At 67.0% G+C, this 57,671-nt stretch carries 48 protein-coding genes (1 of these 48 running past the window's edge); 35 read left to right on the forward strand and 13 right to left on the reverse strand.

Annotation, left to right across the window (positions count from 1 at the left end; all coding sequences use genetic code 11):
- The 3 genes from AUL36_RS24275 to AUL36_RS17565 form a co-directional block, all read left to right on the forward strand.
- The coding region (locus AUL36_RS24275) for a hypothetical protein (RefSeq protein ID WP_192843855.1) at positions 1-210 on the forward strand (210 nt) is incomplete at its 5' end.
- Between the two features lie 315 nt (positions 211-525).
- A complete protein-coding gene (locus tag AUL36_RS17560; protein WP_082655909.1) occupies positions 526-2,829 on the forward strand; it encodes a polysaccharide biosynthesis tyrosine autokinase in 2,304 nt (767 codons plus the stop codon).
- Between the two features lie 10 nt (positions 2,830-2,839).
- Positions 2,840-3,742: a hypothetical protein gene (locus AUL36_RS17565; RefSeq protein WP_062222792.1), complete on the forward strand. Its 903-nt coding sequence runs from the start codon at positions 2,840-2,842 to the stop codon at positions 3,740-3,742.
- On the opposite strand, the gene AUL36_RS17570 is transcribed toward AUL36_RS17565, so the two are convergent.
- Positions 3,715-5,181: an O-antigen ligase family protein gene (locus AUL36_RS17570; RefSeq protein WP_062222794.1), complete on the reverse strand. Its 1,467-nt coding sequence runs from the start codon at positions 5,179-5,181 to the stop codon at positions 3,715-3,717. The two genes, AUL36_RS17565 and AUL36_RS17570, sit on opposite strands and share 28 nt — an antisense overlap.
- Positions 5,182-5,554: 373 nt before the next feature.
- Between AUL36_RS17570 and AUL36_RS17575 the strand changes: the two genes are divergently transcribed.
- The 3 genes from AUL36_RS17575 (at position 5,555) to AUL36_RS17585 (ending at position 11,598) form a co-directional block, all read left to right on the forward strand.
- On the forward strand, positions 5,555-6,367 hold the full coding sequence (locus AUL36_RS17575) for a metallophosphoesterase family protein (RefSeq protein WP_062222796.1): 813 nt from the start codon (positions 5,555-5,557) through the stop codon (positions 6,365-6,367).
- Between the two features lie 203 nt (positions 6,368-6,570).
- Positions 6,571-8,580: an acyltransferase family protein gene (locus AUL36_RS17580; RefSeq protein WP_062222798.1), complete on the forward strand. Its 2,010-nt coding sequence runs from the start codon at positions 6,571-6,573 to the stop codon at positions 8,578-8,580.
- Positions 8,581-8,778: 198 nt separating this feature from the next.
- Positions 8,779-11,598, forward strand: a complete 2,820-nt coding sequence (locus AUL36_RS17585; RefSeq protein WP_062222800.1) for a family 16 glycosylhydrolase — start codon at positions 8,779-8,781, stop codon at positions 11,596-11,598.
- A gap of 243 nt (positions 11,599-11,841) precedes the next feature.
- Here the strand turns inward: AUL36_RS17585 and AUL36_RS17590 are convergent, their stop codons facing one another.
- Positions 11,842-13,458: an inorganic phosphate transporter gene (locus AUL36_RS17590; protein WP_062222802.1), complete on the reverse strand. Its 1,617-nt coding sequence runs from the start codon at positions 13,456-13,458 to the stop codon at positions 11,842-11,844.
- A gap of 110 nt (positions 13,459-13,568) precedes the next feature.
- On the reverse strand, positions 13,569-14,237 hold the full coding sequence (locus AUL36_RS17595) for an HAD family hydrolase (protein ID WP_062222804.1): 669 nt from the start codon (positions 14,235-14,237) through the stop codon (positions 13,569-13,571).
- Between the two features lie 238 nt (positions 14,238-14,475).
- Here AUL36_RS17595 and AUL36_RS17600 point away from each other — a divergent pair, with 238 nt between their 5' ends.
- The 8 genes from AUL36_RS17600 to AUL36_RS17635 all read left to right on the forward strand — a co-directional run bounded on the left by AUL36_RS17600 (position 14,476) and on the right by AUL36_RS17635 (position 22,993).
- Positions 14,476-15,369 carry a LysR family transcriptional regulator gene (locus tag AUL36_RS17600; RefSeq protein WP_062222806.1) on the forward strand — a complete coding sequence of 298 codons (894 nt, stop codon included), beginning with the start codon at positions 14,476-14,478 and terminating at the stop codon, positions 15,367-15,369.
- Between the two features lie 136 nt (positions 15,370-15,505).
- Positions 15,506-16,669: a TIGR03364 family FAD-dependent oxidoreductase gene (locus AUL36_RS17605; protein WP_062222808.1), complete on the forward strand. Its 1,164-nt coding sequence runs from the start codon at positions 15,506-15,508 to the stop codon at positions 16,667-16,669.
- Positions 16,666-17,469: a phosphonoacetaldehyde hydrolase gene (gene phnX, locus AUL36_RS17610; protein ID WP_062222810.1), complete on the forward strand. Its 804-nt coding sequence runs from the start codon at positions 16,666-16,668 to the stop codon at positions 17,467-17,469. Before AUL36_RS17605 ends, phnX begins: the two co-directional genes overlap by 4 nt.
- Positions 17,470-17,532: 63 nt before the next feature.
- On the forward strand, positions 17,533-18,666 hold the full coding sequence (locus tag AUL36_RS17615) for an extracellular solute-binding protein (protein WP_062222812.1): 1,134 nt from the start codon (positions 17,533-17,535) through the stop codon (positions 18,664-18,666).
- 5 nt (positions 18,667-18,671) lie between these two features.
- Positions 18,672-19,574: a hypothetical protein gene (locus tag AUL36_RS24280; protein WP_062222814.1), complete on the forward strand. Its 903-nt coding sequence runs from the start codon at positions 18,672-18,674 to the stop codon at positions 19,572-19,574.
- Positions 19,562-20,458 carry an ABC transporter permease gene (locus tag AUL36_RS17625; protein ID WP_062222817.1) on the forward strand — a complete coding sequence of 299 codons (897 nt, stop codon included), beginning with the start codon at positions 19,562-19,564 and terminating at the stop codon, positions 20,456-20,458. The genes AUL36_RS24280 and AUL36_RS17625 overlap by 13 nt, the downstream gene beginning before the upstream one ends.
- On the forward strand, positions 20,455-21,492 hold the full coding sequence (locus tag AUL36_RS17630) for an ABC transporter ATP-binding protein (protein ID WP_062222818.1): 1,038 nt from the start codon (positions 20,455-20,457) through the stop codon (positions 21,490-21,492). Before AUL36_RS17625 ends, AUL36_RS17630 begins: the two co-directional genes overlap by 4 nt.
- Positions 21,476-22,993, forward strand: coding sequence for a sulfatase-like hydrolase/transferase (locus AUL36_RS17635; RefSeq protein WP_062222821.1), 1,518 nt, complete (start codon positions 21,476-21,478; stop codon positions 22,991-22,993). The genes AUL36_RS17630 and AUL36_RS17635 overlap by 17 nt, the downstream gene beginning before the upstream one ends.
- A gap of 321 nt (positions 22,994-23,314) precedes the next feature.
- Here the strand turns inward: AUL36_RS17635 and cobT are convergent, their stop codons facing one another.
- A complete protein-coding gene (cobT, locus tag AUL36_RS17640; RefSeq protein WP_058601927.1) occupies positions 23,315-24,331 on the reverse strand; it encodes a nicotinate-nucleotide--dimethylbenzimidazole phosphoribosyltransferase in 1,017 nt (338 codons plus the stop codon).
- An 831-nt stretch (positions 24,332-25,162) separates the two neighbouring features.
- Here cobT and cobS point away from each other — a divergent pair.
- The gene (cobS, locus tag AUL36_RS17645) at positions 25,163-25,936 is read left to right on the forward strand and encodes an adenosylcobinamide-GDP ribazoletransferase (RefSeq protein WP_062222823.1); all 774 of its coding nucleotides are present in this window, start codon (positions 25,163-25,165) and stop codon (positions 25,934-25,936) included.
- Positions 25,937-26,000: 64 nt separating this feature from the next.
- On the opposite strand, the gene AUL36_RS23900 is transcribed toward cobS, so the two are convergent.
- Entirely contained in the window at positions 26,001-26,426 is a 426-nt protein-coding gene (locus AUL36_RS23900) for a hypothetical protein (protein ID WP_156418447.1), read from the reverse strand.
- Between AUL36_RS23900 and AUL36_RS17655 the strand changes: the two genes are divergently transcribed.
- The 12 genes from AUL36_RS17655 (at position 26,425) to AUL36_RS17710 (ending at position 39,782) form a co-directional block, all read left to right on the forward strand.
- Positions 26,425-27,216 (forward strand): (Fe-S)-binding protein, encoded by a 792-nt coding sequence (locus tag AUL36_RS17655; RefSeq protein WP_062223014.1) that lies wholly within the window; start codon positions 26,425-26,427, stop codon positions 27,214-27,216. The two genes, AUL36_RS23900 and AUL36_RS17655, sit on opposite strands and share 2 nt — an antisense overlap.
- Positions 27,213-28,655 (forward strand): LutB/LldF family L-lactate oxidation iron-sulfur protein, encoded by a 1,443-nt coding sequence (locus tag AUL36_RS17660; RefSeq protein WP_058635216.1) that lies wholly within the window; start codon positions 27,213-27,215, stop codon positions 28,653-28,655. Before AUL36_RS17655 ends, AUL36_RS17660 begins: the two co-directional genes overlap by 4 nt.
- The gene (locus AUL36_RS17665; protein WP_062222827.1) at positions 28,652-29,296 is read left to right on the forward strand and encodes a LutC/YkgG family protein; all 645 of its coding nucleotides are present in this window, start codon (positions 28,652-28,654) and stop codon (positions 29,294-29,296) included. The genes AUL36_RS17660 and AUL36_RS17665 overlap by 4 nt, the downstream gene beginning before the upstream one ends.
- Positions 29,297-29,416: 120 nt before the next feature.
- Complete coding sequence (pabB, locus tag AUL36_RS17670; protein WP_062222829.1) at positions 29,417-30,832, forward strand: aminodeoxychorismate synthase component I; 1,416 nt, start codon at positions 29,417-29,419, stop codon at positions 30,830-30,832.
- A complete protein-coding gene (locus tag AUL36_RS17675; protein ID WP_062222831.1) occupies positions 30,829-31,413 on the forward strand; it encodes an anthranilate synthase component II in 585 nt (194 codons plus the stop codon). Before pabB ends, AUL36_RS17675 begins: the two co-directional genes overlap by 4 nt.
- 235 nt (positions 31,414-31,648) lie before the next feature.
- A complete protein-coding gene (locus tag AUL36_RS17680) occupies positions 31,649-32,113 on the forward strand; it encodes a MarR family winged helix-turn-helix transcriptional regulator (protein WP_058601961.1) in 465 nt (154 codons plus the stop codon).
- Between the two features lie 263 nt (positions 32,114-32,376).
- Entirely contained in the window at positions 32,377-34,023 is a 1,647-nt protein-coding gene (locus AUL36_RS17685) for a glucan biosynthesis protein (protein ID WP_244493534.1), read from the forward strand.
- Positions 34,005-34,337, forward strand: a complete 333-nt coding sequence (locus AUL36_RS17690) for a hypothetical protein (protein WP_058635220.1) — start codon at positions 34,005-34,007, stop codon at positions 34,335-34,337. Before AUL36_RS17685 ends, AUL36_RS17690 begins: the two co-directional genes overlap by 19 nt.
- A gap of 110 nt (positions 34,338-34,447) precedes the next feature.
- Positions 34,448-36,325 carry a glucans biosynthesis glucosyltransferase MdoH gene (mdoH, locus tag AUL36_RS17695; RefSeq protein ID WP_082655915.1) on the forward strand — a complete coding sequence of 626 codons (1,878 nt, stop codon included), beginning with the start codon at positions 34,448-34,450 and terminating at the stop codon, positions 36,323-36,325.
- Positions 36,326-36,755: 430 nt separating this feature from the next.
- On the forward strand, positions 36,756-37,952 hold the full coding sequence (locus tag AUL36_RS17700; protein ID WP_082655926.1) for an OpgC family protein: 1,197 nt from the start codon (positions 36,756-36,758) through the stop codon (positions 37,950-37,952).
- A gap of 101 nt (positions 37,953-38,053) precedes the next feature.
- The gene (locus AUL36_RS17705; protein ID WP_062223018.1) at positions 38,054-38,272 is read left to right on the forward strand and encodes a hypothetical protein; all 219 of its coding nucleotides are present in this window, start codon (positions 38,054-38,056) and stop codon (positions 38,270-38,272) included.
- Positions 38,273-38,375: 103 nt separating this feature from the next.
- Complete coding sequence (locus AUL36_RS17710) at positions 38,376-39,782, forward strand: phosphomannomutase (protein WP_062222833.1); 1,407 nt, start codon at positions 38,376-38,378, stop codon at positions 39,780-39,782.
- 72 nt (positions 39,783-39,854) lie between these two features.
- Here the strand turns inward: AUL36_RS17710 and AUL36_RS17715 are convergent, their stop codons facing one another.
- Entirely contained in the window at positions 39,855-41,273 is a 1,419-nt protein-coding gene (locus AUL36_RS17715) for a mannose-1-phosphate guanylyltransferase/mannose-6-phosphate isomerase (protein WP_062222835.1), read from the reverse strand.
- Between the two features lie 308 nt (positions 41,274-41,581).
- On the opposite strand from AUL36_RS17715, the gene AUL36_RS17720 reads away from it, so the two are divergent.
- From AUL36_RS17720 to galE, 3 genes are all read left to right on the forward strand, one after another.
- A complete protein-coding gene (locus AUL36_RS17720; RefSeq protein WP_058635223.1) occupies positions 41,582-43,363 on the forward strand; it encodes a type I secretion system permease/ATPase in 1,782 nt (593 codons plus the stop codon).
- Positions 43,360-44,727, forward strand: coding sequence for an HlyD family type I secretion periplasmic adaptor subunit (locus AUL36_RS17725; protein WP_062222836.1), 1,368 nt, complete (start codon positions 43,360-43,362; stop codon positions 44,725-44,727). Before AUL36_RS17720 ends, AUL36_RS17725 begins: the two co-directional genes overlap by 4 nt.
- A gap of 289 nt (positions 44,728-45,016) precedes the next feature.
- A complete protein-coding gene (gene galE, locus AUL36_RS17730) occupies positions 45,017-46,006 on the forward strand; it encodes a UDP-glucose 4-epimerase GalE (protein WP_062222838.1) in 990 nt (329 codons plus the stop codon).
- A gap of 8 nt (positions 46,007-46,014) precedes the next feature.
- Here the strand turns inward: galE and AUL36_RS17735 are convergent, their stop codons facing one another.
- A complete protein-coding gene (locus tag AUL36_RS17735) occupies positions 46,015-46,863 on the reverse strand; it encodes a DUF6030 family protein (protein ID WP_062222840.1) in 849 nt (282 codons plus the stop codon).
- A 284-nt stretch (positions 46,864-47,147) separates the two neighbouring features.
- Between AUL36_RS17735 and AUL36_RS17740 the strand changes: the two genes are divergently transcribed.
- Positions 47,148-47,465 carry a hypothetical protein gene (locus AUL36_RS17740; protein WP_156418449.1) on the forward strand — a complete coding sequence of 106 codons (318 nt, stop codon included), beginning with the start codon at positions 47,148-47,150 and terminating at the stop codon, positions 47,463-47,465.
- Positions 47,466-47,601: 136 nt separating this feature from the next.
- On the opposite strand, the gene trmD is transcribed toward AUL36_RS17740, so the two are convergent.
- From trmD to ffh, 6 genes are all read right to left on the reverse strand, one after another.
- Entirely contained in the window at positions 47,602-48,303 is a 702-nt protein-coding gene (gene trmD, locus AUL36_RS17745; RefSeq protein ID WP_062222843.1) for a tRNA (guanosine(37)-N1)-methyltransferase TrmD, read from the reverse strand.
- Positions 48,304-48,308: 5 nt separating this feature from the next.
- The gene (locus tag AUL36_RS17750) at positions 48,309-48,611 is read right to left on the reverse strand and encodes a putative quinol monooxygenase (RefSeq protein ID WP_062222845.1); all 303 of its coding nucleotides are present in this window, start codon (positions 48,609-48,611) and stop codon (positions 48,309-48,311) included.
- Positions 48,612-48,703: 92 nt separating this feature from the next.
- Entirely contained in the window at positions 48,704-49,291 is a 588-nt protein-coding gene (gene rimM / locus AUL36_RS17755) for a ribosome maturation factor RimM (RefSeq protein ID WP_062222848.1), read from the reverse strand.
- A 147-nt stretch (positions 49,292-49,438) separates the two neighbouring features.
- The gene (locus tag AUL36_RS17760) at positions 49,439-50,875 is read right to left on the reverse strand and encodes a sensor domain-containing diguanylate cyclase (RefSeq protein WP_244497161.1); all 1,437 of its coding nucleotides are present in this window, start codon (positions 50,873-50,875) and stop codon (positions 49,439-49,441) included.
- A gap of 205 nt (positions 50,876-51,080) precedes the next feature.
- Positions 51,081-51,464: a 30S ribosomal protein S16 gene (gene rpsP / locus AUL36_RS17765; RefSeq protein ID WP_058601906.1), complete on the reverse strand. Its 384-nt coding sequence runs from the start codon at positions 51,462-51,464 to the stop codon at positions 51,081-51,083.
- A 100-nt stretch (positions 51,465-51,564) separates the two neighbouring features.
- Positions 51,565-53,130, reverse strand: coding sequence for a signal recognition particle protein (gene ffh, locus AUL36_RS17770; RefSeq protein WP_062222850.1), 1,566 nt, complete (start codon positions 53,128-53,130; stop codon positions 51,565-51,567).
- Between the two features lie 375 nt (positions 53,131-53,505).
- On the opposite strand from ffh, the gene AUL36_RS24465 reads away from it, so the two are divergent.
- From AUL36_RS24465 to AUL36_RS17790, 4 genes are all read left to right on the forward strand, one after another.
- Positions 53,506-53,763 (forward strand): hypothetical protein, encoded by a 258-nt coding sequence (locus tag AUL36_RS24465; protein WP_210168868.1) that lies wholly within the window; start codon positions 53,506-53,508, stop codon positions 53,761-53,763.
- Positions 53,764-53,885: 122 nt separating this feature from the next.
- Positions 53,886-54,509 carry a TetR/AcrR family transcriptional regulator gene (locus tag AUL36_RS17780; RefSeq protein ID WP_062223022.1) on the forward strand — a complete coding sequence of 208 codons (624 nt, stop codon included), beginning with the start codon at positions 53,886-53,888 and terminating at the stop codon, positions 54,507-54,509.
- A 50-nt stretch (positions 54,510-54,559) separates the two neighbouring features.
- The gene (locus AUL36_RS17785) at positions 54,560-55,753 is read left to right on the forward strand and encodes an efflux RND transporter periplasmic adaptor subunit (protein ID WP_062222852.1); all 1,194 of its coding nucleotides are present in this window, start codon (positions 54,560-54,562) and stop codon (positions 55,751-55,753) included.
- On the forward strand, positions 55,750-57,671 hold the 5' portion of the coding sequence (locus AUL36_RS17790; RefSeq protein WP_062222853.1) for an efflux RND transporter permease subunit. Its footprint extends 1,534 nt past the window's final position; only the first 1,922 of its 3,456 coding nucleotides appear in the window; the start codon lies at positions 55,750-55,752; the stop codon falls past the right edge of the window. Before AUL36_RS17785 ends, AUL36_RS17790 begins: the two co-directional genes overlap by 4 nt.

Genomic DNA, 57,671 nt, shown 5'->3' on the forward strand with positions numbered 1-57,671 from the left:
GCCACCGACAGCCCCAGCGCCTTTGCCAATGGCGAGGCTGTCCCGGGCGTGTCGCGCGGTGGCACCTCGCTGTCCGTGACGGACGGAAACGGCGCGGCCGGCACGAGCAATTTCTTCGTCACCAATTCGGTGACGAACAACTTCATCACCACCAACACGACCACACTGCCGTCCGTGACGGAAAACCGCGACGCGAGCCCGGCACGCTGAGGCTAGGAGCCTTCGCGCCTTGGCCGCACATGAGCGGACGATGCGGCCGGCCGCGATGTGGGCTTTCGATCCTGGAAGGTTGAATGGCTGATGGGCGGCAATCAAACCACCCATCGGCGGGTATGATGGCGGCCGGAGCGGTGCCTCTTCGCAGTCCCGCCGAATAGAAACGCCCACTTCGTAGAACGAGCCCCCTTCGGATTTGAGCGATCATCAATGGATCGTTCAAATCCTCCATATTTTAAACTCTATCGCATGTGCGAATGCGCCCAAAACGGCTAGGGTCGATCTGGCCGCTTCGAACAGGATTGCCACGTGCTGCATTTTCCCGAGCCCCGCGCCGTCGATTCTCGCGTTCCCGAAGCGGGGGAGCCCCATCAGGCCAACGGGTTGATCGATTTCGAGCGTATTCTGGCGATCGCCCGTCGCCAGTACCGGTTGGTTCTGGCGGGCGCGCTGGGCGGCCTCGTTCTGGGGATGCTCTATGTCCTGACGGCGGTTCCCGTTTACACCGCCTCGGCCGACATCTTCATCGACAAGGGCGCGCCCCAGGTCATGAGCGAATACAGCGAGCCGACCGCCTTGTTGCAGGACGAGGTGCAGATGCTGAGCCAGGTGGAGGTGCTCAAGTCCACCAATCTGGCCGAAGCCGTCGCGCGTCGTCTCAAGCTCGATCAGAACGAGGCCTTCATGAGTGCCTCACCGTCCCTGGTGGGGCGCTTGGTGGGCGGCGTGAAGAGCCTCATAGCCTTCGTCCCCAGCCTGTTCTGGTCGCCCGAGATCGACGACACGAACGAGACCGATCGCATCGCGGCCGCCGCCGCCATTCTGGCGCGCAACGTCGCGGTGGAGCGCGTCGGGCGCACCTATGTGCTCAGCATTTCCTATAAGGCCGGCACGCCGGTTCTGGCCCAGCAGATCGCGCAGGGCTATGCCGAAGCCTATCTGGACGACCAGCTGGAGGCCAAGTACGACGCCACCAAGCGCGCCGGAAGCTGGCTGCAGGACCGCATCGCCGAGTTGCAGAAACAATCGTTCGACGCCGATCTCGCCGTCGAGAAGTTCCGCACCGAGAACAACCTGATCGCCACCAACGGCCAGCTCGTCAGCGAGCAGCAGTTGACGGGCGTCAGCGCCCAGCTCGTCACGGCCAAGGCCGAGACGGCGCAGGCCAAGGCGCGCTACGATCAGATCCGGCAGCTGATCGACAGCGGTCGGACCGACGCCGTGGTGAACGACGCGCTGGTCAGTTCCACGATCAACAATCTGCGCGAGCAATATCTCTCCGCCTCGCGGCGCGAAGCCGAAATCTCGGCCAAGCTCGGCTCCACCCATATTCAAGCCGTGCGCCTGCGCGACCAGATGGCCGAATACGAACGGCTGATCTTCGCCGAGCTCGGCCGCATCGCCGACAGCTACCAGAACGCCTACAAGGTGGCGCTCAGCCGCGAGCAGTCGCTGGAAGCCAATCTCACGCAGTCGCTGGCGGTCAGCGCCGACGCCAACACCACGCAGGTTCGCCTGCGCGAGCTGGAGCGGCAGGCCGAGGCCTTCAAGACGCTCTACGAGAGCTTCCTGAAGCGCTATCAGGAAACCATCCAGCAGCAATCCTTCCCGGTGACGCAGGCGCGCATCATCACGCGCGCCGAAGCGCCCACCGCCCCCAGCGCGCCCAAGAAGCCGCTGATGCTCGCCCTCTTCATGATGCTGGGTGTCGGCGTCGGGGCCGGCGCGGGTGCCTGGCGCGAGTTCCGCGACCGCTTCTTCCGCGTGGCCGACCAGATCGGGCGCGAAACCGGGCTCGAGTTCCTGGGCTATCTCCCGCTCGTGCGGCCGGGCGAAGGCGACGTCGGCAAGGCGACGGCCGCCGCGCCGCTCATGGCGGGCACCGGCCTTTGGGCGCCCGGCACCATCGCCGCCTATGGGCGCGACCATCCGATGTCCTCGTTCGCCGAAACGCTGCGCAACACGCGCATCGCGGCCGATGTCAGCCTCGCCAATGAGACCACCAAGGTGATCGGCGTGGTCTCCTGCCTGCCCTCCGAGGGCAAGTCGACCACGGCCTCCAACCTCGCCATGCTGCTCAGCACGCCCGAGCGGCGCACGCTCTTGATCGACGCGGACCTGCGCAATCCCGGCCTGACGCGCAGCCTCGCCGTGCGCCCGCAAACCGGGCTGATCGAGGCCCTTCTGGATGGAAATGGCGATGCCAAGCCGCACCTCCTGTGGGACGCTTCGGGTCAACTCGCGGTGCTGCCGGCCGTGATGCGCCAACGCGTGTCGCATTCGAGCGAGTTGCTCAGCTCGGCCAGCATGGGCGCGCTGATGAACGCCGTGCGCCCGCACTTCCACTATGTGCTGGTGGATCTGCCCCCGCTCGGCGCCATCGTGGACGCCAAGGCCTTCGCGCACCGGGTCGATGCCTTTGTCTTCGTGGTGGAATGGGGCCGCACGGCGCGCCATGTCGTGCGCAGCATCCTGCGCGACAATCCGAGCGTGCGCGCCAAGTGCCTCGGCATCATCCTCACCAAGTCCGATTCGTCCAAGATGAAGCTCTATCGCGCCTACGGATCGTCGGAATTCTACGCCTCGCGCTACGAAGCCTATTATCAGAACTGAGCGCCTCACGATGCGCCGCGCGACGCCCCGCCCCGCAGCCGCGCGGCCCCGCCGCCGCATCAGCCTTCCCGCGCTGGCTCTGGGAGCCCTCGCGGCGGGGCTTTCGCTAGCGTTCCTGCGCGCCGAGATCGCCGCTTTGCCGCTGACGCGCACGGCCGAGGCGCTGGAAGTGGCCAAGGCCCTGCCCCGGATCGCGCCTGCCTCGCGCGCCATGCTGGAGGCGGCCGGGACGGCCGGGCCGGATTGCGCCACGCGCCCGCTTCGGGCGCGGCTGAGCGCCGCGCTGTTTCTTCTGGATCGCGACGTCGCGGATGAAACGCCGCTGGCCGAGCGGCTCAATCGTTTCGCGGCGGCGCAAGGCGCGGCCACCGCCCTCCTGCGCTGCGCTCCGCTGGACGGAGGCGTCTGGGCGCGACTTGCCGCGCTCGACCGCCTCGCCGCCTTCGAACCCACACGCTACGGCGCGATGATGGCCCTCTCCGCCCGCCAGTCGCCCTTCGAGGGCGCGGCCATGGCGGTGCGCTGGGTGTCGCTGTCGCAGACCCTCGACCTGCCGGCCCGGCTGGGCGAGCCCGCGCTGCGGATCGACCTCTGCCGGTTTCTGGCCGGGAGCGCGCCCGATGACGCGCTGACGCTTCTGGCGGCGCTGGATCGGCCGCAGACGCGAGGGGCACTTCAGGACGTGTTGCGCGCCGTGCCGCAGGATCGGCGCGACGCCTGGATCAACCGGAATGGCAGGAAGCCGACCGCCGCGCCCGAGCGCCCGGCCGCGCTCGCCGAGCTTCTCCAAGCCGCCGACGCCGCGCCGCCGCGTCCGGTCGAGGATTGCGGCTTCACCGAGCGCCATGAGCTGACACCACCGCCGCTGCGGCCGGTGCGCTTTCTTCAGGCGTCCGCCCAGGCTCCATCCTGATCGACGGGCCGGGGGCGCTGGGGCGCTGCCCTGCGACGGCGCAGGCCGATGGTCGCGACCGCGCCCAGAAAGACGGCAGTATAGATCGCCATTCCCGGAATCTGCGGTGAGAAATCCACCAGCCCGTGGCAGGCCAGCAGAATCACGACGCCGAGCCCGGCGATCGGCACATGGCGGCGGCGGATGCGATTGTGAGCCCCCACGCGAATCAGGACCAGAAGCGAGCCCACCAGCGCGATCACGAAGAGCGCGAAGGGCAGGCCGAGTTCCACCAGCCCTTGCAGATACGCATTGTGGGCGCGCGAGACCGACATGGACAGCGCGCCGCAATCAGGCTCGCGAAACAGCGGAAACACGCTGTCGAACGTGCCGAGGCCCCAGCCGAGCCAAGGCTGCGCGCGCAAAGCGGCCCAAGCGGAGCGATAGAAACACAGGCGGCCCTCGTCCACGCCCTCCTGCATCAGGCGCGCGCTGGCCAACCCGCCGAACAGAAGAACGACGAAGCCAACACTGAGAAGCCCCGCCACGACGGCGGCGATCCGAAGCCAGACGGTGCGGCGGCCCATGCCTGCCCCTCGGCCTCGCCAAAGACGCCCCGCCGCATCCTGCATCAGAAGCGGCAGCACCACGCCATAGGCCGCCCCGGTTGCCACCAGCGCGCCGCGAGACTTGGTAAGGAACAGCGCCAGAAGACAGAGCGCCAGAAGCGCGGCGGGCAGAAGCTGCGCCGAGGAAAGCCCCGTATCGTCCTCACGCAAGAGAAGCGCGACCCGGCGCGGCCGGTCGATCCCCTTCACCACGTCCAGAAGCCAGACCAGAGCGGCGAAGCTTGCGACGCCCAAAAGCGCACCGGCCACGTTCCGGTTGACCCAGAAGCCGGTGAGACTGTCGATGTAATAGGCTTTTTCGAACAGAAACAGGCTGCCCGGCAGGAGCGTCACCTGCACGAGGCCGAACAGCGCGAAAGCACCGCCGAGCAGCGCGAGGCATCGGATCAAGGCCGTGGCCGAGCGATCTTCGTCGAAAAAGGCGAGCGTGCCGGCAAAGGCCAGAAACGGCGCGATCACGGCGGGCAGCGCCTGAAGCGTGTCGAAGGGGGCGACGGAGATCGCGCCGGGCAAGGGTCCGAGCAGCGCGGCAGCCTCCTCCCATGCGGGGTTGGCGAGCGGATGATGGCCAAGCCGCAGCGCCTGCGCGAGCGCCAGAAGCGCCAACGCGCCGGCCAGCCCCATCGCCGTGTCGAACCAGCGGGCGACGCGCCGGTCGGCCGGGCGGCGGAAGGCGGCGGCGATCCCGATCAGGCCGAAGCCGAGAGCGGTCAGAAGCGCGGGGATCGGCGGCGTCGCCGCCTTCCAGACGAAGGCGAAGACCAGCACGCCCATCAGCGCGAGACGGGCGGCGACAACCGGGCGGCTCCCCTGCCCCAGCGCGCCGATCACCAATGGCTCCGGTCGGCAGACAGGGCCCGCCGGGCGGGCTGGAAACCGGAAACGAAACCTCCGGGCGGAGCATGATCGAGAGATTTTCGTTCGCAGGCTGGGAGCGAAGCGCAGTCGATGCCGGCGGCAACGGCTGACATGGACCAAAATCCATGCGGACGGGCGAGAGAAGTGGCTCGCCCTCGGGAGCCGGACAAGAACCGCCGAGCCGAGCCGACGCGCTTTCGAAACAGGCACTTGAAGGCAGGAGGGATCATGTGTCGCGTCCTTCGTCGAGGATCGCGCCCCAAATTCGTCGCACGCTCCCCCGCTCTTGCCTATAACACCCTCGAACGGAGGGAACAGGCCTTTGGCGAGCGGCATGAAACAGGGAATGACGGGTTGGATCGAAAAGGCGCTGGGCCCCTTGTCCGGCGTGCGCGGCAAGCCCTCGCGGCTGGCTCCGAACGAAGCCCCCTTTCCCCGCCTGACACTTCCGGGCGAGCCGACGCTGATCTACGCGATCGGCGACGTGCATGGCTGCATCGACCATCTGCGCCTTCTGGAACAGCGCATCGTCGCGGACGGTCGCCTGACGCCCGGCCTCAAGCTGATCGTGATGCTGGGCGATTATGTGGACCGGGGTCCGAACAGCGCGGGCGTGCTGGATCACCTGATCGCGCCCGCGCCCGACGGCTTCCGGCGGCTGTGCCTGCGCGGCAATCACGACGACATGCTTCTGCGCCTCGTGGAAGGTACGGTCGATCCCGAATGGTGGCTGGAATTCGGCGGCGCGGAAACGCTGTTTTCCTACGGCTACGACCTCCAGCATCTGGCGGGCGACCGGCGCCGGGCGGTGTCGGACATCATCCGCCGCTTCGCGCGCGAGATGCCGCCCACGCATCTGGCTTTCCTGAAGCGCTTGCCGGCCGCGCTGACCACGCCGCGCTACTTCTTCTGCCATGCCGGCGTGCGCCCCGGCGTCTCGCTGGAGGAGCAGAGCGACGAGGATCTTCTCTGGGTGCGCGCGCCCTTTCTGGAGCACAAGGGAGCGCCCTTCGAGCGCACCATCATCCACGGGCACACGCCGAGCAAGAAGCCCTTCGTCTCGCGCTATCGCATCGGCCTCGACACCAATGCCTGCCGGGGCGGCAAACTCAGCGTGGCGCGCATCGCGGCCGACGGGGTGAGGATTCTGTCGGTCTAGAAATCGGCCCGTTGCATGGATTGCGCGACACCGCAGCCGCGCAGCCGCTTCCAAATTGCCGGCCGACCGTCCATTCCTATAAAGTATGAAGCACTTGGTTTGGGGGCGTCGAAGCCTTATACGGCATGTGTTTCACCGCTTCAAAGGCGACGACACGGCCATGCAGACCTGCTTCAGCGCCCTCGATCGACATTCGGTTCGCCATGCTTGATCAGATCGCGCGGCGCGCAGGCGCTTCGCAGGCGCAGGTGAACGCTCGTCCGAGCTACCGCGCCGACATCGACGGACTGCGCGCGATCGCGGTTCTGGCCGTCGTCTTCTTCCATCTCGGCCTTCTGCCCGGCGGCTTCGTCGGGGTCGACATTTTCTTCGTCATCTCCGGTTTTCTGATCTCGCGCATCATCTTCTCGGAAGTGGACGCGGGCACGTTCTCGATCGCGCGCTTCTACGAGCGGCGCATCCGGCGCATCGTTCCCGCGCTCACAGTGGTGATGCTGGCCACAGTGATCGGCTTCGCCTTCGTGCTGACGCCGGTGGATTACAAGTCGCTGGGCCAGAGCATGGCCGCGACCGTGGCCTTCCTCTCCAACATCTACTTCCTCACCAAGACCGGCTATTTCGACCCATCCAGCGAACTCGCGCCTCTTCTGCACACATGGTCGCTGGCGGTGGAAGAGCAGTATTATCTCCTGTTTCCGCTGGTCGCGATGGCGATCGGGCGCGCCGGGACCTCGCGCCGCCGCGCGGTCGTGCTGATCGGCTTCGTCCTGTCCCTGGCGCTGTCGATCTGGCTGGTGCGGGTCGATGCGACGCTCGCCTTCTACCTGCCCTTCACGCGCTTCTGGGAAATCCTGGCGGGGGCCTTGGTGGCGCTGGCCCCGCACGCACCGCCTTCGCGCGCGCGCGCCGAAGCGTCGAGCCTTCTCGGTCTTGCTCTGCTGGCAGGTTCGCTCGCCCTGTATCACGAGGGGATGCTGTTTCCCGGCGAAAGCGCCTTGCCGCCGGTGATCGGCGCGGCCCTGATCCTCTATGGCGGACGGGGCGAGCGCCATCGGGTCAGCGCCCTTCTGTCGCTCCGCCCGCTGGTCTTCGTCGGGCTCATCTCCTATTCGCTCTATCTCTGGCACTGGCCGATCATCGTCGCGCTGCGATATGCCCTGATGCGCGAGCCGGAGGGCATCGAGACAGGTTTGGCGCTCGTCGCCATGTTCGCCTGCGCAGTTCTCTCCTGGCGCTTCGTGGAACGGCCCTTCCGCCATGAGCGGCCCGAAACGCGCGGGCGTCTGTTTCTCGGCACGGCGGCGCTCGGCGCGCTGGTGGTTCTGTTCGCGGGCCTCGGGCAGGTCACGGCGGGCTTTCCCGGACGCTTGCCGGAACGCGCCCGCGCCGATGCCGCCGCCGCGCTCGACACCAATCCGCGCCGCGCCGCATGCGACCGCCTCGCGCCCGAGCGCCTTCGGGCCGGCGAGGCCTGCGTGATCGGCGATCCCCATGCTGCCGAGGCGGACTTCCTCTTCATGGGCGACAGTTTCGCCGACGCCAGCCTGCCCGGCATGAGCGAAGCGGCGCGCCGGATGGGGCGCAAGGGCTATGCGCTGGTTCATAGCGGCTGCTTCGCGCTGGCCGGTGTCGATCAGCCGGACCCGGACTGCCGTGCTTTCGTGGACGCGGCGCTGGCTTTTGCCAAGCGCCATCCCGAGTTGAAACAAGCGGTCCTCACCGCCCGCTGGACCAGCGCGCTCCTCGGCAATCGTTTCGGCCAGAGCAAGGGCGAAAACTGGCTCATCACGGACGATGCCTCGCCGGCGCCGAGCCTTGCGGAAAACCGCGCGGTGTTCCGGCGCGGCCTCGCCCGCCTGATGGACGGGTTGGCGCCGATGCAGGTGAGTCTCGTCGCCTTCATTCCCGAGCAGCGATACGATGTGCCCCGCGCCCTGATGCTGCATGATCTCTACGGCCATCCCGCGCAGGCCAGCCTGCCGCTGGCCCTGCACGAAGCCCGCCAGGCCCCGCTGCGCGCGGCCTTCGCCGATCTGGCGCGCACGCAGTCCTTTCAGCTTGTGGATGTCGGCGCGAGCCTGTGCTCGGTGGCGGAAGGCTGCCCGATGCAGCGCGAGGGCGTGGTGCTCTATGCCGACGACAACCATCTCAGCCGAAGCGGCGCGCTGGCGCTATCGGATGTGCTGGCGCGGGCGCTGCAGCCCGGCGGCTGAGCACGGCCGAGCCGGGCGGCACAACAACGCCCAGCTAACAGAACTGTCTTTGTTGCATCATCTCATGATTCACCATTCGCCGATCACAAAGCTGCGACAGATCGTGCGAAAGCGGTCTTCATTAAAATCATAAAGACCAACCTCTACAGGAGTTAGGAACTCGCCGCGTAGCATCCTGATAAATCAAGGGGATGCATCATGGCGCTTCAGGACTTCTTCGGAAATCCCGTCAAGCTCAGCGGCGGATACGTTAAGACGGCCAATGGCTACAACAGCTCCAAGCTGATCAATGGAGTTGCGACGGGAACGGCCGAGAACGACGCCTTCTCGGTCGGCATGGGTCGTTATACGCTGATCGGCGGAGACGGCGACGACCGATACTATCAGGTCGATCAAAGAACCAAGATCGTGGAAACCGCGACGGGCGGCATCGACACGGTCAACCTCGTCGGCAGCTATGTCATGGCCGATCATGTCGAGAACGCCGTGGTCGGCTATGCCGACGGCGTGTTCGGCAACGCGCTCGCCAACTATATCGTCGGCAATGCCCGCTTCCAGATCATCAATGGCGGCATGGGCAACGACGTCCTGACGGGCGGCGGCGGCGGCGACATTTTCGATTTCAGCGCCAAGTCGGGCTACGATGTCATCACCGACTTCCATCCCGGCGGCACGTCCGGCCCTTCGATCATCCCGGACACGATCCGGCTGAGCGGCTACGACTTCAAGTCCTTCGCGCAGGTGAAGGCGGCGATGACCCAGGTCGGGTCGGACGTGATCCTGAAACTGACCGAGACGGACGCGGTCAAGATCCTGAACACGCAGGTGAAGGATTTCACCGCCGACAACTTCCACCTCAAGCTCGACACCTCGCAGTTCAAGCAGACCTTCAACGACGACTTCAACTCGCTGAATCTTTGGAACGGCAAGGACAGTGGCACCTGGCGCACCGACTATGGCTGGGGCGGTGATCGAAACGCCGTGATGGCGCGCACGCTGCCGGGCAATGGCGAGAAGCAGCTCTATGTCGACACCGCGATGCTCGATAAGAATGGGCAGGCCGTCACCACCAACCCGTTCAGCGTCAAGGACGGCATTCTCAGCATCCATGCCGACAAGACGCCCGATGCGCAGCTCGGCGCGCTCTACGGCTATCAGTATACGTCGGGCCTTCTGACGACGCGCAACAGCTTCACCCAGACCTACGGCTATTTCGAAGCGCGCATGGAAGTGCCCGCCGGCCAAGGCGTCTGGCCCGCCTTCTGGCTCTACACGACCGGCAAGAACGGCTCTGAGCTGGACGTGATGGAAAGCCATGGCACCGACGCCTGGGGAGCCACCACGCACGATTATTCCACCGGCAAGGACGTGCCGCTGTCGAGCACGATCTTCACGCCCGACCTCACCGCCGGCTTTCACACCTATGGCGTGATGTGGACGGCCTCCACCGTCACCTGGTATCTCGACGGCGCGGCGGTGAAGTCCATCGCGACCCCGGCCGACATGCACGGCCCCATGTACATGCTGGTGAATCTCGCGATCGACAAGACGGCCGATCTCTCGACCTTCAAGGCGGCGGACCTGAAGGTGGATTATATCAGGGCCTACAGTCTCGACGGGAGCCCCCTCGCCCACGCCGCCGCCGAGCAGGCCGCCATCGTCAAGGAGCCGGTCGCTCAGGCCTTCGTGGGCACGCAGGGCGACGACACCTATACGATCACCAGTTCGAAGGACACGATCGTCGAGCAGGCCAATGGCGGCAGGGACATGGTGCGCGCCAGCGTCGATTACGTGCTGCCCGACCATGTCGAGAACATCACGCTTCTGGCGGGCGCGCTGAAGGCCACGGGCAACGATCTCGCCAACCAGATGTTCGGCAATGCGGAGGCCAACACGCTGATCGGCGGCGGCGGCAACGACACGATCATCGGCGGGGCGGGCGCCGACACGATGATCGGGGGCACCGGCAACGACTTCTATTCCGTGGACAATGTGGGCGATGTCGTCATCGAGAAGGCCGGCGAGGGGCGCGACGGCATCGGCTCCTCGGTCGACTACACCCTGCCCGACAATGTCGAGTACCTGACGCTGGAAGGCAAGGCGATCCGGGGCACCGGCAACGAGCTGGACAATGCGCTGACGGGCAACGCCATGGACAATATCCTGTCGGGCGGCGCGGGCAACGATACGATCGACGGCAAGGCAGGTGCCGACACGATGATCGGCGGCACGGGCAACGACACCTATTGGGTCGACAATCCCGGAGACAGGGTCGTGGAAGCACCGAACGAAGGCTATGACACCGTTCGCGCCTCGATCGACTACACGCTATCAGACAATGTCGAGATGCTGGTTCTGGAAGGCAATGCCATCCGGGGCACCGGCAACGCCCTGAACAACACGCTTCTCGGCAATGGGCTCGACAACATCCTGTCGGGCGGGGCGGGCAACGACGTTCTCGACGGCAAGGCCGGGGCCGACACGATGATCGGCGGCACGGGCGACGACACCTATTATGTCGACAATCCCGGCGACCGCGTGATCGAAAATGCCGGCGAAGGCCGCGACACGATCTATGCCTCGATCGACTACACGCTGCCCGCCAACGTGGAACAGCTCGTCCTCACCGGCTCGGCCATTCGCGCCACGGCCGGCTCCACAGCGGCGACGCTGATCGGCAACGGGCTCGGCAATGTGCTGACCGGGGGCGCGGGCAACGACGTGATCGACGGCAAGGCCGGCGACGACACGATCCGGGGCGGCGGCGGCAACGACTGGCTGACCGGCGGCGAAGGGCGCGATCTCTTCGTCTTCGCCCCCGGCGGCGGTCAGGACACGATCAGCGACTTCAACGCCGCCGAAGACCGGATCGACTGGTCCGCCTACGGGCACGGGGCGCAGTTGCCAAGCATGATCCAGTCCGGCAGCTCGGTCGTGCTGCTCTTCGACGGCGGCGACAAGGTGACGATCCTGAACGAGACGATCAAGGACCTGACGGATCACCACGTGTTCGCCTGAGACGGGTCTAGGGACCGGGGACAGAACACTTCGGGTCGGCCGAGTGTTCTGTTTCCGGTTCTGAGTCCCGGCGCTCGTTTCTCGCAGTGTCCCGGCGCGAAAACCGACCCGGCTTTCGCGGGAAATGCTCCGGCTTTCTTGGGCCAGAAAGCCCGCTTGGCGTGAAAGGCCGATATCGATCAGGGGCTGGCCCGGCAGTGCTGCGGCACGATCGGCCTTGACGACCCGCCGGGCCCACTGGGATCAGGCCAGTTGCAGGAACAGGGCGTAGAGGCCCGCCGACAGCAGCATCGAGATCGGCAGAGTCAGGAGCCAGGCCGCGCCGAGATTGCGCACCGTGCTCATCTGCAGGCCGGTGCCGTTGGCGACCATCGTGCCTGCGACGCCCGACGACAGCACATGCGTCGTTGAAACCGGCAGGCCGAACCGGTCCGCCAGCCCGATCGTCGCCATGGCGACCAGCTCGGCGGATGCGCCCTGTCCATAGGTGAGGTGCTGCTTGCCGATCTTCTCGCCCACCGTCACGACGATGCGCTTCCAGCCAACCATCGTGCCGAGGCCGAGCGCAAAGGCCACGGCGACCTTGACCCAGGTCGGGATGAAGCGCGTGCCGGCATCCAGCGAGGCCTTGAAGGCCGACAGGGCCGAGGTCTCGTCGGGTGTCAGGGAAACCGTCTCGTCCGCCTTAAGACGCTTGATCGCTTCCGACGCGAGATACATGGCGTTGCGCACGTTCTTCGTGACGGCCGCCGGCACGGCCTGAAGCGAGCCGTAGCGCGAAACCTCCTTGTCGATGTCGGTGGCGAGCGAGGCAAGCGCCGGCAGCGTGTCGGGCTGAAGGGTCTTCTGCGAGATATAGCGCTGCAAGGTCGCCTCGGCCGTCACCGCGGCGTCGACGCGGTAGGGGCCGCGCGGGGCCAGCGCGGAGACGACGGCCTCGGCGCGCTGGTGGAACTCAGGCATGTAGCTTTCGGGCACGGCCCGGTTCAGGGCATAGGCGGTCGGCACCGTTCCGATGAGGATGAGCATAATGAGGCCCATGCCCTTCTGCCCGTCGTTGGAGCCGTGCAGGAAGCTCACGCCCGTGCAGGTGAAGATCAGAAGTCCGCGAATCCAGGCCGGAGGCGGCGTGTTCGCGCTCGGCTCGCGATAGAGCGCCTCGTTGCGCACGAGGACGCGCATGACCTTGAACAGGATGGCGGCCAGGGCAAAACCAAGAATCGGCGAAAGAAGCAGGGAATAGCCGACCTTGGCCGCCTCGCCCCACTCGACCCCGGCGGTGCCGCCGTGACCGCTCAAGACCGCGTTGGCGACGCCGACGCCGATGATCGAGCCCACCAAAGTGTGGGACGAGGACGAGGGCAGGCCGAAATACCAGGTGGCGAGGTTCCAGACGATGGCGGCGATCAGGAGCGCGAAGACCATCGCGAACCCGGCCTGCGACCCGACGCGCAGGATCAGTTCGACCGGCAGAAGCGAGATGATCGAATAGGCCACCGCACCGCTCGACACGAGCACGCCCAGGAAGTTGAAGACGCCGGACCAGACGACCGCGACATGGGCGGGCAGCGAATGGGTGTAGATCACGGTTGCGACCGCGTTGGCCGTGTCGTGGAAGCCGTTCACGAACTCGAAGCCCAATGCGATCAGCAGCGAGACGAACAGGAGAATGAAGGGCAGATATGTGGTCGGCTGGACTCCGGCGGCGCTGGCGTCGGCGTAGATGCTATAGGCGACATAGGCGATGGCGGCCCCTGTCGCGACCACGAAGCCCCATCGTCCGGCGGCTCCCAGACCACGATCGAGATCAGGGCGTCTTACTGCGACGTCTGCGGCGGTCCGTTCAGCGGTGATCGTCATGATCCCTCTCGAAGTTGTGAACGAGAGATCGTAGCGCGCCCATATGACAGAGGCGCGATAGCGGCCGGATCACTCGGTGCGACGAGGGGAACGGCGTGACGTCGCGTGCCCTAAAGCCGCAAAAGGGCAGGCAATTCTCTCATGTCCGAAAAGACCCGCATCGCCCCGGCATCCACCAGCCGCGCCTCATAGCCGGGGTAGCAGTGCCCTCCCCCGTGAAAGCCGAAGACCGGCATACCTGCCGCGACCGCGGCCCGAACGCCGGTTTCGCTGTCTTCGATAACGAGGCATCTGGCCGGCGCGACATTCATGGTTCTGGCGGCCAGGAGAAAGAGGTCCGGCGCGGGCTTGGGACGGGGTACCAGATCGACACCGAACAATCGCCCCTCGAAATGAGGCAAAAGACGGGTCAACTCCAGGACATATCGCAGGTGCCCCATCGCGGCGTTCGATGCCACGCAGGTCGGGATACCGACGCCCTCCAACACCTCCACGACGCCTTCGATGGCCCGCAGCTCGGTGCGGTAGGCCTGTTCCACCAGATGATCCCGGTCGGCTTCGAAACGATCGGGGAGCGCTCGCCCGAGCGACCGCTCGACATGCTCGATCATGTCTCTTGTGGTTCGGCCGACGAAGGCTCGCGCGAGGTCATGGGGACTGGCCAGAAATCCGAGTTTCGTCAGTTCCTGCGCATCGATCCGGCACTGGATCGCCTGACTATCGATCAAAACGCCATCGCAATCGAAGATCACCAGTTCGGGCTGACAAGCAGAATCCATGCCGGGGCCTTTGCCGATCGGTTGGGGACGATGGAGTCCTAGGCGATGGAGATGACAAGCGGCTGACGGGAGGCGAAGCAAGCCCAAACGGAGTAGGCCGATCACGGTCCTTGCCCATGGTCCGTGACGGCCTCAGCCCCACAAGCGGATCGGACCTGACGGCGGATGGGGGCAATGCCTCCGCGTGCGCGCGAACCAATGCTAAGGAAGGCCCCCTGCCGAACTCGGAGACATCTGCATGGCGCCCACTCTTGCCCAGCTTCGGGCCGTCGATGCCCTGGCCCGCACGGGGCAATTCTCCAAGGCAGCGCGCGAGATCGGCGTCAGCCAGCCGACCGTCTCAACGCAGGTTCAGGCGTTCGAAGCGGCCGCGCCGTTCCGCATCTTCAACCGCGAGGGGCATTCGGTGCGTGTAGCGGCCGATGCCGAGCCGCTGATCGCCAAGATCCGCATCGCGCTGGCCTGTCTCGACGAGATCGAGCGCGACATGGCGGTGGCGGGCGGGTCGGCAGAGCGGCGTTTGTCGATCGGCTTCAGCGCCCATCGTTTGATCATGCCGATGCTCTCCGCCTTTGTCAGCCGCCACGGCAACATTCGCGTGGTGACGAGAGGCGGGCCTTCGGCCGAACTGATGGAGGCGGTTCTGAAGGGGGAGTTGGACGTCGCCGCTATCTCCCGCCCCGCGCCCGATCCGCGCTTCGCCTGCTTCGAACTGGTCCGCTGCCGCATCCTCGTCTATGGCCGCAAGGGGCATCCGCTTCTGCAAGCGGGAATTCTTTCCCTCCGGGACCTCGACAGGCAGAAGATGGTCCTGTGGAACAAGCTGTCGGGCACGCGCGCGCTGCTCGACACGCTGGCCGGCGAGGCGGGCATTCGGCTGGATCCCGTCATGGAAGTCGCGACACTGGACGTCGCCTATGCGGCCGCGGCCGTCGGCATCGGGCTGGCCATCGCCGTGGAAGGCGAGGTCGAGGCCGACGAGCATATCGATGTCGCCATTCTGAAGGGGGCCGGCGCGGATATCGGCCACTATCTCGTGACCCTTCCCGAATATGTCGGTCACTCCGCCGTCGCGGCCTTTCTGGCGATAGCGGGAGAGAAAGTGGAGGGATCGGCGCCCGCCCGATTCTGAAACCAAGTATCGACCAAGATCTCCAATTATAGTCTATATCTATACTTACTGATCATTCATAGAAGCGTCATGTCGAAGGTTTAAATGGGCGGCACCGGCAGATGGTGCTGCCCTTTGGCTTCTTTTCGACATCGCTATGACCCGTTCTTATGATCTTGCCATCGTGGGCGCCGGCATTGTCGGCCTCGGAATGGCTCTGGCGGCCGTGCGGCAAGGCCTCAGCGTGGCGGTCGTCGATCGCGGCGCGGCGGCCACCGGCGCCTCGATCCGCAATTTCGGCTTCGTCACCGTGACAGGGCAAAAGGCCGGCGCGCACTGGGCGCGGGCGCGGCGCAGCCGCGACGTCTGGGCCGAGGTCGCGCCGCTCGCTCGCATTCCCGTCCGGCATCACGGGCTCGTCATGCCGGCTTACCGCGAGGAAGCGGCCGAGGTTCTCCACGCCTTCCTGCGCACCGACATGGGCGAGGACTGCCGGATGATCGGGGTGAGCGAGGCCGCCACTCTCGTTCCCGCGCTCCGCCTCGATAAGGCGCGCGCCGTGCTTCACAGCCCGCACGAGCTGCGCGTCGAATCCCGCGAAGCGGTGCCCAGACTGGCCGCCTGGCTGACGGAAGCGCACGGCGTCACCTTCCATTGGCGCACCGCCGTTCAGGCGGTCGTGCCGGAGGGACTCGCGACCTCGGCGGGTCTCGTGCGCGCCGCGCGCGTCGTCGTCTGCCCCGGCGACGATCTCGCCACGCTTTATCCCCAGCGCATCCGCTCCGCCGGCATCCGCATCTGCACGCTCCAGATGCTGCGCGTCGCCCTGGCAAAGCCCGTGCGGCTCGGCGCGGCCGTGATGTCGGATCTGTCCTTTGCCCGCTACGAAGGCTTTGCCGATCTCCCCGAGGCCGCGCCGCTGGGCCGACGACTGGACCGGGACGCCGCCGAACAGCGGGCGGCCGGCATTCACCTGATCGCCGTTCAGTCGGCCGACGGCTCGCTCGTGGTCGGCGACAGCCATGTCTATGGCGACCACCCCGCGCCCTTCGCCAGCGAGCGCTTCGACGCGCTGATCCTGTCGGAACTCGACGCGGTGCTCGATCTGCCGGGCCGCCATGTCGCCGAGCGCTGGATCGGCACCTACGCCTCGGCCACCGACCGCACCGTTCTGGTGGAGGCGCCCGAGCCCAACGTGCGCCTCGCCATCGTCACCGGCGGCACCGGCGCTTCCACCGCCTTCGCGCTCGGCGAGGAGGTCGTCGGCGAGCTTTTCGGCCTCGGAGCCGACCTGTTCCAACACAAGGAGATCGCGCGATGAGCGAGATCAAAGCCGTCGTCTTCGACTGGGCCGGCACCGTGATCGACTTCGGCTCGCGAGCCCCGATGGGCGTCTTCGTGGAAGCCTTCGCGCGCTTCGGCGTCGCCGTCTCCGTGGCGGAAGCGCGCGGGCCGATGGGCAGGCCGAAATGGGACCATATCGCCGCGATGCTCGCCGAGCCGCGCATCGCGAAGGCCTGGGAAGCGGCGCAGGGAACGGCGGCGGACGGCGCGGCCGTGGACCGGATCTACGAGATCTTCGTGCCGATGAACGAGGCGGTCGTTGCCGACTATGCCGAGCTCGTGCCCGGCGCGGCCGAGACGGTGGCGGCGCTGCGCAAACGCGGTTGCCGCATCGGCTCCACCACCGGTTACACGCGCTCGATCATGGAGCGGCTTCTGCCGCTGGCGGCCGCCCAGGGCTTTTCGCCGGACAATCTCGTCTGCGCCGGCGACCTGCCCGAGGGCCGCCCGAGCCCGATGAACATGTATCGCACCTTTCTCGATCTAGGCGTCTGGCCGGCCTGGCGCACCGTCAAGGTGGACGACACCGGCGTCGGCATCGAGGAGGGCGTCCATGCCGGCTGCTGGACGGTCGGCGTCGCGCTCAGCGGCAACGAAGCGGGCCTGTCCCTCGCCGAGCTGGCCGCGCTGTCGCAGGACGAGCGCGCCGCCTTGCGCCAGCGCGCCCGCGCCGCCCTCCAAGCCCATGGCGCGCATGTCGTCATCGACAGCGTCGCCGACCTTCTGCCCGTGATCGACGAGATCGAGGCGCGCATCACCCGCGGCGAACGGCCCTGACCCCTTTCCCCTTCTTTCCGGCCCGAAACGTCGGGCGGATCGCCCAAACCAAGGACATCTCCCATGACGACATCCAAGCTTCTGCGCGCGGCGGTTGACCGTCGCCGCTTCCTGGTCGGCACCGGCACGCTCGGTCTCGCCGCCGTCTTCGGGCTCGCCCGGCCCCGGAGCCTGGCCGCCTTCGCTGCCGAAAGCGACTGGTCCGCGCCGGTCGATATCGCCAAGGCCAAGGTCGAGGCCGCCGAGTTCGTCAGCTACGGCATGCCGGATTCCTGGGCCAATTACGGCGAAGTCCTCCAGAAGATGGCGGCCAAGTACGGCTTCACCATCAACCATGTCGATACCGACATGAGCTCCCTGGAAGAGATCACCAAGTTCGACGCCGAGAAGAACAACCCGGTCGCCATCTCGGCCGATATCGGCATTCTCTTCGGCCCCGTGGCCGACGCGCGCGGCGTGGTGCCGCCCTTCATGCCGCCGCTGGCCGCGAAGCTGCCCGCCGGTCTCAAGGGCAAGCAAGGCGGCTGGGTCGCGACCTATACGGGCGTGCCCGCCTTCGTGGTCAACACCGACGTCGTCAAGAACGTGCCGCGCTCTTGGGACGATCTCCTGAAGCCGGAATACAAGGGCCTCATCGGCTCGATCGATGCCGGTGGCTCGGGCGGCACCGATCTCGCCGTCTTCATCGCCTGGGCCTATGCCCATGGCGGCAGCGAGACCGACCTCGCGCCGGGCGCCGAGTTCGCCAAGAAGATGCTGCCGCAATTCTCGACGGCCGCCAAGAACGCCCAGACGCTGGAGCGCGGCGAGGTGCCGATCCAGATCAAGTACGACTTCAACTGCATCGCCGCCGCCGCCCAGGTGAAGGCCAAGGGCGTCAACGCCGAGGTCGTGATCCCGAAGGGCACGATCTATGCGCCCTCGGCGCTGATGATCAACCGCTACAACACGGCCAAGATGGACGCGGGCAAGCTCCTGCTCGACTTCGTTCTCTCCGACGAGGCGCAGATCGCCTTCGCCAAGTTCGGCGCGCGTCCCATCCGCTGGGTGCTCGGCGATCTCGACCTGCCGGCCGACGCCAAGGCGGGCTGGCTGCCCGACGCGCAGTATGAAGGCGTCCACGTCATCAAGAACTGGGCCGATCTCGACGTCGCCGCGATCGCGGGCGTCTGGCAGGAACAGGTCGCGGGAGGCTGATCGCCATGAGCGCCGGCACGCCCGTCGTTCCTCCGCCGCCCGAGGCGGCCCGCCCGTCTCGCGCCGCGCGGCTCGTCGGCGACTGGCTGCCGGCGCTTCCGCTGATCCTCGTGGCCGGCGCTCTTCTGCTCGCGCCCTGCTTCGTCATGCTGCGGGCGAGCTTCGCCGATGCCACCGGCACCGGCTTCACGCTCGGCAACTGGATCGGCGTCTTCGGCTCGCGCACCGCGCGGGCCGCCATTCTCAACAGTCTGCTTCTCGGCTTCAGCGTGGCGATGATCGCGCTTCTCATCGGCGCGCCGCTCGCCTGGGTCCTGTCGCGCATGGCGCGCGGCAGTCGCTCGCTCTATCTCGGCCTTCTCAACGTCGCGGCCAATTTCAGCGGCATCGGCATCGGCTTCGCCTTCGTGGCCGCGCTCGGCACCTATGGCATGGTGACGCTGATGGTTCGCGCCGCCGGGCTGGACATGGTGCCGCCCGCCGCCAACTCCTTCTGGGGGCTGGTGCTGGCCTATGAATACACCAACGTTCCCATGTTCGTGCTCTTCTCGCTCCCCTCGATGGCGCTCCTGCGCGAGGAGTGGTGGGAGGCCGCGCAATGCTGCTCGGCGACCCGCCTCCAGTTCTGGCGCCATGTCGGCTGGCCCGTGCTGCGCCCCTTTCTTCTGGCCTCCTGGCTGCTGATCTTCACCTGGTCGGTCGGCATGTACGGAACGCCCGTCGCGCTGATGGGCGGATCGCCCGCCGCCTATCCGCTGATCACGATCGATATGAGCCGTACGCTGCAAGGCTCGCTGTTCGGCAGCCAGCGGATGCCCGTCATGGCGGTGATCCTGATGATCTTCGCGATGGTCAGCCTTCTCCTGTTCCGCCTCTTCACCCGCCGAGGTCTGAAATGGCTGACGTGACCTTGTCCACCGCGCCCGGCCCCGCGCGCACCTTTCGCCGCCACCGGGAAGGCCCGGTGCGCGCGAGCTGGAGCGCCCTGCCGCTCCTGATCCTCGCCGCGCTCTACATCCTGCTGCCGATCGCGGCCGTCCTTCTCTACAGTCTCGCCACGCGCTGGACGAGCGAAGTCCTGCCGGACGGCTACACGCTGGCCAACTGGATCAACGCCTTTTCCGACGAGCGCTTCCGCGCCGTCCTGTTGCGCTCGCTGGGGCTGGCCGTGGCGGTGGCGGTGATCGACCTCCTGCTCGTCGCGCCCGCCGTCTACTGGCAGCGCGTGCGCAATCCGGCGATCCGCCCCGTTCTGGAAACGCTGGCCGCGATCCCCTTCGCCATGCCGCTGCTCGTGATCGCCTTCGGGCTCCTGCGCGCGACGGGCGATTATGTGCCTCAGGCTCAGGGCACGCTCGGCCTGCTTCTGGCCGCCCATGTCGCGGTCGCCTTCTCCTTCGTCTACTGGTCGATCGACGGTGCCATGGCGGCGGCCAAGGTCGAGGAACTGACGGGAGCCGCGCGCACCTGCGGCGCCTCGACCGGGCAGACCCTGCGCCATGTGATCCTGCCCAGCATCGGACCGGGCCTCGCCAGCGGCGCGATCCTCGCCTTCGCCGTCTCCTTCAACGAGATCGCGATCGTCCAAATCACGACGGGCAGCCGCTTCGAGACGGTGCAGCTCTATCTCCTCAACATGCTCAAAAGCGCTGATGCCGACTTCAACGTGCTCGCCGTCATGACCATGATCAACTTCGCGGTGACGCTTCTCCTGTCGGTCGCCGTCGTCTACTTCAACGCCGGACGCAGCGCCTCGGCGCCCGCCGGCGCCGGGAAGGGAGCCAAGCCGTGAGCGCCACGATCGACATTCAGAGGCTGGGCAAGCACTATCACGGCAAGCCGGCGCTTCAGGACGTGAATCTCAGCATCGCGGCGGGCGAGATGATCGCTCTGCTCGGCGCGTCGGGCTGCGGCAAGACCACGCTCCTGCGCTGCATCGCGGGCCTCGCCTCGCCCGACGAAGGGCGCATTCTCTTCGGCGGCCGGGACATCACGCATATGCCGACGCAGAAGCGCCCGATCGGCATGGTCTTCCAGGCCTATGCGCTCTTTCCCAACATGACGGTCACCGAGAATATCGGCTTCCCCCTGAAGGTGCGGGGCGCGGACGCCGCCAAGATCCGCGCCCGCGCGGACGAACTCATCGAGCTCGTCGGCCTGTCCGAGCGCGCCGGCCATTATCCCAACCAGCTCTCGGGCGGCCAGCAGCAGCGCACCGCGCTCGCCCGCGCTCTGGCCTCCGACCCGGACGTTCTGCTTCTCGACGAGCCGCTTTCGGCGCTCGACGCCGTGGTGCGCGACCACCTGCGCGACGAAATCCGCCGCATCCAGCAGCGGGTCGGAACCACCGCGATCATCGTGACCCACGACCAGTCCGAGGCGCTCGCTATGGCGGACCGGATCGCCGTCATGCGCGCGGGGCGGATCGAGGAGGTGGCAAGCCCCGACGCGCTGTATGAACGCCCCGGCAGCGCCTTCACCGCGGGATTCATCGGCGGTCGCAACCGGCTCGAACTGCCCGTGCGGGGCGGGCGCGCCCGGCTCGGCGCGATCGAGTTCGAGGTGGCCGGCAGCCCCGCGCGCGCCGGCATCTTCCTGCGCGCCGAGGACATCCACCGGAATGCCTCGGGGGTCGGCGAGCCCGCCGAAGTCGAGGCGCGATTGTTTCAGGGCCAGACGACGCGCTTCTACCTCCAGCTGAAGGGCGAGGAAGGGCCGCTGCGCCTGCGCGTCGACTGGCCGAGCCGCGACTGCGCGGACCTTGCGCCCGGCGCCCGCGTCCATGTCGCGATCGACCCGAAGGACGCCCATGTCTTCCCCATCTGAGGCCCCGTCACGCCCGGAAGCCGCCCGAGGCTACGACATCCTGTTCGTCACCGCCGACCAGTGGCGCGCCGATCACGGCCCCGGCCGCGCACCCTTGCCGCTCCCGCATATCGAGGCGCTCGCGCAGGGCGGCGTCACCTTCGAGCGCCATTTCACGCAGGCCTATCCCTGCGGTCCGGCGCGGGCGGGGCTGCACACCGGCCTTTATCCCCACAAGCATCGCTCGATCCAGAACGGCACCCCGCTCGATGCGCGCCACCCCACCGTCTTTTCCGAGGCGCGACGGGCCGGCTATCGGCCTGTTCTCTTCGGCTATACCGACACCACGGCCGACCCTCGCACGCTCCAACCCGGCGACCCCGCATGCGGCGATTACGAAGGCCTCGCGCCCGGGATCGAGGCCGACACGCTGCTCACCGAGCGCGCCGGGCCTTGGCTCGCGCACCTGAAGAAGCGCGGCTACGACGTGCCCAACCCCGAGCGCGGGCGCGAGGCGATCTTTGCGCAAAGGCCCTTCGGCGCGCCCGCCGTCTTCGCGGCGGAGGATTCCGAGACGGCTTTCCTGACCGACCGTTTCCTCGACTGGCTGTCCGTCACCGGCCCCGAACCCTTTTTCGCCCATATCTCCTTCATCGCGCCGCATCCGCCCTTTGCCGTCGCCGAGCCGTTCCATTCGCGGCTCGACCCGGCCGACATCGCCCTTCCGATCGGCTGGGGCGATTTCGAGCGGGACGCCGCCCAGCATCCGCTGATCGCCTTCCACCAGCGCACCGTCGATCTCGCCGGCTTCGCACCCGGCCTCTGCGGCCTCGCAGCGGCGGCCGACGAGCGTCTGGCGCGCCGCCTCAGGGCCACCTATGCGGGCTTGGTCGCCGAGGTGGATCATCATCTGGGGCGCATCGTCGCCGCGCTGAAGGCGGCCGGGCGCTGGGATCGGACGTTGATCGTCCTGTCGGGCGACCATGGCGAGCAGCTCTTCGACCACGGGCTTCTCGGCAAGCTCGGCTATTTCGACCAGTCCGCGCACATCCCGCTGATCCTGCGCGATCCCCGCCCCGAGGCCGATGCCGCGCGGGGGCGTCGCATTGAGGACTTCAGCCAGTCGATCGACATCCTGCCGACGATCCTCGACCTCGTCGGTGTCGCTCCCTCGCCCAATGTCGATGGCCGCAGCCTCCTGCCCTTCTGCCGCGGCGAGCGACCGGAGAACTTGCGGGACGCCGCCCATTGGAGCTTCGACTTCCGCGATCCCGCCCGAGGCCAGACGCAGAACGCCTTCGCCCTGCCGGCCAACCGCCTCAGCCTCCACGTGGTTCGCACGGAGCGCTTCAAATACGTCCATTTCGCCGGTCTGCCGCCGGTCCTCTTCGATCTCGTCGACGATCCTCTCGAACGGTGCGAGCGCTCTCGCGACCCGGCCGCCATCGCTCTGAAACTGGAAGGCATGGAACGCCTTCTCGAACTTCGTCTGACCCACGAGGATGACACGCTGGTGCGGTGAACAACCGCGCTCTGCGATAGGATGTGAGCGCTCTTCGCGGCAATCCCTTCCAAGCGAGTTCGGCCCATGGCGGAGGGCGGCACAGACCTTCACCCGCCGGGCACGGCTCGGCGTCCGGGAGCGGTTCGCGACGCCGGCTTAGAAGCGAGACGACGGCTCGGCATGGGGTTCCTGAAGGGGGCTAACATCCGGGCTCCCGGACAAGCGGCTGGGGCCCATGAGTTGACTCATGGCGCCTGCTTCTCGACCGCAAGCCCGCCGTGCCGCAGTGGCTGGCGGCGGACCGCCGCACCAGCCATGCCGTCGTGTTGCGGGAAGAGCTTACTGCCGGTCGGGAACGCCGGCCTGCGCGAAGGTCGCCATGCCGTTGTGGCAGGCGACGGCCGCCTTCACCATGGCGGCGGCGAGCGCGGCGCCCGTGCCTTCGCCAAGGCGCATCCCCAGCGCCAGAAGTGGGACCTTGCCCATGCGCGCCAAGGCCGCCTGATGGCCCGGCTCGGCCGAGACATGGCCGAAAAGGCAATGGTCGATCGCGGTCGGGTCCAGCGCCTGAAGAATGGCGGCCGAGGCCGTCGCGACATAGCCGTCCACGATCACGGGCACGCGCTGGAGGCGCGCGGCGAGGATCGCGCCCGACATGGCGGCCAGTTCGCGCCCGCCGAGCCGGCGCAGGATTTCGAGCGGATTGCCGAAATGTGGGCGGTGCAGGTCGATCGCCTCCTGCACGATGGCGCGCTTGCGCTCCATACCGGCCGCGTCATGCCCCGTGCCGGGGCCGACCCAGTCCGCCGCCTCGCCGCCGAACAGGGCCGCGAACATCGCGGCGGCGACCGCCGTGTTGCCGATGCCCATTTCACCGATGCACAGGAGATCGGGCTCGCCCGCCAAGCACTCCATGCCGAAGGCCATGGTCGCCGCGCAGTCCTTTTCGCTGAGCGCGGGCTCCTTGGACATGTCGGCCGTGGGATAATCGAGCGCGAGGTCGAAGACCTTGAGGCCCAGGTCGAACGTCGCGCAAATCTGATTGATCGCCGCGCCCCCGGCCGCGAAATTCTCGACCATAGCCTGCGTCACCGCCGTCGGATAGGCCGAGACGCCGCGCGCGGCGACGCCGTGATTGCCCGCGAAGATCGCGACCGTCGGCCGGTTGACGCTCGGCGCGCGGCCCTGCCACGCCGCCATCCATTCGGCGATGTCCTCCAGCCGGCCGAGACTGCCGGAGGGCTTGGTCAGTTCCTCCTGCCGGTGGCGCGCGTCGTGGCGGGCGCGAATGTCGGGTCCCGGCATCTGGGCAAGCAGCGCGCGGATGTCATCGAAGGGGCGGCCGGTGGCGGACATGGGATGAGGTTCCTCGAAGAAATGCGGACCGGGCGGAACGGCTGGGCCCGCGTCCGGCGTCGAACCAGAGCGCAGCGCAGCAGGCAGACGCCCGCGCGAGCGCGTTGGGTTCGACGCCAAGCTCCATAGGCAAGAAGCCCCTCGCGCGCAAACCGTCGAGCCCGCAACCGTCCGAAACGCCGATCTGCGACAGACCACCGGACATCGAGCTGTGTTTTGGCCGATGGGTGTGGGCATTCGGGAGCGTCGAGGGCGTCATGGCATCCTTAGAACCGGGGATAGAACCTTTCGCGTCGATCGACCGGGTCTTGTTCCCGCCGGCCATCGTTGCCGGTGCTCGTCCATGCGCTGCATGGCCAGCGCCCGGCGCCTCGCAGACAGAAACAATCCCTCGCTCGCCCTCCGCCGGATGGTTCTGTCCCCGGTTCTTAGCGTCGGGAAAGATCGGCAGGGACCGCCGGTCTCGATCGACCGTCTTTTCAGCGCCTGACATTCGCTGAACCCCGGTCCACGTTTTCTCGAGGGGTCATGACCGGCACCAGCGTTGCGGAACATTCCAAGGAAAGTCGATGGCTCAAAAGGCGCGGAGCGCGGCGTGAATCTGGGATAGCGAAGCCGGCCGGATCCATGCGGCCATATGGGCCGTGATCGACGCGCCGAGCCCAGGGCATCCGCCCCGGACCAGACCGGCTGCGCGGGATGGCCGCGTCGGGATTTCAAGACGAGTGTCTGCGGGATCTCGTCCATGGGGCGAACGAACGCGACGCGGCGGATTCCCCCTGTCAAACTCTGCTAGAAGCCACATGACCAAGAGCCAAAAGAGAGCCGATCATGCTGCGCTTCTGGGGACGATTTCTTCGCGCGAGCGCCTTTCTGACGCGCTTCCCCGCGCGCGCCAGCGCCTTCGAGGGTGGCCCGCATCCGCTGGGGCGCGATGCCCTCGCCTTCCCGTTCGTTGGTTTGGCCGTGGCGCTGCCTCCGGCCCTGATCCTTCTCGGCCTCGCCGCGCTCGGGCTCCAGCCCTTCGCCTGCGCCTTGATCGCTCTTCTTCTTCTCATCGGGCTGACCGGCGCGCTGCACGAGGACGGTCTGGCCGACACGGCGGACGGGCTCTTCGGCCATGCCACGCGCGAGCGAGCGCTGGAGATCATGAAGGACAGCCGCATCGGCACCTATGGCGCGCTGGCGCTGATCGGCGCGTTTTCCTTGCGCGCCGCGCTTCTGGCCGATCTCACGGCCCATGCGCCCGCGCTCGGCGCGCTGGCGATGCTGGTCGTAGCGGGCGCGAGCCGGGGCGCGATGGCCTGGCTCTGGTCCAGCCTGCCTTCGGCGAGGCCGGGCGGATTGTCGAATCGGATGGAAGCGCCCTCCCCGCATGAAGGGCGTCAGGTCGCGCTTGCAGCTCTCGGCCTCGCGGTCGCGGGCGGGGCGGCGATCGCCGGCTGGACCGGCGCGCTCGCAACAACCGCTCTCGCTCTCTGCGGGCTCTGGTTGTTTCGCCGCTTCATCGCGCAGAGGCTCGGCGGCACGACGGGCGACACGCTCGGCGCCGCCCAGCAGATCGTGGAATGCCTTCTCCTTCTCGGCCTCGCGCTCGCGGCTTGAGCGCCACGACACGAGATCACCGCGTCCGCTCAGGAAGCGGCAGAGACGGCGCGCTTGGCAGCCCTCAGATACGAAGACCCGTTCCCAGGCCCATGGAGGCCAGAATCACGGCCGCGTCCGGCTCGGGCTCGATCACCGGAACGCCCATGCCATCGCGCACCGCCATCACGGCGATCTCGGCATCGTTGGTATCGGGCACCTCGAACAGAACGGGCATTTCCTCGAGGTCCTCGGACTCGCCAGCCTCGCGGGCGAAGACGCGCGCATCGCGCAGCTTCGAAAAGGCCTGGAACTTGCGGGCATCATCGCAGTCAATTCGCACGACGTACATTTTTAAGGCCTCCGTTCGAATTGTTGAAAAGTTAAGCACGAGTTCCACGCTCTGCCAAGCGAGTCTTTTCTCCCCATGTTTTAGAAGCGTTCGAAGCCTTGCTTCGGCGCGCCGGGAGTTCCAATAGGAAGAGAATGGCAAGGCGGTGGAGGCCTTCATGCAAGCCCAATCCGAATCCGAGCGGCCGAGGGTCGCCCTCTTCGTGACCTGCCTCGTGAATGTCATGCGGCCCGGCATCGCCGAGGCGACGCGCGATCTTCTGGTGGCGGCGGGCTGCGATGTCGAGGTGCCGCTGGATCAGACCTGCTGCGGCCAGCCGGCCTTCAATTCGGGCGACGAAGCCAGCGGACGCGCCATGGCCCGGCACCAGATCGAGGTTCTGGAATCCTACCCCTATGTCGTCGCGCCCTCGGGCTCCTGCGCCGGCACGATCCGCCACGACTATCCCCACACGTTTCGCGACGATCCCGCCTGGCTGCGCCGCGCCGAAGACCTGGCGGCCCGCACCCATGAGATCACCAGCTTCCTGGTCGATGTCATGGACTTCCACCCCGCGCCCACGCGCTTCGCGGCCAAGGCCACCTATCACGACACCTGCTCGGGCCTGCGCGAACTCGGCGTCCACGACCAGCCCCGCCGCCTCGTGGGCAGCGTCGAGGGGCTCGATCTCGTGCCCCTGCCCGGCAACAATGTCTGCTGCGGCTTTGGCGGCACGTTCTGCGTGAAATATCCCGCCATCGCCAATGCCGTGGTGGAGGAAAAGGCCGTGGCCGTGGAATCGACGGGCGCGGACATTCTGCTCGGCGGCGATCTCGGCTGCCTCATGAACATGGCCGGCAAGCTGCAACGGCGCGGCTCCCCGGTGCGCGTGTTCCACACGGTGGAGGCCATTGCCGGCCGACTGGGCACCCCCGCCATCGGCGAAACGCCCACCGGAGAGAAGCCATGAGCGCCCCGGCCCCGACGCCCACACCGGACTTTCTGCAACGCGCCGACGGCGCGCTGGCCGACCGCTGGCTGAAAACGGCGATCGACCGCACCACGGGCACGGCGCGCACCAAGCGCGCGGCGATCGTCGGCCAATGGCCGGACTTCGCGGTGGCGCGCGAGCGCGGCAAGGCGATCAAGGATCACGTGGTCGAGAATCTCGGCCATTACCTCGCCGAGTTCGAGCGCAACGCGCGCGCCAATGGCGCTGTGGTCCATTATGCCGAGACCTCCGATGAGGCCTGCCGCATCGTCGTGGACATCTGTCGCAAGGCTGGCGCCAAGAGCGTGACGCGCTCCAAGTCGATGCTCGGCGAGGAGATCGGCCTGCCGCACGCGCTGGAGGACGCCGGCATCGAGCGGGTCGAGACGGACTTGGCCGAACATATCGTGCAGCTCGCCGGCGAGCGGCCGAGCCACATCATCTGGCCCGCCATGCACAAGACGCGCGAGCAGATTTCCGAATTGTTCCGCGCCTCCCATGCCGACCCGCATCGGGAGGAAACCGCCGAGGCCATGGCGGCCTCCGCGCGCCGGCATCTGCGCCAGCGCTTTCTCGACGCCGATGTCGGCATATCGGGCGCGAACTTCCTCATCGCCGACACGGGCAGCGTCTGCACCGTGACCAATGAGGGCAATGCCGAGATGACCACCACGCCGCCGCGCATTCATATCGCGACGGCCGGCATCGAAAAGCTCGTGCCCTCGGCCGCCCATGCCGCGATGATGCTGCGCCTTCTCGTGCGTTCGGCCACGGGCGCGGCGCTGACGCAATACACGACCTTTCACACCGGGCCGAAGCGGGCCGGCGATCTCGACGGGCCGGACGAGTTCCATATCGTACTGGTGGACAACGGACGCACCAAGATGCTGGCGGGCGAGGAGATGCGCGAGATGCTGCGCTGCATCCGCTGCGGGGCCTGCATGAACCATTGCCCCGTCTTCAACCAGATCGGCGGCCACGCCTATGGCGGCACCTATCCCGGCCCGATGGGGGCGGTGCTGACGCCGATCTTCGACGGGCTGAACGAGAAGACACGCGACCTCGCCCATGCCTGCACGCTGAACGGACGCTGCCGCGAAGTCTGCCCGGTCGATATTCCGCTCCCGACCCTGCTCAAGGGCTGGCGCACGGCGAGCTGGCGCGAGGGACTGGAGCCGCGCACGATGCGGATCGGAATCGGGCTCTGGCGCTGGCTCGCGACCCATCCCCCGCTCTACCGTCTGGCCATGGGGCTCGGCTCCAAGGCGCTGCATCTCATGGGCGGCGCGCGCGGGCGCATTTCGTCCCTGCCGCTCGTCGGCGGGGCCTGGACGCGCCATCGCGAGATGCCCGCACCGCCGAGCGGGCCGACCTTCCTCCAGGCCGAGGCCAAGCGCCAGCGGGAGGGCGCGCGATGAGCGACGCCCGCGAGCGCATCTTCGCCGCCATCCGACACGCGATCGGTCCCGCCCGCGCGCCGGACCGCATCCGCGCCGAGGCCGATGCGCTTCTCCTGGAGCCCGAGCGGGTGCGCCCGCGCTTGGCCCATGGCGATCTCACGACCCTGTTCGAAGCGGCGGTGACGCGCCTGCCGCCGGGCGCCTCGTCGGAACGCGTGGCGAACTGGGCCGCCCTGCCCGCCGCTGTGGCGGCACATTTCGCCACGCGCGGCCGAGAGCCGGCGCTGAAACTCCAGCCGACGCCCGCGCTTCTGGCGCTGCCCTTCGCTGAGGCCGGCGTGGCCTTGCGTGAGGAGGTGGACGACCAGATCGCCCTGTCGCTCGCCGAATGCGCCGTCGCCGAAACCGCGAGCCTTCTGATTCGCTCCGGCCCCGATATGGCGATTCTCGACGCCTTCCTGCCGCTGCATCACCTCGTGGCCGTGCGCACCGCCGATATCGTGCCGCATCTGGAAGAGGCGGTGGCGCGCTTCGATCTCTCGCGCAGCCGCAATCTCGTGGTGGTCACCGGCCCGAGCGGTACGACCGACATCGAAGGCAGTCTCGTGATCGGCGTTCACGGCCCGGCGACGCTGCACATCTTCCTGATCGAGGATTGATCGCCGGTCGGCGCTGACAAGGCAGAGCTTTGTCTTTATACGGCGCGCCTGCCTTCCGGCCTCGCTGCGCGGGTATCGCGGCAGAGGCCGGCGCACCGGCTGAAACGGAAAGGCTCCACCATGTGGTCCGAACCCTTCGAGGGCTGCGATCCGATCGAAGCGGCCGCGCGCCTGCGCCCGCTCGGCCGGCTCGCCTTTCTCGACAGCGCCGCGCCGGGCGGGCCGAACGGGCGTCGATCGGCCATCCTCGCCGCGCCCTTCGCCGAATTCACCGCCTCGCTGCAGGAGACGCGCCTCTCGGGCGCGCGAATTGAGGACGAGCCCTTCGCGGCGCTGGATGCTCTGCTCGGGCGCTATCGCGCGGAGGCGACGGGCGCTTCGCGCCTCGGCCCAGGCCTTGCCGGCTTTTTCGCGTTCGAAGCGGGACATTTCGTGGAGCATCTGCGCGCCGTGCCGGACTTGGCTCCGGACCGGCCGCTGATCGCGCTCGGGCTCTACGACACGGCGCTGGTCTTCGATCATGAATCAGGGCGCGCCGATCTCGTCTCCGCCGGCTTCTCCGCCGCGCTGGACGCAGCCTCCCCCCGCGCGGCGCGCGAGGCCGAGGCGCGTGCGCGCATCGCCGCCTTTCGCGTAGCGCTGAGCCGCCCCGCTCCGGCCGCGCCCCCTCCCCCGATCGCCGCGCCGGATTGGCGTTCCGATTTCGACGAAGCCGCCTACGCCGCCATGGTGGAGCGGGTGCGCGACTTCATCCGCGCAGGCGACGTCTATCAGGCCAATGTGGCGCGCCGTCTCACAGCCGCGCTGCCCGACGGCTTCGATCCGTTCGGCTTCTACCGCATATTGCGGCGCATCAACCCTGCCCCCTTCGCGGCCTATCTGGAAGCCGAGGACCGCACCATCGCCTCCGCCTCACCCGAACTGTTCCTGCGCCTCCATGGCCGCGAGGTCGAGACGCGGCCCATCAAGGGCACGGCGCGGCGCGCGAGCGACCCCGCCGAGGATGCCGCCGCCGCCGCCGCGCTTCTCGCCTCGCGCAAGGATCGGGCCGAGAATGTCATGATCGTCGATCTCCTGCGCAACGACCTTTCGCGCGTCGCCGAGCCCGACAGTGTCGAGGTTCCCGCGCTGTGCGCGCTGGAGAGCTTTGCCGGCGTGCATCATCTCGTTTCTCAAGTGCGCGCGCGGCTCAAGCCCGAGCACGGCGCCGGCGCCCTTCTGCGCGCCACCTTCCCTGGCGGCTCCATCACCGGCGCGCCGAAAATCCGGGCCTGCGACATCATCGCCGAGTTGGAAGGGCGGCGGCGGGACGTTTATTGCGGCTCGATCGCGCATCTGGGATTCGACGGCGCGGCCGATCTGTCGATCGCCATTCGCACGGTGGAGTTCGAAGGCGCCCAAGCGCGCTTCGGCGCGGGCGGCGGCGTCACCATCCTGTCGGAAGGTGCCGACGAATACCGCGAAACCTGCACCAAGGCCGCGCGCATCCTGGCGGCTTTCGAGGCCTATGCGAATGGGGCGAAGGCGCGGACGTGATCCTGCTTCTCGACAATTACGACAGTTTCTCGGCCAATCTCGCCCGCTATCTCGAACGGCTGGATCTCAGCGTCACCAGCATCCGCAGCGACCGGATCACGCTCGCCGGAATCGAGGCGCTTCACCCCGAGGCCATCGTCATCTCGCCCGGCCCCTGCGGCCCGATGGAAGCGGGCGTCAGCCTCGACTGCGTGCGCGCCTTTTCGGGCCGCGTTCCGATTCTGGGGGTCTGCCTCGGGCATCAGGTGATCGGCGCGGCCTTCGGCGGCGAGGTGGGCCGTGCGCTGCGCCCCATGCACGGACTGTCCTCGCCCGTGCGCCATGAAGCATCCGATCTCTTCGCCGGTCTTGCCGACCCTTTGGAGGTCGGGCGCTATCATTCCTTGGTCGTTCGATCTACGGTTGAAATGGAGACGAAACTTCGCGTTACTGCCTGGTCGGAAGAAAACGAGATCATGGCGCTTCGTCACCGCGAGCATCCGACCTTCGGGATTCAGTTCCACCCCGAATCAGTCCTGACGCCCGATGGCCTCCTGATTCTGGGCAATTTCAGGACATTGATTGGCCGGAAACGAGTTTGAATCGAGAGGCGATCTCCCGCCAGCGCGAGGTACGCACGTCAATAATAAGGCAGACCAACGGGTTAGCCCCACTTCCGGCGCAAGTCCTTCGAAAAGCGAGACAATCCGCGCCCGACCATCTTTCGCTTTCGTAAGCCAGCTTATAATTACTTAAATGCGAAACGAAATGCGTTCTTGCATATCGTTTCGCATGAACGAGCGTATCAGTCTGCGAGGCTCAGGCGTGCCGGACACTATGACGGCCTCACCTTCCGAGTCGACGAACGAAGACGCGCAGCTGGTCGCGACCCTTCTTTCGATCGCCAAATCAACCCGCGCCTTTCTGGCGCTGCTTCTGGCGCAGATCGATCTGCATCCCGGCCAGGATCAGCTCCTCGTGCGCCTGACGCCCGGCGAGTCCGTCAGCGTATCCATGCTGGCCGATCAGCTCGCCGTGCGCCCGTCCACCGTCTCGAAGATGCTGGATCGCCTGATCGAGAAGAATCTCGTGCTGCGCGAATCCAATAGCCGCGATGCGCGCCGCACCATGGTGACGCTGACCAGCGCGGGGGAAGCGGCCAAGGAGCGCGTGCTCGCCCTATGGATGCGGCTGGAAACCGAGCTTGGCAACGCGATGGAGGAGCGCGAACGCTCGGCGCTCCTGAGTTCGCTCCAGCAGGTGGACCAGCTCCTGAGCGTGAGACTGCGCCGCCTGCGCTGAGCGCGGCGGCGGCCGACCTTCAAGCGACACGGCGCTCGCGGTTGGCGCCGAGGCTCTTCCTCACTTCCGCCCCAAACGGGGTTCAGCGGGCCTTGGCATGGCTTGCGGCCCCGTTGCGGCAGGCCCGACGCGGACTTGTGGACGCCTAACCCAAGCGAAAGCCGGCGAACTTGTTGAAGCCTCTCGCGAAAGCTAGGCTATTCACGGCTTTTCGCATATGCTCAAAGGCGTGCGCATTCAACGAGAAGAAGATCGCCATTCCCGTGACGAGACCCTCGCATCTTTCCCGACGCACGGCTCTGAAATACGGTCTGGGCGGCGTGATCACGCTGCTCTGGACGCAGGCTCGGGCCCAGGACCCGCAAGCCCAGCCGGCAGCGCCCGCGCCGCAGGGTGAGCCGCAACCGGCCGCCGCGCCGGCTTCCCCCCCGATTCATGTCGATCTGAACGCCTTCTCCTTCGACAATCTGTCGGCGGCGATGCGCAATCGCGCGGCCCAGCCCTATCAGGATCCCGGCAACGAACTGCCCCAGGTGATCCAGGATCTCGACTACGACCATTACCGGCGCATCCTGTACCGGCGGGACCGGACCGTCTGGGCCAACGAGCCGCTGAACTTCCAGATGCAGGCCTATTTCCCAGGCTTCCTCTACAAGGCGATCACCCGCATCTATGTGGGCGACGGCACGCATTTCCAGCCGCAGGTCTTCTCGGGCGCCGATTTCGAATTCCTGGCTCCGCTCGATCCCTCGCTCTTTCAGACCATCCAGCTTCCTGGCGTGGCGGGTTTCCGCCTAAACTATCCGCTCGACCGGCCCGATCTCTTCGACGAACTGGTCTCGTTCCTCGGCGCGTCCTATTTCCGCGCGCTCGGCATGAACAACCGGTACGGCCTGTCGGCCCGTGGTCTCGCCATCAACACGGCGACCACCACGGCGGAAGAGTTCCCGCGCTTCACCTCCTTCTTCATCGTGAAGCCGCAGCCCACCGACGAGACGGTGCAGATCTTCGCCGAGCTGGAAGGCCCGAGCCTGACGGGCGCTTACGCCTTCCTGCTCAAGCCCGGCCCGCAGACGGTGATCGACGTCACCGCGCGCCTGTTCTTCCGCGGCGAGGTGGAGCGGCTGGGCGTCGCGCCGCTGACCTCGATGTTCTATTTCGGGGAGAACGACCACAGCAAGCGCGAGGATTTTCGTCCGCAGGTGCATGACAGCGACGGCTTGTTCATCCTGCGTCCGAACGGCGAGCGCCTGTGGCGTCCGCTCAAGAACCCGGACGATCTCGCCCTGTCCTATTTCACCGAAGCCTCGCCGAAAATGTTCGGCCTGCTGCAGCGCGATCGCGACTTCTCCCATTACGAGGATGTCGAGGCCCATTACGAGCTTCGCCCCTCGCTCCTGATCGAGCCGCTCGGCGACTGGGGCCGGGGCAGCGTCCAGCTGGTGGAAATCCCCACCAATTCCGAGGTGAACGACAATATCGTCGCCTTCTGGGTGCCGGAAGAAAAGCCCAAGGCCGGCTCGCAGTTCGAGTTCCGCTACCGGATGCACTGGGGCTCGATGACCGAGATGCAGAGCCATGTCGCCGTGGTCGGCGGCACCTATGCGGGCGTCGGCGGCAACGGGGCCGACACGGCGGACACAAATCTCTGGCGCTTCGAAATCAATTTTGAGGCCGGCACGGCGCAGAACCTGCCGCTCGACGCGATGGTCGTGCCGATCGTCGATGTGCCGGCCGATGGGGCACGCCTCGTTCATAGCGGCGTGTCGCGCCTGCCGGGCGGCGGCTGGCGCTTGTCGATCGAACTGGAAAAGCTGAATGCCAGCCCGGTGGAGCTGCGCGCCAAGCTCTCCTTCAACCAGCGCATCATCTCCGAAACATGGTTGTACCAATGGACGGGCCGTCCGTGATCTCGCGCAACCCGTCCCTTGCGCTTCCGGGCGAGGCCGAGCGGTTCTTCGACTCCCGCCCCGTCGGCTATCTCGTCGGCCGGCCGGACCTTTCGGAGGAGGAGGTTCTGGCCGCCATCGCCGAGCGTCTGGCCTTCGACGGGCGCACCGGGCCGGAGCCGCAGGTGGTGATCGAGGCAGCGCGGCTGGGCAAGCGCAAGGCGCTGGCCTTTCTGCGCAAGCTGGTGCTGCCGCAGCCCCGCTCGCCGCTCGCCATGCCCGTGCGGCCCATCCTGCGCGAGCATCTGACCCATGGGGTCGGCGAAGGCCATTGAACGCATGACGGCCGGGACCAACCTCCCGGCCGAGCCATTTCATCAGACCATGGCGTCACGGGCGGATGTTGCATCCGTCCTGGCGCCGGAGACGGGCCGGCGCGCCTCTCATGATTCCGTCAAGGTCTCGTGGTGATGTCGCCGCCCGCACGAGATCCTTGTCAGCGAGCGCGTCCGTGATCGTATTGGGTAGATTCTTCTTCGCGCTGTTCGCGCTGCTCCTGGCCGTCGTGGCCGGCGTCCTGTTCGCCGTGGTGATCACGGCCAATGGCACGACCTGGCTCCATGTGGTGCAGGTGCTCTTGCTGATCGTCTGCTGCCTCTGGCTCGCCTGGGGCTTCAACACGGCGGTGGTCGGCATCTTCTCGCGCCGAGGCCGGCGCTGGACGGCAGCGCCCGACGGGCGGCGCTCGCAGAGCCGCACGGCTATTCTCATGCCAGTCTACAACGAGGACGCCGACGCCGTTCTGGCGCGCGTCGCGGCCATGATCGAGGGCCTCCAGGCGATCCGCCGGCTCGACAATTTCGACGTCCATATCCTCTCGGACTCCACCAAGGCCGAGGCCGTCGCTGCCGAGCGGCGCGCCACCTTCTCCGTCGCGGCCGCGCTGGAAGCGGGCAGCCATCTCTATTATCGCAACCGCAAGAAGAATATCGGCCGCAAGGCCGGCAACATCGCCGACTTCGTGACCAATTGCGGCGGCGCTTACGACTATATGCTGATCCTCGACGCCGACTCGCTGATGCGGCCCGAGACCATGCTCGAAATGGTCGCGCGCATGGACGCCGATCCCGAGCTCGCCCTTTTGCAGACGCAGCCGCTCATCATCGGCCGTCGCACCCTGTTCGGCCGCGCGCTGCAATTTTCGGCGGCGCTCTATTCGCCCGTCTTCTCGCGCGGCATCGCCTCGCTGCAGGGGCGCGAAGGTCCGTTCTGGGGCCATAACGCGATTATCCGCACCCGCGCCTTCGCCGATCATTGCGGCCTGCCCAATCTCTCGGGCAAGCCGCCTTTCGGCGGGCACATCCTCTCCCACGACTTTGTGGAAGCCGCGCTTCTCGCGCGCTCCGGCTTCAAGGTCCGCGTGGACCCCGATCTCCAAGGCTCCTTCGAGGAAGCGCCGACCAATCTGATCGAATATGCCAAGCGCGACCGGCGCTGGTGCCAGGGCAACCTTCAGCACGGGCGTCTTGTCCCTGCGCCCAACATCCGGTTCTGGAGCCGGGTGTCGATGATCTCCGGCATCATGGCCTATGCGGCCTCGCCGATCTGGCTCCTGTTCCTGATCGTCAGCCTTCTCGACCCTATCCTCAGCCCCGCGCCGAACTATTTCCCGGCCGATTCGCTGTTTCCCGTGTTCCCGCAGCCGGAGACCGGCAAGGCGCTGCTCCTGCTGCTCGGCATCGTGCTCCTGCTTCTTCTGCCCAAGACGCTGATCGCCTGCTACACGGCCTTCACGCGCCGCTCCACGGCCTTCGGCGGCCTGTTCACCGTGCTGCTCGGCGGCGGCGTCGAGCTTGTCCTGACCAGCGCGCTCGCCCCGATCATGATGATGTTCCAGTCCAAGGCGGTGGCGGAAATCCTGCTCGGCCTCGACAGCGGCTGGCCGTCCACCGACCGCGACGACGAGGGCCTGCCGCTGAAAACCGCCTTCCAGGCCTCCTGGTGGATGGTGATCGCCGGTGCGGTGCTCTTGTTCCTCACCTTCTTCTATGCGTTCGAGCTGTTCTTCTGGGTCTGTCCGATCGCCATTCCGCTGCTGATCGCGCCGCTCTTCATCTCGCTTTCGGGCGACCCTGCCTTGGGCGACTTCGTTCGCAAGACGAGCGTCTTCGCAACGCCCTTCGAACTCGATCCCGAGCCGGTCATCCGCTCGTCGGAGAAATGGCGCCGCCGCCTGACCGACGAGACCATCGGGCGCGAACCGAACATCACGAAGGACTCCAGCGCTTCGCCCTTGCCACCGGCGGCCATCGCCACGGCCTGATCGAAGCCATATCGAGGATCGCGCGCCGGGCGGGGCCCTCCCCGTCCGGCGTTTTCGTTTGGGCCTGCGCCAAATCCAAGACGCCCCCGCACGCCGTCTTGCCCGCTTTGTTTGGTTGACTGCGGGAAGATGGCGTTCAGAAACGGTTCAGCTGGCCGACCTTAATCCTAAGTCTATATGACCGATGGGTCTCACCCACCCATCGCATCGGCGGATGAAGCGAGTGAACAGCCGGAAGGCCGGGTCGCTCGCGGGTGCAGTCGGAAGGTGCGGGAAAGCTCCCCGAGCGAAAGAGCTGTCTGGCCTTGGACGAAGGCGGCACGCGAAGCGACCGGCGAACAGCCTGCCGCAGGCATGACGGCGGATCGTTCGCTGGCCAGGCTTGACGCGCGGCGACGGCTTCGCCACGCAGAGAATGGAATGGCAGGGCATGACATCGGCAAGGGTTGGAGTATCGGGCACGGCACGCGATCATCGCGTCGACTTCTTTCGCGGCTTCGCCCTGTTGACGATCTTCATCAACCACGTGCCGGGCGTGATGTGGGAGCACCTGACCTCGCGCAATTACGGCTTTTCGGATTCGGCCGAGCTTTTCGTGTTCCTGGCCGGCTTCGCCTCGGCCTTCGCCTATGGCCGGTCCTTCCTTCAGGGCTCGGCGCTGGTGGCGAGCCTCAAGGCGTTGCGCCGCGCTGGCACGCTCTATCTCGTCCATATCACGCTGACGATGATTACCGTCTCGCTCTTCGCCCTGGCGGCCATGACGACAGGTGACGGGCGCTATCTCATGGAGCTTGGCATCGGTTATTTCGTGACCCAGCCGATCGAGACGCTGGCCGGCGTTGCGACGCTCATGCATCAGCTCGCCTATCTCAACATCCTGCCGATGTACTGCGTCATCCTCTTGATGCTGCCTGCCATGCTGGCGCTGGTGCGCCGCTTCGGCGTCTACGGGCTTTTGATCGTCTCCGCGACGCTCTGGGCCGTGGCCGGCACGACGGGCTTCAACCTGCCGAACCATCCCAATCCCGGCGGCTGGCAGTTCAACCCTTTCGCCTGGCAGATGGTCTTCGCCATCGGGCTGGCGGCGGGTCTTGCCAAGGCCGGCGGGCGGGCGCTCGTCGCCTATCATCCGACGCTCTACGCCGTCGCGCTCACCTATCTCTTCCTGTCCTTCCTGTTCGTGGAGTTCCAGCTCTGGCACTGGTCGGCCATGGTGCCCGGCCCCTTCCTGATGACGGGCTTCGACAAGACCTTCGTCACGCTGCCGCGCCTCATGCATCTGGCCGCGCTGGTCTATGTCTTCGTTCATGCGCCCTATGGCTCGGTCTTCCGGCGCATCGGAGCCGCGAACCCGCTCTGCCTGATTGGCCGGCATTCTCTACCGATCTTCGCGACGGGCACGATCCTGTCGCTGCTCGCGCAGATCCTGCGCCTGCATCGCGAACCCTCGTTCTTGTTCGATACGCTGCTGATCGCAACCGGCCTTGCGCTTCACTACGCGCTCGCCCTGTTTCTCGAATGGTGGCGCGGCGTCAGCCAGACGGGCAAAGCCAAGGCCGTCGCACCGGCGCGCCCTGCAGTGGCGGAGCCCGTCGCGCCGCCCGCCTCGCTCGGCCGGGCCGGCTGACCGCTCACGCGAATGCGCGAAAGACAGGCACTCGGCGCGGTCGTCTTTTGCGGGGGATGGGCTATAAGGGCGGCCAAACCGACCTTCGGGAAAGGCCGAGCATGAAGGACCAGCATCACCCCTTCTTTCGCCCGCTATGGCGGCGCGTCGTCACCGTCGCGGTCTGCTTCGTCTGGGCGGGGGTCGAGCTTTATGCCGGCAGCCAAACCTGGGCGCTGATCACGGCGGCGATCGGCGCCTACGGCATCTGGATCTTCTTCATCACCTATCAGCCGATGGACGAGCCGCCGGGCAGTTCGGGCGATCGGTCGCCGCACTGATCCCTCCCCTTCTCGACGCCCTCACAAAACGGCTCCGCGCCCTCTGGCGCAAAGGCGGCGCCGCATTCATTCTTCACCCAACTCAACGGCAGGATAGGTCTTCATGAGCCTGAAGTTCGGAACCAGCGGCCTGCGCGGTCTCGTCACCGATCTCGTCGGCGAACCCAGCTATCGCTATACGCTCGCCTTTCTGCGGGTGATGAGCGAGCGCGGCGCGCCGAAGCGGGTCGTGATCGGCCGCGACCTGCGCGCGAGCAGCCCCGAGATCGCCGGCCTTGCCGCAGCCGCCGCGCGGGACGCCGGCTTCGAGCCGATCGACGCCGGCGCGGTGCCGACACCGGCGCTCGCTTTGGAAGCGGCCCGGCTCGGCCTGCCCGCCGTCATGGTGACGGGCAGCCATATTCCCGAAGACCGCAACGGGTTGAAATTCTATGGGCTCAAAGGCGAGATCACCAAGGCCGACGAGACGGACATTCTCTCCGCCTTCGAAGCGCTCGGCCCCGTGGCAAGCGAAAGCCTGACGCCCCCGGCCGGGATCGCGAGTTCGGACGCGCGCGCGCGCTATCTCCAGCGCGCGGTCGATGCCTTCGGCTCGGAAGCGCTCAAGGGCGCGCGCATCGGCATCTATCAGCACAGTTCGGTTGCACGCGATATTCTGGCCGAGGCGGTCGAGGCGCTGGGCGGCGAGGCCGTGCCCTTCGGGCGGGCCGATCACTTCATTCCCGTGGACACCGAGGCCCATCGCCCGGAAGACCTCCAGATCTTGAGCGAGGCGGCGGCCGGCGGTTTCGACGCGATCCTCTCCACCGATGGCGATGCCGACCGGCCGCTCATGGCGGACGAGCGCGGCGAGGTGATCCGGGGCGATGTGCTCGGCCTGATCGCCGCCGGCACGCTCGGCTTCGACACGATCGTGACGCCCGTCACCTCCGGCTCGGCTTTGGAAAGCTCCGGCCTCGTGGACAAGGTTCTGCGCACCCGCGTCGGCTCGCCCTATGTGATCGCCGGCATCGAGGAAGCCTTGGCCGAGGGGCGCAAGGGCGTCGCCGGGTTCGAGGCCAATGGCGGCTTCATTCAGGGCACGGACGCGATCGTGGACGGACGCACCATTCCCGCCCTGCCGACGCGTGACGCGCTGCTTCCGCTCCTCTGCGCGCTGGTGGCGAGCCGCAAGGCGGGCGTTCCGCTCTCGGTTCTGGTGGAGCGCGTCGGCGCCAAGCCCGCCGCCTCGCACCGGCTTCAGAACGTGCCGGGAGAGAAGAGCGGCGTATTCCTGGCGCGGCTCGCCGAGGACGAAGGCTTCCGCGCGAGCTTCTTCGAAGGGCTGGGCCAGCCCGGCGCGGTCAACCGTCTGGACGGTGTTCATGTCACGCTGTCGGGCGGCGAGACCATGCATTTCCGCGCCTCGGGCAACGCGCCCGAGCTTCGCTGCTATGCCGAGGCCGCGACGCCCGAGGCCGCCAAGGCGCTGGTGAACGAAGGGCTGGAGCGCGCCGCCCGCGCGCTCTGAGCTTTTTCCTTCGCCGGAAACGAAAAAGGGCCTCCCGAGGGAGGCCCTTTCTTTTGGGAGAGGACGCGCCGCTCAGTTGCGGGCGTAGATGTCCTCGATGCGCACGATGTCGTCTTCGCCCGTATAGGAGCCGACCTGCACTTCGATGAGCTTCAGGTCGATCTTGCCGGGATTGTGCAGGCGGTGCGTGCAGCCGATCGGCAGATAGGCGGCCTCGTTCTCGTGGAAGAGTTTCACCGTGCCGTCCACCGTGACCTCGGCCGTGCCGCGCACGACGACCCAGTGCTCGGCGCGGTGGTAATGACGCTGGAGGCTAAGGATGCCGCCCGGCTTCACGCAGATATGCTTGACCTGGAAGCGCTCGCCGATGTCGATGCGCTGATACCAGCCCCAGGGGCGGTGGATCTTGTGATGCTGCCCGGCTTCCGGCCGGCCTTCGCTATGGAGCTTGGCCACCAGCGTCTTGACCTCGGCCGCCTTGTCCTTGGAGGCGACGAGCACAGCGTCGGGCGTCGAGACGACGACGACATTGTCGAGGCCGACCACCGTCGTCAACACCTCGTCGGAGCGCACGAAGCTGCCCGTCGTGCCCAGCACCGAGACCGGGCCTTCCAGCACGTTGCGGTCGCCATCCTGCGACTTGATGTCGTAGAGCGCGTCCCAGGAGCCGACATCCGACCAGCCGAAGGAGGCTTTCAGCACGCCCGCGCGCGCGGTCTTTTCCATCACCGCATAGTCGATCGAGATGCGCGGGGCGCTCGCGAAACGCTCGGCGTCGAGGCGCAGGAAGTCCAGATCGCGTTGCGCGCCATCCACCGCCCCTTCCGCCGCCTTCAGCGTGTCGGGCGCGTTGGTGGTCAGTTCTTCGACCATGAGCGCCGCCGGGAAGACGAAATTGCCGCTGTTCCAGCTGTAGCCTTCGCGAATGTAGTGCTCGGCCGTCTCGGCATTGGGCTTCTCGGCAAAGCGCGACACCTCGAACAGGCGGCCGCTGTCGTCCAGCGGAGCGCCCGGCGCGATATAGCCATAGCCGGTCGCGGGCCAGCTTGGCTGAATGCCGAGCATCATGATGCGCCCGCCGCGTGCCGCCTCGGCGGCGGTCAGGCAGTCGCGCGTGAAGGCTTCGCCGTCGCTGATCACATGGTCGGCGGCCAGAACGAGACAGACGGCATCGCCATCGCGCCGGCCGGCGATCACCGCGCCGACGGCGACGGCCAGCGCCGAATCCCGCCGCTCGGGCTCCAGCACGATGTCGGCCTCAATGCCGTTGCGCGCCAGTTGCTCGGCGACCGTGAAGCGGAAGTCGGAGTGAGTGACGACGATGGGCTTGGCAAAACGCGGGCCGACGACGCGCAGCATCGTCTCCTCGAACGTCGTGCGCCCTTCGCCCAGGAGGGAAACGAACTGCTTGGGCATCGTGTCGCGCGACACGGGCCAGAGGCGCGTCCCGGAGCCGCCGGCAATGATAATGGGATGCACAAGGGTGCTCATAAATTTCCTTTCGGGTGATGATCACCGGCTACCGATAGGGTTATGTGGTGCTTCTTGTGCGCGACCTGCTTCCGCAACGCAACAGACTGAGCCGTTATTAGCACGGTCTTAGTCTTTTGCGGTAAACGCCATCGGACCAACCGAGAAAGAACAGGCTTGACCTCATCCGTCAGGGCTGCTTCCGTTCGGAAAATTTTAACTATAATACTAGCCTTTCCCGACATTTAAGATTACCCCAACAGCCTTACGGCGAGAATGAGGGCGACCCGGCGCGCTTGGGCTCGGGTCGATCGGGATTGCGGCTTTCCATGAATGCGATCGAGCGCGTGCGCGGCACGGTCTGGGCCGGGTTGGCGGGACTGATGGGCTTCACCTTCGTGGTGAACCTCCTGCTTTTGACCCAGCCCGTCTACATGCTTCAAGTCTATGACCGCGTTCTCTCGTCCGGCTCGGTCGATACGCTGATCTATATCTCGATCATGGCGGCCTTGGCGCTGGCCTTGCTCGGCGTTCTCGACGCGGTGCGCAACGCCATCGCCAGCCGCCTCGGCGCGCGGATCGAGGTGGCGGCCGCCAACGAGGCGATGATCGCCTCCATGAACGGGCCCCGCGCGGGCGTCGGCGACACGCAGCCGCTGCGCGATCTCCAGACCGTGCGCGGTTTCGTCGGCGGGCGCTCGATCTTCGGCTATCTCGATCTGCCCTTCTCGCCCCTCTTCATCGGGCTTTTGTGGTTTCTCCACCCGGCCCTGTTCTTCCTCACCCTGTTCGGCGCCGTGGTTCTCGCCATCCTCGCCTATTGCAACCAGCAGGCCTCGGCCCGTGCCGCGACCGTGGCGAGCGAGAACTCGATGGCCGCGATGTTGTCGGCCCAGAGCTTCGTGCGCAATGCCGAAAGCATCCGCGCCATGGGCATGATGGAGAACACGATCGACGCCTGGGGCGCGTCCGAAGCGCGTTCGCTCGCCGCGCAGGACCGCATGAACCGCACCAATGCCTGGTTCGCGGGGGCCTCCAAGGCGTTTCGCCTGGGACTGCAGATCGCCATTCTCGGCACGGGCGGCTATCTCGTGCTGCAGCGCGAAATGTCGGGCGGCATGATCTTCGCCTCCTCGCTGATTTCCGGGCGCGGCCTTCAGCCGATCGATCAGGTGATCGCCGGCTGGAAGCAGTTCGTGGAAACGCGCAAGGCTTGGGAGCGTCTGCAAAAGGCGCTGTCCAGCGCAGCTCCCCGCCCCAAGGCCACCGAGCTTCCCGAGCCGACCGGCCTGGTGACGATCCAACAGCTTGTCGTGCTCGCCCCGCATAATCCCGCCGCCGAACCCCTGCTGAAGCGCGTCTCAGTGCAGATTCCGGCCGGCACCTGCATGGTCGTGGTCGGCCCGTCGGGCGCGGGCAAATCGACCTTCGCGCGCACGCTGATCGGCGCCATGCCCATCCATGCAGGCTCCGTCAGGGTGGACGGCGCCGACATCCGCAACTGGGACCCCGAACAGCTCGGCCGGCGCGTCGGCTATCTCGCGCAGGACGTCGAAATGCTGCCGGGCACCGTGGCCCAGAACATCGCCCGCTTCGAACCGGACGCCGCCGATGCCGAAATCGTGGAAGCGGCCAAGAAGGCGCAGGTCCACGACCTGATCCAGCGCCTGCCCAAAGGCTACGACACACTGCTGGGGCCTGCGGGACATCAATTGTCCGGCGGCCAGCGCCAGCGCGTCGGGCTGGCCCGCGCCTTTTTCGGCGGTCCGCGTCTTCTGATCCTGGACGAGCCAAACGCCCATCTCGACAACGAGGGCGACATGGCCCTCGAACAGGCGCTGCGCAACGCGCAAAGCGACGGCGTGACCGTTCTGCTCGTCACCCAGCGGCGCAATGTCGCGGAACTAGCCGACAGCATCATGATCCTGCGTGACGGAGCGATCGACGATGTCGGCCCCAAGGCCGATGTCTACGCAAGGCAGGCTGCCCGCCGAAAGGCGGAGGCCGACCAGCGCGAGGGCGAAGCCCGCCGCCGCATCGAATCCATGGTGGTGAAGGGTCAGTTTGGCCAAGGTCAGGCGCCGACCAGCGCGCAGGGAGGGATGCAATGAGCGAGGCCCGCACGACCCCACGCATCGCCGGCCCCAGCGCCCCGCGCGCCCGTCCGCCGCGTGCCCATTGGGCCGACGCGGTGCCCACCCAGTCGCGCAAGCTGACGCTGGCGGGCCTTGCCCTGTCGGGCTTGTTCCTCTGCGGCTTCGGCGTCTGGGCCACCACAGCTCCCCTCTCGGGCGCGGCGATCGCCCACGGCTTCGTGGTCGCGGCCGGGCGCAACCTCCAGATCCAGCATCTGGAAGGGGGCATCGTCTCCGAAATCCTGGTGCGCGAGGGCGATCGGATCGCGGCCGAGCAGCCGCTCTTCCGCTTCGAATCCTCCTCGGCCGGGGCGCAGCGCAACCGGCTGCGCAATCAGCTTCTGTCGCTGGAAGCACGCGCCGCGCGTCTCTCGGCCGAGCGCGACGGCGCGCCGGACCTCGTGTTCCCGGCCAAGCTCCGGCAGCAGCCGGACGACGCGCCGCTCGCCAATGTCCTGTCCGAGCAGATGAAGGAATTCACCACCAAGCTCGAAGGCCATCGGCGCGAAGTTGCGATCATCGGCCAGCAGATCGCCGCGCTGAGCGAGCAGATCCAGGGCCTTGGCGAGCAGAAAAGCGCCGCCCAGGAACAACTGGCCGTGGTCAAGGAAGAGCTGAAGCGTCGCAAGGCTCTGCTCGAAAAGGGCCTCGCCAACCGGCGCGAATATACCGACTTCCTCCTGTCGCAGGCGCAGCTCACCGGCCAGATCGGCGAGTTCGGCTCCAGCGTTCTGTCGGCCAAGACCCAGGTCGAGGAAAAGAAGGAGCAGATCGCCCGGCTCCAGAGCAAGCGCGTGGAAACCGCTGCCGCCGAGCTGAACGAGACGCGCGCGCGCATCGCCGACGTGGACGAGCAGTTGCAGGCCGCCGAGGCCGTCTTGGAGCGCGTCACCGTGCGCTCGCCGAGCGCGGGCGTCGTGGTCAAGGTCAATTACAACGCCAAGGGCGCGGTGGTCTCGCCCGGCCAGCCCATGGCCGAAATCCTGCCGACCGGCGAAAACATGATCGTGGAAGCGCGGCTGACCCCGCAGGACATCGACGCGGTTCATGTCAACCAGCATGCCGATCTGCGCTTCACCGCGCTGAACCGCCTGACGCCGACCGTGGACGCCACCGTGACTTTCGTTTCGCCCGACCGGCTGGTGGATCCGCGCACCGAGCAGCCCTACTACGTCGCACGCCTGCGCCTGTCGGACCATTTGCCGCCCGGCGTCGCCATCGCGCAGATCTATCCCGGCATGCCGGTCGAGACCTACATCAAGACCGGCGAGCGCACCTTCCTCGAATATCTCCTGAAGCCTCTCGAGGACAGTTTCAGCCGCGCCTTCCGCGAAACCTGACGACGCTCCCGCGCGCTTCGCAGAGGCGTGGCGGGTGTTCGCTTAGAGCCGGGGGCAAAACCCTGCGGGTCGATCCGCCGGGTCCTTGCGCCCCCGATCATCGTTGCCGATGCTTGGCCCTGCGCTGCATCGTCTGCGCTCGGCGCCTCGTCGGCAACGCAAGTCCCTCGCCGGCTTTCCGCCGCAGGGTTCTGCCCCCGGCTCTTAACCCAAAATGCACGCTCTGCTTGCCGCGCTGCGGCAAAGCCTCTAGCTCTGGCGCCAGCGTGGCTGGGGAAAGGCGACAAGCATGACGGTTCTCGTGACGGGCGGTGCCGGTTACATCGGCAGCCACATGGTCTGGAATCTCGTCGATGCCGGCGAGGACGTGGTGGTGATCGACCGCCTGTCCACCGGCTTCGAATGGGCAGTGCCCACGGAAGCGCGGTTGCAGGTCGGCGACATCAACGACCAGCCCTTCGTGGAGCGCGTGATCGCCGAATTCGGCGTCACCGAGATCATTCATTTCGCCGGTTCGATCGTCGTGCCGGAATCCGTCTCCGATCCGCTCGGCTACTATCTCAACAATACGGTGGCCAGCCGTGCGTTGATCGAAAGCGCGGTGCGCTGCGGCGTGAAGCATTTCATCTTCTCTTCGACTGCCGCCGTCTACGGCTCGCCGCGCCAGATGCCGGTGCAGGAAACGCAGCCGCCCGCGCCCGAATCGCCCTATGGCACGTCCAAATGGATGACGGAGCTGATGCTGCGCGACACAGCCGCGGCTCATCCGCTGACCTTCGCGGCGCTGCGCTATTTCAACGTGGCGGGCGCCGACCCCAAGGGCCGCACCGGCCAGTCCACCAAGGGCGCGACCCATCTGATCAAGGTCGCGAGCGAGACCGCGCTTGGCAAGCGGACCCATATGGATGTCTACGGCATGGACTACGACACGCCGGATGGCACCTGCGTGCGCGACTACATTCATGTGAGCGATCTCGCCGACGCTCATGCGCAGGCCCTGCGCTATCTGCGCGGCGGAGGCGAGTCGCTCATCGCCAATTGCGGCTATGGCCACGGCTATTCCGTGCTTCAGGTTCTCGATACGGTGCGCCGCGTGGTGGGCAAGGAGTTCGACGTGCGCTTCGCAGGCCGACGGCCGGGCGATGCGACCTCGATCGTCGCCGATGCCTCGATCGCGCGCGAGCGCTTCGGCTGGACACCGCGCTTCGACGATCTCGACCGGATCGTCGCCGATGCCCTGTCCTGGGAAGAGAACCTGTCGCGTCGCAACGCGCGCTGACGTTTTGCTTACGGCCTGTCCGCCGGCCCGGCGTCGGCGGACAGGCCCTGAGGCACAAGACCCTGCCGCCCTATCAAGCGCTTCTCTTCGGGCGGGATGGGCGTGAGGCGTGAAGGGTCGCCCGCCTCGAACGGGCGTGGCAGAAGCACGCTGAGATTGAAGCGTCTGATATCGGCACGCTCCTGTTTCAGCGAGAGTTTTGCGCCTGCGACCTCCGCCTCGAAGGTCTCGAACGCGGCGACCTTGGCCAGCAGCGCCTCGCCCGGCGCGCGCCCGACCCGCGACAACAGTTCCGCAAGAACGACAGCGACGTCGCGCCCGGTATCTGCGGCTTTCGCTTCGTCATGGAGATTGGCCTTCACACGGACGTCGAGCGCATTGTCATCGTCGTCCCTCGCGCTGCGGGCCATGGCAAAAAGACGTGTCGGCGGCCCGTCGCCGGGGCGCGGATAGGTTCGCTCCATCGCGCATTCCTCGCGCCCGCTGCGGGGCGCAGCCCCAGCGCGATCCGTTTTCCATCCCAGTTCTTTCAAGCGGGCGCAGATTTCGCCGGGCGCGATGCCCTGCCTCGGCTGGAAGGTGAAGGTCATCCGAGCCAGTTCCAGAGGACGAAACCAGCGCCGCTGCTCCGCGAGCGTCAGGCTAGGCCCAGGCGCGGGCGGTGGAGACGGTGTGGCCACCGGGATCAGCATCGGCGCGCGAACGCTATGCGACACGACAGGACCGGAGGCCTCGCGGTTGCGATGCCAAAGCTGGAGCGCGGCGAGTGCGCCGCCCAGAAGCGCTACCAAAACCAGAAGCCGCACGAACATGGCGCCCGCGGCCGAGTCCCGTAAGGCGCGAAAGGTCTCGAACAAGAGGGATGCGCTCTTTCGTTTGGAGTTCGCTGACCTTTATATCACCCCAGCGGCGCCGCGACAGCGGGCTGTGAACCGGGGACAGGACCATTCGGCGGAGGGCGAGCGAGCGATTGTTTCTGCCGGCAAGGTGCCGGGCGCAGGCCGTGCAGCGCATGAGCGAGCACCGGCAACGATGCGAGGCGGGAACAAGACACGGTCCGCCGACCCGAAGGGTTCTGTCCCCGGTTCTTATCTCCCGTGACGTGGCCCGACCTTCGAGCCGAGCCGGCGAAAGGATCATCATGAGGTATGTCGCACTCCTGCCTGCAGTGCTCGCGCTGCTCACGATCTTTCCCGTCGGCCAGCTTCACGCCCAAGCCGTGCGCCAATGCGAAGCCGGCGATACCGCCTGCCGGCAGAACGCGCGCCGGACGAATTCGGGCGGTGTTTCCGCGCCGCGCCCGGCCTCGCGCGCACTGCGCCAAGGCAGCGACGGCACGCTCGCGCCGCGCACCGGCCGCTATCGCGAAAACGGCCTTTATGGCTCGGGACAGAACAAGGGTTGCGACAGCCAAGCCGTGCGCTCGCGTCAGCGTTCCGGTCTCGTTCCCAATTGCTGAGAGCTTGTTCGGCCTCTCGCCCGGTATGCCAAATCAGCCTGGGCTGACACGCGCCACGGCAAGGGATGGGAACAGAGACGGCGGGACCGCCCCTTCCTGGCTGCCCGAAGCGCCCGACGCAGCCAGGAACTGGCCGTCAGTCGTCCCGGTTGGAAAACCGGCTCCAGAGATCGGGGCGGCGCTCGCGTGTCAGCCGCTCGGCCTCGGCGCGCCGCCAGCGCTCCACCGCGCCATGATCGCCCGAGGTGAGAACCTGCGGAATCGAGCGCCCTTCCCACAGAGCCGGGCGCGTATAATGGGGATGCTCCAGCAGCCCGTTCTCGAAGCTTTCGGTTTCGCCGGAGGAACTGTTGCCCATGACGCCGGGCAGAAGGCGCACCACGGCGTCGAGCAGCACGAGCGCCGCCATCTCGCCGCCCGAGAGAATATAATCGCCGATCGAGACTTCGATCAGGCCGCGCCCTTCGATCACGCGCTCGTCCACGCCTTCGAACCGTCCGCAGACGATCACGGCCCCCTCCCCTCCAGCGAGGTCGCGCACGAAGCCCTGCGTCAGCGGGCGGCCGCGCGGGCTCATCAGGAGCCGGGGGCGCGGATCGCCCTCGGGGCTCGCAGCGTCGATGGCGCGGGCCAAAACATCGGCCCGCAGCACCATGCCGGGCGAACCGCCGGCGGGCGTATCGTCCACTAGACGATGCCGCCCCTCGCCGAATTCGCGGATGAAGGTCGTCTCCAGCGTCCAGTCCCCACGCTGCAAGGCACGGCCGGCGAGCGACGTGCCGAGCGGCCCGGGAAACATCTCGGGGTAAAGCGTGAGGATGGACGCACGAAAGACCATGACGCTCAGCCGAACGCTTCGACGGAGGCGACGTTGACGATCTGAAGCGTCACGGCGGCACCGCCGGCTGCGTCCAGCGCTTCATGCCATGCGCCGACGTGAGCGGCCTTGGTATGGGCGGTCAGGGTTTCGCGGCTGTCCCATTCCTCGTAGATGCGCACGAGACCGGGCTCCGAGACATCCCGCGCGAAGGCATAGACGTTGCAGCCGGCCTCCTGGCGCGTCGCCTCGATCAGGCGGCGCATGGGTTCGGCCAGAGCGTCGAGCGCCTGATCCGTGGTTTTCAGCGTACCTGACACGATGATCATGATGAATCCTCCCTCGCCCTCTTGGGCGGGTCAGCGATAATGCGCGACGCGGGGGATGGCAACGCGCCGGGGGATGCGCCGTGGAGCCGGGCTTACGCCTCGGTGGGCTTGTCCTCGGTCTCGCCATCCTCGTCGCCTTCGCCCTCGCGCGCCTCGACGGCGCCCGACAAGCCGGCGGCGACGGGCTCGACCAGGATGAAGCCGAGATCGAGATCGACCTCCGGCACGGCCGTCTCGGTGAAGGGGATCATCACGCTGGCGCCGCCGTCGGGAGCGATTTCCAGAATGTCGCCCGCGCCGAAATCGTGGAAGGCCACGACTTCGCCGATCACGGTTCCGTCCGTCGTGCGCGCGACGAGGCCGACGAGATCGGCCTGATAGTACTCGTCCTCCTCTTCGTCCGGCAGGGCGCTGCGATCCACGAAGAGGTCGGTGCCGTTCAGCCGTTCGGCGGCGTTGCGGTCCTTCACCTCGGCAAAGCGAACCACCACGACGTTCTTCTGCACCCGCGCCGATTGGACGGTGAAGCGGCGTCCGGTGCCGTCGAAGAGCGGGCCATAGGCGCCTAGATCCTCGCGGTCCTGCGTGAAGGATTTGACGCGCACTTCGCCCTTGATGCCATGCGCGCCTCCCACGGTGCCGAGAAGAACGGGATCGGACGGCGCTTGGGGATCGGACACGGGGCAGCGAACTCGCGAAGGAACGGAAGATCGGCCAGCCTGCCCGAGGGCATTGGAACTGGCCAGTTCAAAAAACTCCAGAGATCGTTTGACCGCGCGAACGGGCTTCGTCAACCACGGGCCGCGAATCGTCCGGCCGAAAACCCGTCAGGACATCGCCCCACGCCGATCCTGATGGGTCCGTTCATAGAAGCGCCGCTTCACCTGATACATCAGAAGATCGGCCCGGCGCGCCACCTCCTCCAGCCGCTCGCCGGGCCGCATGGTCGCAACGCCCATGGACAGCGACAGGGCTTCGCCGGGATAGAACTGGTTGTTAACCTCGCAGAGTTCCTCGATCGAGGCCATCAGCATCTCCGCCTCGGCGGCTCCCGCGCCCGGCATCAGCACGGCGAACTCGTCCCCGCCGATGCGCGCGGCGGTCCAGGGACGGCTTACGGCTTCCGTAAAGACCTCGCCCGCGCGACGCAGAAGCGTGTCGCCGGCGGCATGGCCAAGTTGGTCGTTCAGCGCCTTCAGCCCATTGAGATCGGCCACCAGCACGCTCACGGTTTCCGTGCGTCGGCGCTCGATGCGGTTCATCTCGTCGTTGAAGAAGGAGCGGTTGTAGAGCTTGGTCAGAACGTCGTGCTTGCCGAGATATTCGAGATAGGCCTCCGCCTTCTTGCGCGCGGTGATGTCGGTCAGCGCGATCTGAACGAGCGACCAATCCCTCTCATGCCCCGGCAGGACGTCGAACTGAAGGACGAAATGCATCTCCTCGCCCTCCAGCGAGTAGTTCACGACCTCGCGGCTCTGGAAGAGCTTGCCGTTCCAGAGATCGATGAGCTGCTCCTGAAAGGGCTGCAGCATCCGGTCGCGGAACACGTCGCCGAGGCGCGACAGGAGCGTGTCGAGATCGGGCGCGCGGAAGAGCTGGAGCGTCTGGCGGTTGACCGAAAGAACGCGGATTTCGCTGGCGCAGCGTGTGACGAAATCGGGATGCACTTCGAGAAAGGTGCGAAAGTCGGACACGCCGGTCGCGCGCACGTCTTCCAGAAGCTCGCGAATGGCCGAGAAGTCTTCTACCCAGAGCGAAACCGGCGAGTTCTCGAAAAGCGCCGTCGCATAGACCTCGCTCTCGGCGAGCCGCCGCCGCGCGCCCTCGCGCTCGCTCACGTCTTCGGTCGCGACCAGAACCCGGTCCCAGGTGTCTTCGTGGCCGGGCAGGATGCGGCCCTTGAGCTGGATGTCGAGCGGGCGGCCGCTCAATGTATGGTTCACGGCGGAACTGGTGAACTCGGGCGAGCCGCTCGCGATCTGAACGATCTCCTCCAAATGGTTTTCCAGCATCGCGCCCTGGAACACTTCGCCCAGCCGGTTGACGAGTTCGGCCGTGTCGCGCGCTTCGAACAGGCGCAGGGTCGCGGGGTTCACGTCGATGATGCGGATCGCTTGCGCCGAGGCGCGAACCCGGGTGAGATCGGCTGAGAGAAAGGCGCGGGGATCGTCCATCCCTTCCGCCCGCCATTGGTCCACGAGCCGGCGGATGCCGCTCCAGTCCTCCAGCCAGAGAGGAATCGGGGCAAGGGCGAACAGGTCCATCGGCATCAGTCTCCCAACGAAGCGCGGATCGAACGGCGAAGGCGGACCGCGGGCAAGCGGCATCCGCCGAGAGTCTGATGCGCGCCGCTTCCGGCCATGGCCAAGCCGACTCGCTGCCCCACGAAAAAGGCGCGCTGGAAAGCCAGCGCGCCTTACTTTTACAGTCGAGATGTTAAGAGATCGGTCAAGCGACCGCTCCGAAACCTTACTCGGCCGAAGCTTCGGCAGCGGCCTGCTCGGCGGCGGCGCGGGCGTCTTCCTCGCGCTGCTTGCGCTCGGCTTCGCGCTCCTGGGCCTTCTTGCCCGGCAGGCCCTTCTTGAGGTTCTCGCGCGACGGACGGTTCACGATGCCGGCCTTGTCGAGGAAGCGCAGCACGCGGTCGGTCGGCTGAGCGCCTTCACCGAGCCAATGCTTGATGCGGTCTTCCTGAAGGGTGACGCGCTCGGCGTCCTTCGGCAGCATCGGGTTCCAGGCGCCGACCGCCTCGACGAAGCGGCCATCGCGCGGCGAACGGGCGTCGGCGACGACGATGTGGTAGTAGGGGCGCTTCTTGGAGCCGGCACGGGCGAGGCGCATCTTGAGAGGCATGGGTTTGTCCTTTGTTCTTGATCCCGGCGCCTTTTGAGGCCGCGCCGTGGTGTCTGACAGTTGAGTTGGTGTTGCGAAGGAGAAGCCGGCGCGCCGGCCTCTATCGTTTCTTGCCCGGAAGACCGGGAAGCTTGGGAAGGCCAGGCAAGCCGGGAAGCCCACCGCCGCCAAGGCCGGGAGGCAGGCCGCCAGGTAAGCCGCCCATTCCCCCGAGGCCACCCTTCTGAAGGGACTTGGCCATTTCCTCGAGCTGCTTGGGGTCCATCTTGGAGAGGTCCGGCATACCGCCGCCGAGACCGGGCGGAAGACCCATCTTGGAGCCGAGGCCACCCATGAGCTTGCCCATGATGCCGGCGCCCTTGCCGCCCTTGCCGCCCATCGCCTTCATCATGTCCGCCATCTGGCGGTGCATCTTGAGAAGCTTGTTGATGTCGGCCGAATCCGTGCCCGAGCCCGCCGCGATGCGCTTCTTGCGCGAATGCTTGAGCAGGTCCGGGTTCTCGCGCTCCCATTTCGTCATGGACGAGATGATCGCGAGCTGGCGCTTGAGCAACTTGTCGTCGAGACCGGCGGCCGAGATTTGGTCCTTCATCTTGGCCATGCCGGGCATCATGCCCATGACGCCGCCCATGCCGCCGAGCTTCTGCATCTGGCCGATCTGATCGGCCAGATCGTTCAGATCGAACTTGCCGGACTGCATCTTCTTGGCCATCGCCGCGGCCTTTTCCGCGTCGATGTTTTCGGCGGCCCGCTCGACCAGCGAGACGATGTCGCCCATGCCGAGGATGCGGTCGGCGATGCGCGCGGGATGGAAATCCTCCAGCGCGTCCATCTTCTCGCCCGTGCCGATCAGCTTGATCGGCTTGCCGGTGACGGCGCGCATGGAGAGCGCCGCGCCGCCGCGCCCGTCGCCATCGACGCGGGTCAGGACGATGCCCGAGATGCCGACGCGCTCGTCAAAGGAGCGGGCGAGATTCACCGCGTCCTGACCGGTCAGCGAATCGGCGACCAGCAGGATTTCATGCGGGGCGGACTTGGCCTTGATCTCGGCCATTTCCACCATCAGCGGCTCGTCGATATGCGTGCGGCCGGCCGTGTCGAGAATCAGGACGTCGTAACCGCCGAGGCGGGCGGCCTGCGCGGCGCGGGCCGCGATCTCGACCGGGTCCTGACCCGCGATGATCGGCAGGGTGGCGACGCCCGTCTGCTCGCCCAGAACCCGCAACTGCTCCTGCGCGGCCGGACGGCGCGTGTCGAGCGAGGCCATGAGGACGCGCTTCTTCTGGCGCTCCGTCAGGCGCTTGGCGATCTTGCCCGTTGTGGTGGTCTTGCCCGAGCCCTGCAGGCCGACCATCATGATCGTGACCGGCGAGGGCGCGTTCAGGTCGATCGCCACCTGATCGGAGCCGAGCGTCGCCACCAGCTCGTCATGAACGAGCTTGACCACCATCTGGCCGGGCTTGATCGACTTGACGATCTCGGCGCCCACGGCCTTGGAGCGCACGCGGTCGGTGAAGGAGCGCACCACTTCCAGCGACACGTCCGCTTCCAGAAGCGCCCGACGAACCTCGCGCAGCGCGGCCGACACGTCGGAGTCCGACAGCGCGCCGCGGCCGGTCAGGCCGTTCAGGATGGACCCGAGGCGGTCCTGAAGGGATTCAAACATCGCATCGTCCTTGTTCTTCCGACCGGCGGAAGAATGGGAACCGGAAGCGCTCCTTCCAAGCCGCAGCGCCAAAGCGGATCGCACCCGCGGGCGAATCTCGCTGGCGGATGGGGACCTCCATGCGGCTCGGCAAACGAGGGACATGGTCGGCGGATTGCGGTCGGAACGGTCGCAAGGTTTGGGTCTTTAAGGCGGCTCGGGGCTCAAAAGTCAAGAGCCACGGCCTCATCCGGTGCAAAACCGGTCCCTCTTCACGCTTTCTCAGAGTTTTGGCGCGAAGACACGCTGCATTCCATTTCATACGCATCGCTGTCGCCACTTTCTTAAGCGTCCGAAGGTAGTCTTCGGACATTCGCTTCGCCGCACGCTGGAACCATGAACATTCTGCGCTTTCCCACTGTCCGATCGTCGGGAGGACCATCTGGGCCCTCCGACGCGGACGTGCGCGCGGAAGCCGACGATCGAGACCCGCCGCTCAAGCCGGCACCCATGATCCTGTCCGGGCCCAACCAGCCGGAACTGCGCGTTCTCATGGCGGTGACGATGTTCCAGCGCTCATCAATCGAGATGCTGCTGACGCGCAACGACAGGGTGCGCGCCATACTCGACCAGTTCCGACCGACCGAATCGTAAGGGCCTCATCCGAAAGCGACCAAGCGACGGCGGCCTGGACCTAACGAAGATGTGATCGCCAGTAGACCGCATCTTACTCGCCTGATATGAGAACGATCGTTCGCTCTCATCTGGCTGATTTCATGACAATCATTGCACCGATCGAACCGTCCGAGGCGGCGAGCGCGCCCCTCTCGCGCAAGGACCACATCCTTCGCGCCGCGCGGCTTTGCTTCTCGCGCTCGGGCTTTCATCGCGCGTCGATGAGCGAAATCTGCGCCGAAGCGAAGATGAGCCCGGGCGCGCTCTATCGCTATTATCCATCCAAGGACGCGATCATCGAGGCGATCGCCGAGGAGGAGCGGCTGGCCGCGAGCGCCTGCCTCGCCCAACTCGCCGCGCCCGGCCCGATCGCCCGCCGCATCACCGATGTCGCGCTGACCTATCTCGCGCAGGCCCGCGACCCCGAGACCGGCAATCTCATGGTGGAGATTTGCTCGGAATCGCTGCGCAACACGGCCGTCGGCGAGCGCTTCCAGGCGATCGAGGCCGAAGTGCGCCAACGGTTTCAGGTGGTTCTGGAGGAGGCGCGCTCGCGTGGCGAGATCGCCGCCGACCTTGACCTCGACCTCGCGCTGACCTTTCTCATGGGCATGGGCGACGGCCTCGTCATGCGGCTTCGCCTTGAGCCCGAGCGCCCAGCCGAAACGCTGCGCCCCTATCTTCACCGCATGATCGCCAGCCTTCTGGGGGCCGACCCCGCATGATCGCGCGCGCTCCTCTCTCTCCCCTCCCTCGCTTCTTTCGGAGTGTTCCCATGCTTCGGTGCCTGGCCCTCTCCCTTGCCGCTTCGGTCGCGCTGAGCGGCCTGACCGCTCCCACATGGGCCGCCGAACCGGCCGCACCAGTCGCCGCGCCCCCGCCGCCCAACATCTCGGTGCTGACGGCCGAGCCGCGCGAACTGGTGGCGAGCGTCACCGTCACCGGCACGCTGACCCCGCGCGAGACCGTGACGGTCGGCGCGGATGTCGATGGCCTGCGCGTTCGCGAGCTTCTGGTGGACGAGGGCGACGAAGTGAAGGCCGGTCAGGTTCTGGCCCGGCTCGAAACCGACATGATCGACGTCAATCTGGCGCGCTCCGCCTCGCAGGTCGCGCGCGCCGAAGCCGCGATCGCACAGGCCAAGGCCGCGATCACGGAAGCCGAGCCTGCCTCGGTGGAGGCGGATGCCTCGCTGAAGCGCACGAGGGCGCTGAACGACAAAGGCATTGTCGGCCAGGACGTCTTGGACACGCGCATCTCGGCCGCCGCGACGGCTGCGGCCCGCCTTGCCTCCGCACGCCAGAACGTCGCCCTCTCGGAAGCGGACCTCGCCGCGACGCGCGCCGAGCGCGCCGAGCTGGAGCTTCGCCGCTCCAAGGCCGAAATCCGCGCGCCGACGGACGGCCTCGTCCTGCGCCGTGTCGCCCAGCTCGGGCAGATCGTCTCGGCGGCCGGCGGCGGCCTGTTCGAGATCGCGCGCGACGGGCTGGTGGAACTCGACGCCGACGTGTCGGAAACCGCGCTCGGCGCCATCCGCAAGGGCGAGCCCGCCGAGGTGACGGCGGCGGGCGGCATCAAGAGCCAAGGCGAAGTGCGCCTGGTCTCGCCGCGCGTCGAGCAGGCCTCGCGCCTCGGGCGCGTGCGCATCGCCCTGCCCAAGGAGGCTGCCCTGCGCGTCGGGGCGTTTGCCCGCGCCGTGATCGAGACCGATCGCAGCACCGGCGTCACCGTGCCGCGCACCGCCGTCAACACCGGGCCGACGGGCGATTTCGTGCAGGTCGTGTCGAACGGCGTCGTGGCGACGCGCACCGTCACCACGGGCGTTTCCACCGGCAGCGCGGTGGAAATCCGCTCCGGCCTCCAGGCGGGCGAAAGCGTCGTCGCGGTCGCCGGCACCTTCGTGCGCGATGGCGATAAGGTCACGCCCGTGCCGGCCGAGACGCTCGAAACGGCGGAGGCCAAGCGATGAACTGGAACATCTCGGCCTGGGCGATCCGCAATCCGGTCCCGCCCATCCTTCTCTTCGTGGTGCTGGTGGCCATCGGCATCGTCAGCTTCATGAACCTGCCGATCACGCGCTTTCCCAATATCGACGTGCCGGTGATCTCCGTCACCGTCACCCAGTCGGGCGCCGCGCCCGCCGAGCTGGAAACGCAGGTCACCAAGCTCGTCGAGGACGCCGTCGCCGGCGTCTCCGGCATCAAGCACATCACCTCCACCGTGACGGACGGCCAGTCCGTGACGGCGGCCGAGTTCCGGCTGGAGGTCAACACCGACCGCGCGCTCAACGACGTGAAGGACGCGCTCGCCAAGATTCGGGGCAATCTTCCCCGCACGATCGAGGAGCCGATCGTCCAGCGCATCGAGGTCGAGAACCAGTCGATCGTCACCTATGCCGCGACCTCGCCGGGCATGACGCCCGAGCAGCTCTCCTGGTTCGTGGACGACACCGTGATCCGCGCGCTTCAGGGCATCAAGGGCGTCGGCAAGGTTGATCGCATGGGCGGCGTCAAGCGCGAGATCCAGGTGCGGCTCGACCCCGACCGGCTTGGCGCGCTCGGCATCACGGCGGCCGAGGTGAACGCGCAGTTGCGCGCCACCAATGTCGATCTGTCGGGCGGCCGAGGCCAGTTCGGCGGCCAGGAACAGGCGATCCGCACCCTCTCCTCCGCCGGCACCGTCCGCGCTCTGGCCGATACACGCATCGCGCTGTCGGGCGGGCGTCAGGTGCGCCTGTCGGAGCTGGGCACCGTCACCGACACGGTGCAGGAGCCGCGCTCGTTTGCCCGGCTCGATGGCCAGCCCGTCGTCGCCTTCTCGATCTACCGCTCCAAGGGCGCGAGCGACACGACCGTCGCGGGTCTCGCCGCCGAGCGCATCGCGGAGCTTGCCAAGGCGCATCCCGACGTGCGCTTCACGCGCATCGACGACAGCGTGACCTATACCTACGGCAATTTCGAATCGGCCATGGAAACGCTGGCCGAGGGCGCGTTCCTCGCCGTCGTGGTCGTGCTGCTCTTTCTGCGGGACTGGCGCGCGACCTTGGTGGCCGCCATCACCCTGCCGCTCGCCGCGATCCCGACCTTCTGGGCCATGAGCATGATGGGGTTCTCGCTGAACCTTGTCAGCCTGCTCGCCATCACGCTTGTGACCGGCATTCTGGTGGACGATGCGATCGTCGAGATCGAAAACATCGAACGCCACATGGGCATGGGCAAGCCGCCCTATCAGGCGGCGATGGAAGCGGCGGACGAGATCGGCCTCGCCGTCATCGCCATCACGCTCACCATCATGGCCGTGTTCGCGCCGGTCTCCTTCATGGGCGGCGTCGCCGGCCAGTATTTCAAGCAGTTCGGCCTGACGGTCGCGGTGGCGGTGTTCTTCTCGCTGCTTGTCGCGCGCCTCATCACGCCCATGCTGGCGGCCTATTTCTTCCGCCCGCAGACGCATGAAGGACCGGGCTTCGCCCCGCTCCTGCGCCGCTATGTCCTGCGCATCGCGCCGCTGGCGGGTCTCGCCATCGGCGCGCTCTTCGCGCTCGCCGCCCTGCCGGAAGCCACGGGCGGCAACGCGGCGGTGGACTGGCTGAAGCTCCATGCCCCCGCCGTCACCTGGGATCAGGCCGGCGCGCTGTCGCTGCGCATCGCCATCGGCGCGGCGGTGGCCGCCGTGCTCCTCGCCTTCCTCAACCGCCCGCATCCCGCCGAGCAGCGCGACGGGCCGCTGATGCGGGCCTATACGGGGTTTCTGGGCTTCACCGTGCGCTGGCGCTGGCTGACGCTCGCGGTCGGCATCGGGCTCTTCTTCCTGTCGATGGACGCCACGAAACATCTGCCGACCGGCTTCATCCCCAAGGAAGACGCCTCGCGCATCGTGGTCTCCGTCGA

Source organism: Aureimonas sp. D3, assembly GCF_001463805.1.
Classification (GTDB): domain Bacteria; phylum Pseudomonadota; class Alphaproteobacteria; order Rhizobiales; family Rhizobiaceae; genus Aureimonas; species Aureimonas ureilytica_A.

Excerpts from the sequence above, each read along its gene's own strand:
- mdoH (WP_082655915.1), top strand. The coding sequence starts at position 34,448 with ATGATTCCGTCAAGGTCTCGTGGTGATGTCGCCGCCCGCACGAGATCC.
- AUL36_RS17615 (WP_062222812.1), top strand. The coding sequence starts at position 17,533 with ATGACGACATCCAAGCTTCTGCGCGCGGCGGTTGACCGTCGCCGCTTC.
- AUL36_RS17600 (WP_062222806.1), top strand. The coding sequence starts at position 14,476 with ATGGCGCCCACTCTTGCCCAGCTTCGGGCCGTCGATGCCCTGGCCCGC.
- AUL36_RS17710 (WP_062222833.1), top strand. The coding sequence starts at position 38,376 with ATGAGCCTGAAGTTCGGAACCAGCGGCCTGCGCGGTCTCGTCACCGAT.
- AUL36_RS17705 (WP_062223018.1), top strand. The coding sequence starts at position 38,054 with ATGAAGGACCAGCATCACCCCTTCTTTCGCCCGCTATGGCGGCGCGTC.
- phnX (WP_062222810.1), top strand. The coding sequence starts at position 16,666 with ATGAGCGAGATCAAAGCCGTCGTCTTCGACTGGGCCGGCACCGTGATC.
- AUL36_RS17690 (WP_058635220.1), top strand. The coding sequence starts at position 34,005 with ATGGACGGGCCGTCCGTGATCTCGCGCAACCCGTCCCTTGCGCTTCCG.
- AUL36_RS17635 (WP_062222821.1), top strand. The coding sequence starts at position 21,476 with ATGTCTTCCCCATCTGAGGCCCCGTCACGCCCGGAAGCCGCCCGAGGC.
- AUL36_RS17605 (WP_062222808.1), top strand. The coding sequence starts at position 15,506 with ATGACCCGTTCTTATGATCTTGCCATCGTGGGCGCCGGCATTGTCGGC.
- AUL36_RS17715 (WP_062222835.1), bottom strand. The coding sequence starts at position 41,273 with ATGAGCACCCTTGTGCATCCCATTATCATTGCCGGCGGCTCCGGGACG.
- galE (WP_062222838.1), top strand. The coding sequence starts at position 45,017 with ATGACGGTTCTCGTGACGGGCGGTGCCGGTTACATCGGCAGCCACATG.
- AUL36_RS17655 (WP_062223014.1), top strand. The coding sequence starts at position 26,425 with ATGCAAGCCCAATCCGAATCCGAGCGGCCGAGGGTCGCCCTCTTCGTG.
- AUL36_RS17760 (WP_244497161.1), bottom strand. The coding sequence starts at position 50,875 with ATGGACCTGTTCGCCCTTGCCCCGATTCCTCTCTGGCTGGAGGACTGG.
- AUL36_RS17575 (WP_062222796.1), top strand. The coding sequence starts at position 5,555 with ATGACGGGTTGGATCGAAAAGGCGCTGGGCCCCTTGTCCGGCGTGCGC.
- AUL36_RS17720 (WP_058635223.1), top strand. The coding sequence starts at position 41,582 with ATGAATGCGATCGAGCGCGTGCGCGGCACGGTCTGGGCCGGGTTGGCG.
- AUL36_RS17725 (WP_062222836.1), top strand. The coding sequence starts at position 43,360 with ATGAGCGAGGCCCGCACGACCCCACGCATCGCCGGCCCCAGCGCCCCG.
- AUL36_RS24280 (WP_062222814.1), top strand. The coding sequence starts at position 18,672 with ATGAGCGCCGGCACGCCCGTCGTTCCTCCGCCGCCCGAGGCGGCCCGC.
- AUL36_RS17625 (WP_062222817.1), top strand. The coding sequence starts at position 19,562 with ATGGCTGACGTGACCTTGTCCACCGCGCCCGGCCCCGCGCGCACCTTT.
- AUL36_RS17590 (WP_062222802.1), bottom strand. The coding sequence starts at position 13,458 with ATGACGATCACCGCTGAACGGACCGCCGCAGACGTCGCAGTAAGACGC.
- trmD (WP_062222843.1), bottom strand. The coding sequence starts at position 48,303 with ATGGTCTTTCGTGCGTCCATCCTCACGCTTTACCCCGAGATGTTTCCC.
- AUL36_RS17750 (WP_062222845.1), bottom strand. The coding sequence starts at position 48,611 with ATGATCATCGTGTCAGGTACGCTGAAAACCACGGATCAGGCGCTCGAC.
- AUL36_RS17740 (WP_156418449.1), top strand. The coding sequence starts at position 47,148 with ATGAGGTATGTCGCACTCCTGCCTGCAGTGCTCGCGCTGCTCACGATC.
- AUL36_RS17585 (WP_062222800.1), top strand. The coding sequence starts at position 8,779 with ATGGCGCTTCAGGACTTCTTCGGAAATCCCGTCAAGCTCAGCGGCGGA.
- AUL36_RS17665 (WP_062222827.1), top strand. The coding sequence starts at position 28,652 with ATGAGCGACGCCCGCGAGCGCATCTTCGCCGCCATCCGACACGCGATC.
- AUL36_RS23900 (WP_156418447.1), bottom strand. The coding sequence starts at position 26,426 with ATGAAGGCCTCCACCGCCTTGCCATTCTCTTCCTATTGGAACTCCCGG.
- AUL36_RS17700 (WP_082655926.1), top strand. The coding sequence starts at position 36,756 with ATGACATCGGCAAGGGTTGGAGTATCGGGCACGGCACGCGATCATCGC.
- ffh (WP_062222850.1), bottom strand. The coding sequence starts at position 53,130 with ATGTTTGAATCCCTTCAGGACCGCCTCGGGTCCATCCTGAACGGCCTG.
- AUL36_RS17680 (WP_058601961.1), top strand. The coding sequence starts at position 31,649 with ATGACGGCCTCACCTTCCGAGTCGACGAACGAAGACGCGCAGCTGGTC.
- AUL36_RS17595 (WP_062222804.1), bottom strand. The coding sequence starts at position 14,237 with ATGGATTCTGCTTGTCAGCCCGAACTGGTGATCTTCGATTGCGATGGC.
- cobS (WP_062222823.1), top strand. The coding sequence starts at position 25,163 with ATGCTGCGCTTCTGGGGACGATTTCTTCGCGCGAGCGCCTTTCTGACG.
- AUL36_RS17660 (WP_058635216.1), top strand. The coding sequence starts at position 27,213 with ATGAGCGCCCCGGCCCCGACGCCCACACCGGACTTTCTGCAACGCGCC.
- rpsP (WP_058601906.1), bottom strand. The coding sequence starts at position 51,464 with ATGCCTCTCAAGATGCGCCTCGCCCGTGCCGGCTCCAAGAAGCGCCCC.
- AUL36_RS17565 (WP_062222792.1), top strand. The coding sequence starts at position 2,840 with ATGCGCCGCGCGACGCCCCGCCCCGCAGCCGCGCGGCCCCGCCGCCGC.
- cobT (WP_058601927.1), bottom strand. The coding sequence starts at position 24,331 with ATGTCCGCCACCGGCCGCCCCTTCGATGACATCCGCGCGCTGCTTGCC.
- AUL36_RS17780 (WP_062223022.1), top strand. The coding sequence starts at position 53,886 with ATGACAATCATTGCACCGATCGAACCGTCCGAGGCGGCGAGCGCGCCC.
- AUL36_RS24465 (WP_210168868.1), top strand. The coding sequence starts at position 53,506 with ATGAACATTCTGCGCTTTCCCACTGTCCGATCGTCGGGAGGACCATCT.
- pabB (WP_062222829.1), top strand. The coding sequence starts at position 29,417 with ATGTGGTCCGAACCCTTCGAGGGCTGCGATCCGATCGAAGCGGCCGCG.
- AUL36_RS17580 (WP_062222798.1), top strand. The coding sequence starts at position 6,571 with ATGCTTGATCAGATCGCGCGGCGCGCAGGCGCTTCGCAGGCGCAGGTG.
- AUL36_RS17785 (WP_062222852.1), top strand. The coding sequence starts at position 54,560 with ATGCTTCGGTGCCTGGCCCTCTCCCTTGCCGCTTCGGTCGCGCTGAGC.